This is a genomic window from Lawsonella clevelandensis (assembly GCF_001293125.1).
GTDB classification, from domain to species: domain Bacteria; phylum Actinomycetota; class Actinomycetes; order Mycobacteriales; family Mycobacteriaceae; genus Lawsonella; species Lawsonella clevelandensis.
This window is the reverse complement of sequence record NZ_CP009312.1, coordinates 1,439,959-1,497,629: the sequence shown is the minus strand read 5'-3', so window position 1 is coordinate 1,497,629 and position 57,671 is coordinate 1,439,959. Positions and strand designations below refer to the sequence as shown.

At 60.0% G+C, this 57,671-nt stretch carries 45 protein-coding genes (1 of these 45 running past the window's edge); 17 read left to right on the top strand and 28 right to left on the bottom strand.

All coding sequences use genetic code 11. The annotated features are described in order from the left end of the window. Nucleotides 1-2,304 carry the 5' portion of a UPF0182 family membrane protein gene (locus IY73_RS06320; RefSeq protein WP_053979094.1) on the bottom strand. It extends 750 nt beyond the left edge of the window, so the window shows 2,304 of its 3,054 coding nt (coding positions 1-2,304); its start codon is at nucleotides 2,302-2,304; its stop codon lies beyond the left edge, outside the window. A gap of 65 nt (nucleotides 2,305-2,369) precedes the next feature. Then, nucleotides 2,370-3,476, bottom strand: coding sequence for a YlbL family protein (locus IY73_RS06315; protein ID WP_053962339.1), 1,107 nt, complete (start codon nucleotides 3,474-3,476; stop codon nucleotides 2,370-2,372). A 138-nt stretch (nucleotides 3,477-3,614) separates the two neighbouring features. On the opposite strand from IY73_RS06315, the gene IY73_RS06310 reads away from it, so the two are divergent. Next, on the top strand, nucleotides 3,615-5,180 hold the full coding sequence (locus IY73_RS06310; RefSeq protein WP_053979092.1) for a zinc-dependent metalloprotease: 1,566 nt from the start codon (nucleotides 3,615-3,617) through the stop codon (nucleotides 5,178-5,180). A gap of 21 nt (nucleotides 5,181-5,201) precedes the next feature. On the opposite strand, the gene IY73_RS06305 is transcribed toward IY73_RS06310, so the two are convergent. Continuing rightward, nucleotides 5,202-5,828, bottom strand: a complete 627-nt coding sequence (locus tag IY73_RS06305) for a M48 family metallopeptidase (protein ID WP_197736932.1) — start codon at nucleotides 5,826-5,828, stop codon at nucleotides 5,202-5,204. A gap of 58 nt (nucleotides 5,829-5,886) precedes the next feature. Between IY73_RS06305 and IY73_RS06300 the strand changes: the two genes are divergently transcribed. After that, entirely contained in the window at nucleotides 5,887-6,708 is an 822-nt protein-coding gene (locus IY73_RS06300) for a hypothetical protein (protein WP_148417772.1), read from the top strand. Between the two features lie 18 nt (nucleotides 6,709-6,726). On the opposite strand, the gene IY73_RS06295 is transcribed toward IY73_RS06300, so the two are convergent. After that, a complete protein-coding gene (locus IY73_RS06295) occupies nucleotides 6,727-8,811 on the bottom strand; it encodes an ATP-dependent helicase (protein ID WP_053979089.1) in 2,085 nt (694 codons plus the stop codon). A gap of 105 nt (nucleotides 8,812-8,916) precedes the next feature. Between IY73_RS06295 and IY73_RS06290 the strand changes: the two genes are divergently transcribed. Beyond that, nucleotides 8,917-9,216, top strand: a complete 300-nt coding sequence (locus IY73_RS06290) for a glutaredoxin domain-containing protein (protein WP_053962334.1) — start codon at nucleotides 8,917-8,919, stop codon at nucleotides 9,214-9,216. A gap of 228 nt (nucleotides 9,217-9,444) precedes the next feature. Here IY73_RS06290 and IY73_RS06285 read toward each other — a convergent pair whose 3' ends face one another. From IY73_RS06285 to IY73_RS06260, 6 genes are all read right to left on the bottom strand, one after another. Beyond that, on the bottom strand, nucleotides 9,445-10,569 hold the full coding sequence (locus tag IY73_RS06285) for a potassium channel family protein (RefSeq protein ID WP_390175769.1): 1,125 nt from the start codon (nucleotides 10,567-10,569) through the stop codon (nucleotides 9,445-9,447). Between the two features lie 114 nt (nucleotides 10,570-10,683). After that, the gene (locus IY73_RS06280) at nucleotides 10,684-14,319 is read right to left on the bottom strand and encodes an ATP-dependent DNA helicase (RefSeq protein WP_053979088.1); all 3,636 of its coding nucleotides are present in this window, start codon (nucleotides 14,317-14,319) and stop codon (nucleotides 10,684-10,686) included. 1 nt (nucleotide 14,320) lies between these two features. Continuing rightward, entirely contained in the window at nucleotides 14,321-17,731 is a 3,411-nt protein-coding gene (locus IY73_RS06275; RefSeq protein ID WP_053979087.1) for an ATP-dependent helicase, read from the bottom strand. A 59-nt stretch (nucleotides 17,732-17,790) separates the two neighbouring features. Continuing rightward, the gene (locus tag IY73_RS06270; RefSeq protein ID WP_053979086.1) at nucleotides 17,791-19,002 is read right to left on the bottom strand and encodes a TIGR02569 family protein; all 1,212 of its coding nucleotides are present in this window, start codon (nucleotides 19,000-19,002) and stop codon (nucleotides 17,791-17,793) included. 62 nt (nucleotides 19,003-19,064) lie between these two features. Continuing rightward, on the bottom strand, nucleotides 19,065-19,868 hold the full coding sequence (locus IY73_RS06265) for a HesA/MoeB/ThiF family protein (protein WP_053962330.1): 804 nt from the start codon (nucleotides 19,866-19,868) through the stop codon (nucleotides 19,065-19,067). Between the two features lie 72 nt (nucleotides 19,869-19,940). Beyond that, nucleotides 19,941-21,002: a DUF3152 domain-containing protein gene (locus IY73_RS06260; RefSeq protein WP_148417769.1), complete on the bottom strand. Its 1,062-nt coding sequence runs from the start codon at nucleotides 21,000-21,002 to the stop codon at nucleotides 19,941-19,943. A gap of 134 nt (nucleotides 21,003-21,136) precedes the next feature. Between IY73_RS06260 and IY73_RS06255 the strand changes: the two genes are divergently transcribed. Next, entirely contained in the window at nucleotides 21,137-21,745 is a 609-nt protein-coding gene (locus IY73_RS06255; RefSeq protein ID WP_158408652.1) for a TetR/AcrR family transcriptional regulator, read from the top strand. 93 nt (nucleotides 21,746-21,838) lie between these two features. On the opposite strand, the gene IY73_RS06250 is transcribed toward IY73_RS06255, so the two are convergent. Further along, complete coding sequence (locus IY73_RS06250; RefSeq protein ID WP_053962327.1) at nucleotides 21,839-22,066, bottom strand: DUF3107 family protein; 228 nt, start codon at nucleotides 22,064-22,066, stop codon at nucleotides 21,839-21,841. 359 nt (nucleotides 22,067-22,425) lie between these two features. Between IY73_RS06250 and IY73_RS06245 the strand changes: the two genes are divergently transcribed. The 4 genes from IY73_RS06245 (at nucleotide 22,426) to IY73_RS08825 (ending at nucleotide 26,316) form a co-directional block, all read left to right on the top strand. Further along, nucleotides 22,426-24,105: a DEAD/DEAH box helicase gene (locus tag IY73_RS06245; protein ID WP_082346607.1), complete on the top strand. Its 1,680-nt coding sequence runs from the start codon at nucleotides 22,426-22,428 to the stop codon at nucleotides 24,103-24,105. Nucleotides 24,106-24,114: 9 nt separating this feature from the next. Further along, entirely contained in the window at nucleotides 24,115-25,443 is a 1,329-nt protein-coding gene (locus tag IY73_RS06240) for an Rv3212 family protein (RefSeq protein ID WP_053962326.1), read from the top strand. Nucleotides 25,444-25,811: 368 nt separating this feature from the next. Further along, complete coding sequence (locus IY73_RS06235) at nucleotides 25,812-26,066, top strand: WhiB family transcriptional regulator (RefSeq protein ID WP_053962325.1); 255 nt, start codon at nucleotides 25,812-25,814, stop codon at nucleotides 26,064-26,066. Nucleotides 26,067-26,241: 175 nt separating this feature from the next. Beyond that, entirely contained in the window at nucleotides 26,242-26,316 is a 75-nt protein-coding gene (locus IY73_RS08825; protein ID WP_148417879.1) for a 50S ribosomal protein bL37, read from the top strand. A 92-nt stretch (nucleotides 26,317-26,408) separates the two neighbouring features. Here the strand turns inward: IY73_RS08825 and IY73_RS06230 are convergent, their stop codons facing one another. Beyond that, complete coding sequence (locus IY73_RS06230) at nucleotides 26,409-26,831, bottom strand: hypothetical protein (protein ID WP_148417767.1); 423 nt, start codon at nucleotides 26,829-26,831, stop codon at nucleotides 26,409-26,411. Continuing rightward, nucleotides 26,828-27,391, bottom strand: a complete 564-nt coding sequence (locus IY73_RS06225; RefSeq protein ID WP_237023727.1) for a sigma-70 family RNA polymerase sigma factor — start codon at nucleotides 27,389-27,391, stop codon at nucleotides 26,828-26,830. The genes IY73_RS06230 and IY73_RS06225 overlap by 4 nt, the downstream gene beginning before the upstream one ends. Nucleotides 27,392-27,709: 318 nt before the next feature. Between IY73_RS06225 and ybaK the strand changes: the two genes are divergently transcribed. From ybaK to rsgA, 5 genes are all read left to right on the top strand, one after another. Further along, nucleotides 27,710-28,231 (top strand): Cys-tRNA(Pro) deacylase, encoded by a 522-nt coding sequence (gene ybaK / locus IY73_RS06220; RefSeq protein WP_053962737.1) that lies wholly within the window; start codon nucleotides 27,710-27,712, stop codon nucleotides 28,229-28,231. Nucleotides 28,232-28,494: 263 nt separating this feature from the next. Continuing rightward, complete coding sequence (locus IY73_RS06215; protein WP_053962322.1) at nucleotides 28,495-30,216, top strand: ABC transporter ATP-binding protein/permease; 1,722 nt, start codon at nucleotides 28,495-28,497, stop codon at nucleotides 30,214-30,216. After that, on the top strand, nucleotides 30,213-32,060 hold the full coding sequence (locus IY73_RS06210; protein ID WP_053962321.1) for an amino acid ABC transporter ATP-binding/permease protein: 1,848 nt from the start codon (nucleotides 30,213-30,215) through the stop codon (nucleotides 32,058-32,060). The genes IY73_RS06215 and IY73_RS06210 overlap by 4 nt, the downstream gene beginning before the upstream one ends. A 127-nt stretch (nucleotides 32,061-32,187) precedes the next feature. After that, the gene (gene aroA / locus IY73_RS06205) at nucleotides 32,188-33,576 is read left to right on the top strand and encodes a 3-phosphoshikimate 1-carboxyvinyltransferase (RefSeq protein ID WP_063665782.1); all 1,389 of its coding nucleotides are present in this window, start codon (nucleotides 32,188-32,190) and stop codon (nucleotides 33,574-33,576) included. Next, the gene (rsgA, locus tag IY73_RS06200; protein WP_053962320.1) at nucleotides 33,567-34,664 is read left to right on the top strand and encodes a ribosome small subunit-dependent GTPase A; all 1,098 of its coding nucleotides are present in this window, start codon (nucleotides 33,567-33,569) and stop codon (nucleotides 34,662-34,664) included. The genes aroA and rsgA overlap by 10 nt, the downstream gene beginning before the upstream one ends. A gap of 48 nt (nucleotides 34,665-34,712) precedes the next feature. On the opposite strand, the gene IY73_RS06195 is transcribed toward rsgA, so the two are convergent. Together IY73_RS06195 and IY73_RS06190 are read right to left on the bottom strand one after the other, a co-directional pair. Beyond that, nucleotides 34,713-35,234: a DUF6912 family protein gene (locus IY73_RS06195; RefSeq protein ID WP_053962319.1), complete on the bottom strand. Its 522-nt coding sequence runs from the start codon at nucleotides 35,232-35,234 to the stop codon at nucleotides 34,713-34,715. Further along, nucleotides 35,234-35,635 (bottom strand): HAD-IA family hydrolase, encoded by a 402-nt coding sequence (locus tag IY73_RS06190; RefSeq protein WP_053962318.1) that lies wholly within the window; start codon nucleotides 35,633-35,635, stop codon nucleotides 35,234-35,236. The genes IY73_RS06195 and IY73_RS06190 overlap by 1 nt, the downstream gene beginning before the upstream one ends. A 256-nt stretch (nucleotides 35,636-35,891) precedes the next feature. Here IY73_RS06190 and IY73_RS06185 point away from each other — a divergent pair, with 256 nt between their 5' ends. Further along, the gene (locus IY73_RS06185; protein WP_053962317.1) at nucleotides 35,892-36,716 is read left to right on the top strand and encodes an Rv3235 family protein; all 825 of its coding nucleotides are present in this window, start codon (nucleotides 35,892-35,894) and stop codon (nucleotides 36,714-36,716) included. Between the two features lie 203 nt (nucleotides 36,717-36,919). Here the strand turns inward: IY73_RS06185 and secA are convergent, their stop codons facing one another. The 10 genes from secA to manA all read right to left on the bottom strand — a co-directional run bounded on the left by secA (nucleotide 36,920) and on the right by manA (nucleotide 51,024). Further along, nucleotides 36,920-39,658: a preprotein translocase subunit SecA gene (secA, locus tag IY73_RS06180; RefSeq protein ID WP_053962316.1), complete on the bottom strand. Its 2,739-nt coding sequence runs from the start codon at nucleotides 39,656-39,658 to the stop codon at nucleotides 36,920-36,922. 126 nt (nucleotides 39,659-39,784) lie between these two features. Next, complete coding sequence (gene hpf, locus IY73_RS06175; RefSeq protein ID WP_096334791.1) at nucleotides 39,785-40,477, bottom strand: ribosome hibernation-promoting factor, HPF/YfiA family; 693 nt, start codon at nucleotides 40,475-40,477, stop codon at nucleotides 39,785-39,787. 248 nt (nucleotides 40,478-40,725) lie between these two features. Continuing rightward, nucleotides 40,726-41,328, bottom strand: coding sequence for a ComF family protein (locus IY73_RS06170; protein ID WP_158408679.1), 603 nt, complete (start codon nucleotides 41,326-41,328; stop codon nucleotides 40,726-40,728). A gap of 194 nt (nucleotides 41,329-41,522) precedes the next feature. After that, nucleotides 41,523-43,277, bottom strand: coding sequence for an LpqB family beta-propeller domain-containing protein (locus IY73_RS06165; protein WP_053962313.1), 1,755 nt, complete (start codon nucleotides 43,275-43,277; stop codon nucleotides 41,523-41,525). Continuing rightward, nucleotides 43,277-45,775, bottom strand: a complete 2,499-nt coding sequence (mtrB, locus tag IY73_RS06160; protein WP_053979083.1) for an MtrAB system histidine kinase MtrB — start codon at nucleotides 45,773-45,775, stop codon at nucleotides 43,277-43,279. The genes IY73_RS06165 and mtrB overlap by 1 nt, the downstream gene beginning before the upstream one ends. Before the next feature lie 3 nt (nucleotides 45,776-45,778). Continuing rightward, nucleotides 45,779-46,456, bottom strand: a complete 678-nt coding sequence (gene mtrA, locus IY73_RS06155; RefSeq protein ID WP_053979082.1) for an MtrAB system response regulator MtrA — start codon at nucleotides 46,454-46,456, stop codon at nucleotides 45,779-45,781. A gap of 5 nt (nucleotides 46,457-46,461) precedes the next feature. After that, the gene (locus IY73_RS06150; RefSeq protein WP_053962310.1) at nucleotides 46,462-47,394 is read right to left on the bottom strand and encodes a cation diffusion facilitator family transporter; all 933 of its coding nucleotides are present in this window, start codon (nucleotides 47,392-47,394) and stop codon (nucleotides 46,462-46,464) included. 53 nt (nucleotides 47,395-47,447) lie between these two features. Next, nucleotides 47,448-48,143: a dTMP kinase gene (locus tag IY73_RS06145; protein ID WP_237023726.1), complete on the bottom strand. Its 696-nt coding sequence runs from the start codon at nucleotides 48,141-48,143 to the stop codon at nucleotides 47,448-47,450. Between the two features lie 37 nt (nucleotides 48,144-48,180). Continuing rightward, nucleotides 48,181-49,686: an adenosylhomocysteinase gene (ahcY, locus tag IY73_RS06140; RefSeq protein WP_053962309.1), complete on the bottom strand. Its 1,506-nt coding sequence runs from the start codon at nucleotides 49,684-49,686 to the stop codon at nucleotides 48,181-48,183. 96 nt (nucleotides 49,687-49,782) lie between these two features. Continuing rightward, nucleotides 49,783-51,024, bottom strand: coding sequence for a mannose-6-phosphate isomerase, class I (gene manA / locus IY73_RS06135; RefSeq protein ID WP_053962308.1), 1,242 nt, complete (start codon nucleotides 51,022-51,024; stop codon nucleotides 49,783-49,785). A 493-nt stretch (nucleotides 51,025-51,517) separates the two neighbouring features. Here manA and IY73_RS06130 point away from each other — a divergent pair, with 493 nt between their 5' ends. Further along, the gene (locus IY73_RS06130; RefSeq protein ID WP_053962307.1) at nucleotides 51,518-52,279 is read left to right on the top strand and encodes a hypothetical protein; all 762 of its coding nucleotides are present in this window, start codon (nucleotides 51,518-51,520) and stop codon (nucleotides 52,277-52,279) included. Between the two features lie 12 nt (nucleotides 52,280-52,291). Then, a complete protein-coding gene (locus tag IY73_RS06125; protein ID WP_053962306.1) occupies nucleotides 52,292-53,560 on the top strand; it encodes an aminotransferase class III-fold pyridoxal phosphate-dependent enzyme in 1,269 nt (422 codons plus the stop codon). Between the two features lie 116 nt (nucleotides 53,561-53,676). Here the strand turns inward: IY73_RS06125 and IY73_RS06120 are convergent, their stop codons facing one another. Next, nucleotides 53,677-55,077: a phosphomannomutase/phosphoglucomutase gene (locus IY73_RS06120; protein ID WP_237023725.1), complete on the bottom strand. Its 1,401-nt coding sequence runs from the start codon at nucleotides 55,075-55,077 to the stop codon at nucleotides 53,677-53,679. A 100-nt stretch (nucleotides 55,078-55,177) separates the two neighbouring features. Between IY73_RS06120 and IY73_RS06115 the strand changes: the two genes are divergently transcribed. Beyond that, the gene (locus IY73_RS06115; RefSeq protein WP_063665781.1) at nucleotides 55,178-55,687 is read left to right on the top strand and encodes a metallopeptidase family protein; all 510 of its coding nucleotides are present in this window, start codon (nucleotides 55,178-55,180) and stop codon (nucleotides 55,685-55,687) included. 110 nt (nucleotides 55,688-55,797) lie between these two features. On the opposite strand, the gene IY73_RS06110 is transcribed toward IY73_RS06115, so the two are convergent. Then, nucleotides 55,798-56,046 (bottom strand): WhiB family transcriptional regulator, encoded by a 249-nt coding sequence (locus tag IY73_RS06110; RefSeq protein WP_053962733.1) that lies wholly within the window; start codon nucleotides 56,044-56,046, stop codon nucleotides 55,798-55,800. Between the two features lie 466 nt (nucleotides 56,047-56,512). Next, on the bottom strand, nucleotides 56,513-57,616 hold the full coding sequence (locus tag IY73_RS06105) for a mannose-1-phosphate guanylyltransferase (protein ID WP_053962732.1): 1,104 nt from the start codon (nucleotides 57,614-57,616) through the stop codon (nucleotides 56,513-56,515). Nucleotides 57,617-57,671: the final 55 nt, after the last annotated feature.

The window sequence follows — 57,671 nt, the reverse complement described above, 5'->3', positions numbered from 1 at the left end:
CCAGTAGGACCCACCAGTGTAGAAGCCGAGCGGATTGGTCACATGGTAGCGGGAGAGGATTTCTCGCTGAGCCTTGAACATATCCTCCGGGTAGCGGATGTGCTGGCGCAGCTGTTCCGACATATCAGACTTCGGCTTCATCAAACCAGGGAAGACACCCTCCCACGCCTTCAGCACCGGATCCTTCTCATCAAAGGAGTACAGCTGCACGGAGCCATCGTAGGAATCCACCACGGCCTTGACCGAGTTGCGAATGTAGGACACCTGCTTCATTGTCGGGGACCACTCGCGGCGCGACGTTTGCGAGTCGGTGGTCACCTCACCCAGGTTGATCTTCTGCGCGTACGGCAAAGAATCCAGAGTGGTATACGCGTCCACGATCCACTTAATACGACCATCAACGACAACCGGGTAGGCAGAGGTGTCGGCGGTGAGCCAGGGAGCCACTGCCTCCACGCGCGCCCGCGGGTCGCGGTTCAACAGAATCTTGCTGTCTCCGCCAATGAGAGTGGAGAGGATGAAGTTCAGCTCCCGATATTCGATAGCGTAGGCCAACCGGTTGACCACTCTGCCCACATGGACACCACCCGCGCCCTGGTAGGTGTAGTTGGATCCGTCCACGTCGTATTCCTGCGGTTCTCCCGCCGTCTTTACGATGGCATAGTCCGGGTTATGTTTAGCGATGAGCGGACCGTAGTAGACGCGAGGCTCCCGCAGGTCAAGCTGAGCGGTGCCGCTGGGCACGGGGTTGCGCGGTGCACCATTAGCAGTGGCTTTCTCCCGCACGTGCTTCGCCGCTAGAGACTGCTGATCGTAGACCTCGTACTTGGGGTTACCGCCGCGGTCTCCCGCATCGGTGACGATAGCGTCGACAGTATTCGCGGGGGCCATCACAATGCCGTTGCCGTGGGTGTAGACGGTGTGGCGGTTGATCCAGTCCGTCTGGTTACCGGTGAGAGCACTGGGGTTGATTTCACGGACTGCCACCACATAATCGCGTAGCTGCCCGTCGACCTGGTAGCGGTCAATGGAGAGAGTCTGCGGGAACCCATAGAAGGACCGCAGCTGCTTGGACTGGGTAAAGGCGGGCGACAGCACATTCGGGTCAAGCAGCCGGATATTGGCGAGGGTCGACGCCACACCTTTGTCCCCCGGCTGCGGAACCGGAGCACTCTCCTTACCGAAGTTCGGCATCACCGTAAGGTTGTTATCCCGCAGATTGTAGGCAAAACGGGTGGCCTGGATGTTGCGCGCGATGAATTCAGCTTCTTTGTTGGCCTTGTTGGGCTTCACCGACAGCTGTTCCACCGCCCACGGCAAAATACTTCCCACGGCTACGCCACCGATAAGCATAATGGTGGTCGCGAGTGCAGGGATACGCAGATCCTTTATGACAAAGCTGGTGAAGAACGCCACCGCACAGAACACGGCAATAACAGTAAGCAACAGCTTGACCGACATGAGAACATTCGCGGAGGTGAAGCCCGCACCGGTGATGGTCTGGTTTTTGAAGTTAATATCACCTGACAGCAACTCGTAGCGATCGAGCCAGTAGTTGACACCCACCAGCAGAATGAGGATACCGCCAAGGATGGCGATCTGCTGACGCGCTTTTTGCGCCAACACGACACTGCCACGCTGCTTGCCCTGCCGCGGACGGAGTTCCAGCGAGCCCTGGAAGTAATGCAGGAAAATGCTGAGAGTGACACCAATGGCCACCAACGACACCAGCCACGTCACCAGCATGCTAAGGAAAGGCAGTTGGAAGGCGTAGAAGCCCAGATCGTGCCCAAACTGGGGATCTTTAATTCCGAACGACTGGGTGTTGAAAAAGACGCTGACCTGCTGCCACTTCAACTGTGCGGCAAAACCAAAGAAGATACCCAACAGCGCCGCGATAATGGCAAAAACGGGCCTGTGCTTACCCGACCCCATACGCCGGTAAGGATCCAGCACGGGATTAGGACGAGCCGGTGTCGTCGGTTTTGTCCGGTGGGCAAGTCCCATACACAGGTAAAGAATGCTCGCCGAGAGTGCCCCGAAGATGAGAAAAAGCCCCAGGCGGGTTCCCAAGATCGTTCCGAAAACACCGCCCTTAGCCAGAGAGTCGAACCACAGCCAGCCGGTGTACACACTGACCAGCGGGGGAACGATGACAAAGATGCCGATAAGCACTGCTATCACAATGCCGACGGTCCTCATCTGCTTCTTCTGCTTGGGATTCAAAGGCTGCCGCTGGCGCGGTTGTGGGGAACGCCGCTGCGGCTGCTGGAAATCGCCAAAGCCGGGGAAGTTAAAGGCCATTACGTCTCCTCAAGACAACAACAATGCCTTAAGGATACGGGAAAAACAGGGTTCTGGCAGCAGTGTTAGTGGCCGGTCTGGCAGCCCGGAGCCGGTTTACCGGCACGCACCAACGCCAGCGCATCAAGCGCACTCTGCAGGTTCGTCACCCGAATAAGCGTCAGCCCCTTCGGCACATCCGTCAAGGCCTCCCGACAATTCTGCGCCGGTACCAGGAAATAGCGGGCCCCCGCAGCGCGTGCTCCCGCCAACTTATGGGTAATACCACCAATAGGCCCCACCGTCCCGTCGTAGTCCATGGTGCCAGTACCGGCGATGAACTTCCCGCCAGTAAGAGAGCCAGGGCTCAGCTTGTCGATGATCGCCAAAGTGAAGATAAGACCCGCAGAGGGGCCCCCCACATCCGCCAAGTTGATATGCACCTGTACCTTGCCGGAAGGGGCACTGTAAATACCCACCCCCAGCAAACCCCGATTCACGATATCGGGAGCACCGCTCATCAGCCTGATAGGAAAGGCGAGAGGTTGGCCATGTCGCAGTACCGACACCTGCACCGTCTGCCCCGCCTTGGTTCCCCGCAGCGCCACATGAACGTCCGTCGCCAGCGTGGTGACTTTCCCGTTCACCGCCACAATCTGGTCTCCCGCCTGCAGCTTGCCCACTGCCGGCCCCTTTTTCACCACTCCCCCCACATAGGTGGCCACCGGCAGATGCAGGTAGTGCAATGCAGCCGTGGCGGCAGCGTTCTCCGACTGTGTCATCTCCGCCGCTTGCTCCTGCTGCACCTGCTCCTGGCTCACCCCCGGAGGGTAAATAGCCGAGAGCGGCACAAGGTTCCATTCCTTATGCAGACCAATCCGCACCATCTCGAAGAAATTCATACCCGACAGCACGTTCACCGTCGTCATGTTGAGGTGGCCATCAACCGGATCAAGCGGGACACCCGTAATGTCAATAACCGGCACCAGCTGGCCCTTCCCAGCGGTCGCAGACGTGCTGTTGGTGGATCCATCACCCTTCCGAGGATTACTCGGGACACGAATATCCCCCAAGGTGTTAAAGGTAGGGCCCGGCCCCATTGCCGCCACCGGCATCTTCACGAGCGTTCCGAGGGCGAGAAACACCACCAAGAGGACGGCGATGATAACGGCTGACTTGGTCTTTGATTTCACGAATGTTAGCCTACCGCGCGGTGCCGTCCTCCCCACCTACCGTGGTAGAACCGCCCCTGCAAGAAAACCCTCCATCCCCCGTTACACCCACGAAAACAATTCCGTGCCCTCGCTCCACAAGCCCGGTATCCTGAAGATATGAGCGACAAGAACGACACTCCCACTGGTGGTTCCAACGCCAACGACCCGCACGGTAATGGCGGCAATAACGACCCCATGGACTTTCTCCGCCGACTGCTGGGCGGCAACCCCGGGGGTGGCTCCGCCGGCTCCTCATCGGGTATGCCCGGTGCGGGGGGAGCGTCTGGCGGCTTCAACCTCAATGATCTCGGGGGGTTCAGCTTCGGCTTCGGCCCCACTCCCGGCTCATCCAACACTGACGGAGAAGCGAACTCTGCTGGCGCTTCCGGCGACCAGGGCCGCGAGGGCGGTTTCATGTTCATGATGCAGCAGATGGGAGACTTCATCTCGGGCATCAGCAGTTCCTTCGGCAAAAAGCAGGACGGCGCCATCAATACCACTGCCGCCCGCAATGCCGCTACCCGCACACTAGGTGCGGACCCCACCGTGCGTGATGGCCAACGCCGTGCCGTAGAGGACTCAGTCCAGCTCGCAGACCTGTGGTTGAACGAAGTAACCACCCTGCCCTCCGGGATCACCCGCGTCGAAACCTGGATTCCCCGTACCTGGGTGGAGAATTCTCTTCCCACCTGGGGACGCCTCCTCTCCCCTGTTGTGGAGCGGATGAACACTGCGGGCCTAGAAGGTCTCCCCGGCGACATTTCAGAGCAGATTGGGCAGTTCACCGAAAGTATGGGCGGCATCATGAACATCATGAACGCCATCACCAGCTACACATTCGGAACCCAACTCGGTGGTGCCTTAGCCACCCTCTCCCAGCAAATCACCTGTTCCTCCGAGATGGGTATCCCTCTGGATTCCGCTGGTATTGCCGCGTTACTTCCGAACACTATCGCGCAGCTTTCGGAGGATCTCGAACTTCCGCAGCGCGATGTCCTGGTCTTCCTTGCCGCCCGAGAAGCCGCCTACCAGCGGCTGTGGACGCACGTACCATGGCTTGCCCCGCGTCTTTTAGGTGCCATCCAAGACCATGCCAACGGTATCGTGGTGGATTATTCCAACATCGAATCCGCCACACATGAGATGGGCCTCGACCCCGAAGCACTCACAGATCCGGAGAAACTGCAGGAAGCCATGAGCCAGATGCAGACCATCGAGCTCACTCCGGAAATCCACTACACCCACGAAAAAGCGCTACAGCGCCTGGAGACAATGCTCGCCCTCATCGAGGGGTGGGTCGATGTCGTGGTGCAGAACGCAATTGGTGACCGTATCACTTCCACCCCGGCCCTCGCAGAGATGTGGCAACGTCGCCGCGCTACCGCCAGCCAAGCAGAGGAAGCTCTCAAAGCCCAAGCAGGGCTGGAATTGCGGCCTCGCCGGGTACGTGACGCTGTCAAGCTGTGGACTCGCATTACTGAAGCGTGCGGGATGGAGAAACGTGACGGCTGCTGGGCGCACCCAGATTTGCTGCCTCGTGCCAGCGACCTCGATAACCCCGCTGCCTGCATCGACCGCTTGTTGGATGACAGCACCGACTCCTTCGAAGCGGATCTTGCCAAGTTGGAAGAGGAACTCCTCGGCGGGGATGATGGCGACGGTAACGCTACTCCCCAGCAGTAGCCGACTAGTGCCACGCGGACACTAATGCAGTTCGTAGCGGGAGGCCGCCTCGAGATAGCCGCGTGCCCGCTCCGTCTTCGGGTAGGTTGCGACCGCCTGCCAGAAAGCCTCGGTATGCCCACCCGGTACCGTTAAGTGGCACAATTCGTGCACGATCACATAGTCCAACACGTAGCGCGGCATGGTCACTAACACCGGGTGTAGCCGGATAGTGCGCGTGCGATAGCTACAACTTCCCCAACGGGAGGTAACGTCGCGGCTCCACTCCACTGCTGCCGGTTTGGCCTTACCCCCACAGTAACGTTTGTCCAGCTGATGCACATAGGCGAAGAGCTCTGCACCGTCCATTGTTTGGCGGGCATGTTTACGGCGCTGTTGTTTGCGCAGTTTCTCCACCATACTTGTCACCGCACGCTCTTCCGCTTGTGCACTCAAGCGCGCCGGCACCATGACAATGACCCGGTCGCCTTCAATGCGGCCGGCAATGGTTTTCCGGCGGCGACTGGAGCGACGGATCTCCACCTGTGGAGGAAAAATTGGTTCAGCCGGGTGGGCCATTTTTTCTGCGGACTTTTCTGCGCACACATCATCCCCGTCCCAACGGTGGCTTCTACCTGGAATGTTAGAGAAAGGGCTAGTGTCGCGCATACCTCGAATGTACCGGGTAGCTCCCCTATCAGTGCAGTTGCCCTGCCATCATGTCGCTATGAGCATCCCCCTTGGCCCTCAGCTTCACCCCTACCTCACTGTTGTCCAGTGTGCGCTACGCACGCTGCAGGTGGGGCTCGTCCCCCAGGAAGCGGTACTAGTGACCGTCCCGGAAGAGTACCAACCGGAGGATGTACAGTGGCTACTCACACGCTGTGACGGCTCCCGGAACATGGATGATCTGGTACGGCTGTTTGGGACAGGGCAGCATAAGGTGATGAGTCCCACCCATGTCACCCAGTTATTGAAGGAGCTGGAGCAGCTGGGGGTAGCACATCTGGGTGAGACGGAGCATCGTCCCGCAATTCCCCGAATTTGTGTACACGGGAAGGGGCAGTTGGCGACCCAGCTGCGGCGCCTACTGGCGTTGGAGGACGTACAGGTGGTGGAGGAGCGGGAAGCAGATAAGCGGCCGTGCACGCTGGTGGTGTTGGCTGGCACGATCGTTCCCGATCCGGTGGTGGTACGGGAGTTGATGGAGCGTAAGCAGCCGTTTTTGGTGTGCACATTGGTGGATAACCGTGGGGTGGTGGGGCCGCTGGTGGCACCGGGTGGTGTGGCACAGTCTGCACTGCATCAGCTAGCGGGGCAGTTGGCGCAGGTGCCGTTGGCGACGGACCTGCCTGCCCAGGTGGCCGCGCAGCTGATGCGGCAGGAGGGCCGCGCGTCGCATGCGACGGTCCTGGCCACCGCGGCGTTTGCAGTACCGTTGATTGTGCAGCGAACGCAGTTGGGGGTTGCGGAGAAAGTGCTTCCCTACTATCAGCGGATGGTGGTGGCACCGGATGCCCAGCTGGTGACGCTGGCATCAACAGGCTAACCGTCTGCCAGTGTTGAGTCAGAGACTGTCGGCTACCACGCGGAGGAGGCCCTCCCCATAGGTGTGCAGTTTGGCCTGCCCAATTCCGTGAATGCCGGATAGGTCCCCTAGTTCACGCGGGCTGCGAAGGGCCACCTCGATGAGGGTGCGGTCCGTAAACACCACGAAAGCGGGTTTGCCGATCTCCGCGGCAGTGGCTTTGCGCCAGGCCACTAGCGCTTCAAAAAGCTCCTGCTGCCGGTAGGACATCGCCTCTAGTGCCTCCCGTTTCCACTGTTTCGAGGAGGATGTTGCACCTGCGTGACCTGCTGTTCCGCGGCCCGGTGTTGACGAGCGCTGGGGTTTTCCGGTGACACTGCGGGAGTCTGGACGCCGGGGCGGATCGATACTGTCGAGGAAGCGGCACCGTTGGCGGGCCTTGCCGCCGGCTCGCCTGGCTGCACCCCACGTGAGAGTGAGCTGATAGCGGGCACGGGTAATAGCCACGTAGAGCAGCCGGCGTTCCTCTTCAAGAGCATCGGCAGGGGCAGTGTCGTCAAACACGTAGCGGATAGGTAGCGTTCCCTCCACCAGCCCAACGACATAGACAGTGTCCCATTCCAACCCTTTCGCGGCATGAATGGAAGCGAGAGTGACGCCCCGTACGGTCGGCGGTTGACGGTTGTCGGCACGATCCTGCAACTCTCGCAGCAAACCGTCAAGCGTCAATGTCGGGGTGGCGTCCGTAATATCTTCCACAAGCGCGACAAGGGCGGTGAGAGCCTGCCAGCGCTCCCGCGCTTGCTGCCCGGTGGGCTCCTCTGAGGTGAGCCCTAAACTCTGGAGACTGGCCCGCACCAGTGTGACGAGGTGGGGGCCGACCATCTCCTCCGGTAGGTCAGTACGCGTACCCAATCGCATCAGCTGGCGGTAGGCCTGCTGGATTTCAGCCCGGTGGAAGAACCCTTCCCCGCCACGCACTTGGTAGGGGATGTGGCGTTCCTCAAGGGCCTGTTCGAAGAGTGCGGACTGGGCATTGGTGCGGTAGAGAATGGCGATGTTCTCCGGTAGCTGGCCGGCTGTGATATCGGCGGCGATGGCGGTGGCCACCTCTTCTGCTTCTTGGAAGTCATCATCGAAGCGGAGGATCTGCGGCGCGCTCCCCCGCTGTTGTTGTCCGCGGAGCTGCATACTGGGTTGGGACACGTCACCTTTGGCGTCCGCAATAACCTTATTGGCGCAGCTGACGATCTCTGGGGTGGACCGGTAGTCGCGCACCAAGGTCACGAAGGTGGCGTGGGGGAAGCGTCGGCGAAAGTTCACCAGGAACTCTGGGGAGGCACCGTTGAAGGAGTAGATGGTTTGGTTCGGGTCGCCCACGACAGTGAGGTCATCCCGTTTCCCTAGCCAGCCGTCGAGGAGACGTTGTTGGAGGGGGGTGACGTCTTGGTATTCGTCGACGACGAAGCTACGGTAACTGGCGCGAAATTCTTCTGCAATACCCGGAAATTCGTCAAGCGCAGCGCTCATATAGAGCAGCAGATCGTTGAAGTCGAGGAGCATGCCATCACTGCGACGCTTCAACTCCTCGTAGCGGGCCATCACCTGTGCAACTGTGGCGGCATCGGTGGGGAGCTCCCGGTGGAGGCGGGCGACGCCTGCCTGGTAGGTTTCCGCGTCAAGCAGCTCGGATTTAGCCCAATCGATTTCGGTAAGAAAGTCCCGAATAGCTTCTTTACTGGAGTCTGCCCCACAGTGGTCGGCAGCCCGCGCTACCACACCGAAGCGGTCACGGTCGATAATTGACCAGGGCACGTCCCCCATCATCTGCGGCCAAAAATAGCGAAGTTGACGCAACGCGGCGGAGTGGAAGGTGGAGGCCTGAACCTGCTGTCCCCCAAACTGTCCAACCCCCATATGGGTGAGACGCTCTCGCATCTCCCCGGCTGCTCGTTTGGTGAAGGTGACGGCAAGAATGTGCCGGGGGTTGACCTGCCCGTCGTGAATGAGCCGGCTGATTCGGTGGGTAATGGTGCGGGTTTTTCCGGTACCAGCACCGGCCAGAATACATACGGGACCACGCGGCGCGAGGACGGCGAGGTGTTGTTCGTCATCCAGCTGCATGGTGGTTCTCCTTTCTCGCCAACATATCTCAGTGTAGAGACCGACTGTGACATTTCTAGCCTGCAAAAGCTGGCACCAGGCTACAAAACATGGTTTTGTAGAGTCATGAGTACTGTTGAAGCCCCTGAAGCCCCGAAAAACCTTGACGACATTACCGTCTACTCCGCGACGTGGTGCCCCCATTGCCAACGCCTGAAAAAGCTCCTGGGCGAGCTCGACATTCCTTTCCACAACGTGGATGTTGATGAATGCGAAGATGTGGACGCTGTGGCGGCGTTCGTGGAGAGCGTGAACGACGGTAACCGAATTATCCCCACCGTTCTTTTCTCCGATGGCACCACCATGACCAATCCGCGCGCCACCAAGGTTCGCGACAAGCTCAAGGAGCTGAAGGCTAACGCCTAATATCGACAGGCTATCCCGCGGCTCGGCTACCTCGTAGCTCCTTCTCTACGCCTACCAGTCGTGGCTAGTTCCTATTGGCCTCTGCCGCGCTTGTCCTGCCCAGTCATACAGTGAGTCCCCCACCTACCCGGTGGGGGACTCACTGTATCGAGAGCAACACGCATTATAAGCAGCAGATCTCAACTGCCTCCACATAGGGGTATCCGGTGTGGCGGGCGCGCTGGCAGGCTAGCCGATGATGATGGGGTTCGTGTTCTCCGTCATGATGGCGGGTTGGGTCATGCGCACGTAGAGCAGTCGGTCCCCAATTTCCAGCGTGTCAACCCCCGGATCGTTAATGCGATACAGCTTGCCGTGCCGCACCACACCCAGCACCAAGTCTTTCAGATGCCGGGGCGAGCCGCCCAGTTCAGATTCTTCCACTGGCCGTTCGGCGACAGAGAAGCCTTCTTCTGGGGAAAGGAGATCCTCAGTGAGGGTAACGACAGAGGGGGTGACGGTGGCGAGACCGAGCAGACGGCCAGTGGTTTCCGCAGAAACCACCACAGAGTCGGCACCGGACTGCTCGATGAGGTGAGCGTTTTCGGATTCGCGGATGGAGGCAACGATGGTGGCCCGCGGGTTCAACTCGCGCGCCGACAGTGTGACGAGGACGGCGGTGTCGTCTTTGTTAGTGGCGACGATAATCGACTTGGCACGGGGCGCCCCGGCAAGTTTGAGGACGTCCGCCTTCGTTCCGGAGCCATGCACGGTGACCAACCCCTTTAAGGCGGCAAGTTCGAGGGCGGACTGGTCGGTATCGACAACGACAACATCGCTAGGGGGAACATCATCAGCGAGCATAGCGGCGACAGCAGAGCGGCCTTTGGTGCCATAGCCGACGACGACGGTGTGGTTACGCAAGGTGGACCTCCAGCGTTGGATTCGGAAGGCTTGGCGGGAACGTTCCGTGAGCGCCTGCAGCGTCGTTCCAATCATGACGATGAGGAAGAAGACGCGGAGCGGAGTGATAAGGATGACGTTCGCGAGTCGAGCTGATTGCGTGACGGGGGTGATATCACCGTAGCCAGTGGTGGTCAGGGTGACGGTGGCGTAGTAAATACAGTCCACTAGGGTCATGCCATTGGCTGGGTCGTTATTGTCCTGGTAGCCGGAGCGTTCGGCGTAAGTGATGATGACAGCCAGGATGAGGGCACCAATGGCCCAGAGGACACGGACGGCGATTTGTCGCCAGGGGCTGGATTCGAGGAGTGGTACCCGTACGACACCAACGAGGGCGTAGTCTGGGCGGTTATCGAGGCGGGATTCTGTCGAGATGAGGCTGCGCAGACCCTTCCCGATCCGACGGCTCACTGCCACGGGATCCTCCTTCCTCGGCAGCTGTGTGGTGGCACGTTCACGAGAGTCTCGGAACCGTCACCGTTTTCCAGTATGACAGGTGCGGCGCGGGGCGCCTAGGGCTGAACTTTAGCCGTTGCCAGGGATTCCTTCCACTGGATCGGCAGTGGATGTGGTGAGATCGCCGATGAGTCGCTCCAACTCGGCAGAATCGGCGAGCTCATCGAGCCAGAGGGTGTAGTCATGGGCAACATAGTAGAATGCGGCCCGGATGTTCCCTAATGGTAGGGGCGGTTGGCCGTGTTCAGCCCGCTGCACATTGATGATGCGATGGAAGGCAATACGGTAAGTGGCAAGCTGGAGTGCTTTGGTGGTGCGGTCGCGGGTGGTGCGAGGGATAGCACCGGTCTTCCAGTCCACCACGGTGTAGTGGTCGGCGTCGTCACGGAATACCGCGTCGATGCGGCCATTAATGACGACGCTGCCGAGGGAGACATCGAAGGGCACTTCCACCATGGACGTGGTGCGTTGTGCCCAGCTGGAGGCGGCAAAGGTCTCTTTGAGACGCGTCAGCGACACTGGTTCGGGAATGTCGTCACGCGCATCCATAATCTCCTCGAGGTCGACTAGGGTGCCGAGGTCCCCCGAGAGGTGGTGCTCCACCCAGGTGTGGAAGTCGGTGCCGCGGCGAGCGTAGCGATTGGGTTTGAAGGGGATGGGGCGGCGGAGCCGGCGGGCGAAATCCTCTGGGTCCTCCCGCAGTGCCACGATTTGGCTAGCGGTGAGCCGGGTCGGAAGGGTGACCGTGCGGGCTGTGGGGTCGTCACCGGCCTGTTGATGCAGGTATTCGGCGAGAAGGACGTCGGCGTCTTGGGCGAGTGCCTGCACGGCTGCAGTGGCGGGGAGAGGGCTGGTCTGCTGGCCGCCCGCTGGTCGCCCAGCACTCTCGACCGCCTGGTGGAGGGCGGTGTGGACCTGTCGAATGTGGGGACTGTCGGCGAGATGGTCGACGGGCCAGGTAGCGCTGGCATCGCGGGCGGTGAGGGGGTGGAAAGCAGGGTCGGGAACGAGTTCCCCTTTCGGAGTGGTGATGCACTTCGCCGGCGCTGCCACCCAGTAGGGGTGGATGGTGAGAGTGCCCCGCTGATGGGTGGTGACGACATGCGGCGGTGTGGGTTCTGTCTGGTCGTCATAGCTGAGTAGGGGGAAAATGCCGGCGTCTGCACCGTAGTCGACGGCAATGGTTTCGGCCCACTGGTAGGCGTCGCGAAGGTACTCGGAGGGTTCGTGGAAGGTGATGTCGTGGTAGGACCAGCCGTGTCCGGTCAGCAACAGGGAGCGTTCGGTACGGGTGACGGCGACGTACATGAGGCGGAGTTTCTCCTCCAGCTCCATGGCTTTGAGATCGGTGAGATGCTGGGCGAGCTGCTGCCAGTATTCACTGCGGTCGGTGGCGTCGGCTGCGCTAAAGGTGGGGATGCCGGAGGGAAGTTCAGCCCCGGGGAGCAGTACGGCGGTGTCACCGCGGAGGTTGGCGGGGAGTTCAGCGGCGGTTTTCACCCAGTTGGTGCGGCCACGAGCGGGTGGGAATTCACGCTGGGAGAGGTTCGGGATGGCGACACATTCCCATTCCAGCCCTTTCGCTCCAAAGATGGTGATGATTTGAACGCAATTACGGCGGACAGCGACGGTGCCGGGGGCGAGACCACCTTCGGATTCAGCGGCTTGCTGGAGGTAAGCGAGGAGGGAGCCGAGGCTGGGGTTGGCGCCGCGACAGAAGGAGGCGACGGCATCGGCGAAGGCGTCGAGGTGGTGCCGTCCGGTGAGGTGCCCAGCCCCGGGGTCGAGGCGGGCTTCTACTTCGACGTCTACTCCGATGGTGCGTTCAACTTCCGCAATAAGTTCGGGGAGTGGTTGACCGAGCCGTTTGCGGAGATGCCTGACGTCAGCGCGGAGTTGCTGAAGGCGGGTGTATCCGGCGGGTGAGTAGCGGTCTGCGGGGCCGGGATCATCAATAGCGTCGGCGATCCCCACTTGGGCAGCAGCATCCTGCGGAAGAGCGTCCTGCAGCATGGTTAGCAGGTTTTCGAGGGTAGTGGGGTCGGTGTCATCGGCGGGGTCGAGGTCTCCCCGGAGTTCGCGGGCGCGTCCCCAAAGAGCACGTAGGTCACTGGCGCCGAGATTGAGTCGGGGACCGGTGAGGATGCGGAGGGCGGCACCACCGTCGAGGGGGTCGGCAATGATGCGGAGCATGGCCCACACATCTTGTACTTCGGGGATGGAGAGAAGACCGCCAACATTGACGATTTCGGCGGGGACGCCTGCTGCTTCGAGTGCTTCCGCCATGGGGAGGGAATCTCGGTTGCGGGTGACGAGTACAGCACTGGTGGGGGGTAGTTCTCCGCGCGCAGCGGCGGCGTCAAATTGGCTGCGGAAGTAGCGGGCGATCCAGGCATATTCGTCCTCGGCACTGCCGAAATAGCGGCAGTGGATGTCGGCGTCTGCCGCATTGGGGGCGGGCCGCAGGTCGGGGACGGCGATGGCGTTACGCGTGGCGGCGCTGAGCCGGTGAGTGTAGGTGCTTGCCAAGCTGAGAATGTCGCCGGGGTTGCGCCAGCTGGTGAGGAGATAGTTGACGGGGGCGGGCTGTGCGGTGAGGGTGTCGGTACTGGCTGTACCCACGGCTGCGCCGGTACTGTCTTCGTGGGCAGTGGTGCCACCCTGAGGGGTGTCATCCTGGGTGGTGACGGCGGGGAAATCGGTGCGGAAATGAGCCAGATTGGTGGCGGAGGCACCACGCCAGCCGTAGATGGATTGTATGGGGTCACCGACTGCGGTGACACTGAGGGTGGGGTCTTGGCCGTTTCCGAAAAGAGAGCGAAGGAAGACACGCTGAGCGTAGCCGGTGTCCTGGTATTCGTCGAGGAGGACGACTCGGTAATGAGCACGTTCGGAGAGGCCGACCTGCGGGTGGGTGAGGGCAAGTTCGGCGGCGTAGGCCATCTGTTGGCCGAAGTCGAGGTAGCCCATCTCGCGCATGCGGTTATCGAAGAGGTCGATAAGGTCGAGTAGTTGGTCTCGGTACTCGCACACGCTGAGGAAGTCTCGCATGTCTTTGGTGAGGTCGGCGCGAGCTCGCTTCGCTTTGGGAAGATCGGTGAGGCCTTCACGAAGGCAACGGTTTTCGTCGCGAACTGTGGCAGAGTCCACCATATGGTTGGCCATTTCTCCACGGAGACCAAGCAGGTCGTTCACGACGCTGGCGGTGGCTCGTTCGACGGCGAAGGGATGCGGCCATTGGGAGACTAGGCGGACCGCTTCTTCGGAGAGTTCAGCGGCGTTGACGATCGTGGCAGTGGTTTCGACAGGGAGGAGCAGGCCATAACTGCGCAGAATGGTGCCCGCGTAGGAGTCGTAGGTGGCGGTATCCGGGTCACTGGTGTGGATGGCGTGGCGGATCTGGTCTGCCTCAGAGCCGGTGAAGTCGGGGCTGGCGGCGAGCCGTTGGAGCCGCTGACGGATACGTTGTCCGAGCTGTTGGGCGGCTTTGCGGGTGAAGGTGAGCCCGAGGATCTGGTCAGGGTACACATAGCCATTGGCGACAAGCCACACTACCCGAGCCGCCATCGTCTCGGTTTTCCCTGCTCCCGCTCCAGCGATGACGAGGAGGGGGCCAGGAGGGGCGGAGATGACGTCAGCTTGTTCGTCGGTGGGTGAGAATTTCTGGCCGAGGAGGCGGGCGATGTCAGCAGGTGTGTAGCGCATCCTAGGCCTTTCTGGTGAGGACGGACTGGGATTGGAGGGGACAGGATTCGCGCACTGCACACTGTGCACAGTGGTCGTTGCGGCAGGCCTGGAAGGTTGGACCGCTGGTGGCACTGGCGGCAGTTTGGAGGGCGAGACGCCAGTGTTTCTGCTGTTCGACGTCTAAGCTGTGTTGTTCCCGTTCCCCGAGTGTGCCGCCGCGGGGTCGCAGGTAGACCAGTTTGGCTTTGGCGACTGCGCCTTTGGTGGCGGAGATAGCGAGTTGGTAAAGCGCGAGCTGGGCGTTGTCTGCGGTGGCGGCTTTGGAGGGAAGCGTCTTGCCGGTTTTGAAGTCAACGATGACGTATTGTCCGGTGTCAGTGCACTCCAGGCGGTCGATACGCCCTTTGACACGGACGGGTATGGTGCTGGCATCAACTGCGGCCAGATCGTCGGCGCTGATACCGTAGTCGGCCAGATCTGCGGCGGTGAAGATATGATCCACTCCCACTTCCAACCCGTCGAGGGTGAACGTGGCACTTTCGGTGGTGTTCCAGGTGGCGTAGTTGGCGAGAGATTCTTCGGCGCGAGTTTTCTCCTGCTCGGCGAGCCAGACGGCATCAATCCCGAGAGCTGGCCAGGATTCCTCGAGGGCTGTGCGAAGGTCCGCTTCCGCTACTCCACTGGCAGAAGCTTGGGTGAGGGCGTGGATGAGGGTACCGAATTGGGCTGCTAGCCCCGGGGCGGTGTCACCACCGTTGCGGCTCAGGAACCAGCGGAGAGGGCATTCTTGGAGAGTTTCGAAAGCAGAAGGGCTGAGGGTAACGGGGCGTGGTTCGTGGGGAGGTGCAGGTGGGGGGCTAGTGTCTGCGGTGGTACGGGGGCTGGTGAGAGTCCACAGGGGGGCGTCTGAGGTGACTCCGTCTACTCCCCACCAGTTGAGGGCGCCGGGAACACCTGCTTGTGCGAGTCTGACCAGTTGGTGGAAGGCCTGCTGTTGGTAACTGTCCCACTCTTCCGGTGGGATGGTGGGGAATGGAGCGGTGGCACACACAATGGAACGTAGACGGGCAACCATGGTGGGCATCGACAGCACGTGGGGGACGGTGGAGGCGACAGCAGGGAGGTTGGAGTCCTCGTCGGCGCGCTGGTGGGGAGGAACGATAACCTCGGCCACGTCTTCCAGAAAGCGGCTGGGGGTGAGGGTGTCGGCACCACCACCCGATACGGCGGTGAGGACGAGACTCCGGCGGGCGCGGGAGAGGGCAACGTAGAGGAGGCGACGTTCGTCGGCGAGTTGGGGGGCGCGCCGCGAGACGATGGCGTCGGGGGTGACTCCAGCTATGCGGTCGAGCAACTCGTTGAGCTTCAGCAGGGACCCGCGTACCGCGAGGGTGGGCCATTCATCTTCTTGGATGCCGGGGACAATGACGGTATCCCATTCTCGTCCTGCCGCAGAGGTGGCGGAAATGATGGTGACGGCGTCGGTGGTGTGGAGACTGCGAATACGGGGCAGGGAGGGGAGTTCTTGTTCGCGGATATAGCGCACAAAGCTGGCGACAGTACCGGTGGGAATACGGTCAACATAGTCGCTGGCAGCATCGAAGAGTGCCATCATGGCGTCCAGGTTACGGTCGGCTTGGGCTCCGGCAACTCCCCCACGCAGGCTGGCTACCCTCCAACTGTCGGCGAGACCGGTGGCATTCCAGGCTTCCCAGAGCACTTCTTCTACAGTGCCGTGGTGTTGGACGGACTGCCAGGCAGCATCAACTACCGTGTGAACCTGGTGGAGGGGTTTGGCCTCATAATCGGTGAGCCCAGCTTCGATCATGCTGAGCGGGATGTCTGTGGGGTGCTCGGCATAGTACGTGTCGCGAGCAGTAGGCGAGAGAAGGAGGGTGAGGAGGAGCCCGGAATCGCGGCGGCCGCCTTGGGCGAGTTCAGTGCGCCGCAGTCCGCGACGTAGACTCCGTACGTCTGCGGGATCTGCGCGGCCGACAACACCGGTGAGGAGTTTTTCGGCAACGGTTGTATCGCAGGTGCCGGAGACCGCTTCGAGCACCGCCACAATGCCATCAGCTGCGTATTGTTCAGTTAGGGGAAGGTCGGCGGCATCGGTGCGGAGGGGGACGCCGGCGGCTGCCAAGGCCCGGCGTAGGGAAGGCAGATGGGGCCCCACACTGCGGCAGATGATCGCGATGTCACTCCAGGGAACATTGTCGATGAGGTGAGCTCGCCGTACCACGTCTGCCACGGTGGCTGCTTCCGCGGCAATGCTTTCCGTGAGGTGGATCATCGGGGCTGGCGCTGCGGTGCCGCTCCGGGCGGCGGTGAGCTCACGCCACTGTTGACTGTTGTCAGGAAGGCGACTGCCCGCCACCCGCACGACCTCTGCGTTGTGGGGGGTGAGCCGATAGCTGGAGCTCAAGACGATACGGTGGCTGCTGCCCAGGGGTGCGAGGTTGTGGAAGTAGCTGGGGTCGGCTCCGCGGAAACGAAACACCATCTGGTCGGGGTCTCCGGCCAGCACGGTGAGCTGTGCCCCGCTGCGGATGGTGTCAATGAGCTCCGCCATTTGTGGGTCAAGGTGGTGGGCATCATCAACGAGGAGTAGCTGGAGGCGCTGTCGTTCTCTCGCCAAGATGTCCGGGTGGGTGGCGAGCCCTTCTAGCACCGCACCCACCAGTTCGGCAGCATCGAGCGCCGGACTAATTTCTTCTTCCCGTGCTGCGCCAACACTGGCGCGGAGAAGTTGGATGCGTTCAAAGTCGGTAGCGAACTGCCCGGCGGCAATCCACGCAGGTTCACCGGCAGCCTCGCCGAGGGCGCGTAGTGCCACTCCGTCTAATCCACGTTCAGCAGTGCGGGAGATGAGGTCGCGGAGTTCGCGGGCGAAGCCGACGGTGGTGAGGGCGGGGCGAATCCACTCCGGCCAGAGGTTGGTACCATCTTCGGCGATAGTCGCAAGCATTTCTCGGTAAATGACATCTTTTTCCGCGCCAGTGAGGAGTTTCGGAGCTGGCGCACCTTCTGCTGCGGCAATGCGGGCGAGCAGGCTGTAGGCATAGCTGTGGACGGTGCGGATGAGGGGCTGTTGGGAAGCGAGACCGTCACTTCCCACAAGCTGGGCAGCGATCTCTTCGGAGAGTGCGGCGACAGCTCGTTTCGACTGGGTGAGGAGCAGCACCGCGTCGGAGCTGTGCTCGGGTTGCCGACAGTAGGAGCATGCGAGGTCGATGAGGAGCGAGGTCTTTCCCGTTCCGGGCCCGCCTACCACTTGGTAGGGAACGGGGTCGGTGATGGGTGCACCGCTGTCCGTAAAGAGTGTGCTGGCGGCACCGATCCACTGACGCGCGGCATGATGCTCTCCTACCGAGGGACGGAGTAGCGTCACGTGGAGCGCGTCGTCGGCGAGGGGGGCAGGTTCCGTCATACTGCTAGTCGATCATACGGCTGTAACATTTGTGGGCACTCGGCAACAAACGGGGACACTCAGTGGTGTTCTGGGGACATGGTGTTCTTCCCTGTCTCGAGCTCTGAATCTGCGAGGGCAGGGGTGTCTGGGGTTCCTTCCCACGCATCGGCGATCTCCGGAAATTCCGCGGTATCCTCCCAGGAGGTAGGTTCTGGAGAGGTATCCAGGCCTGTACCGGAGCCCTCGCTTTCGTCACGGGTGATCTCTGTGGAGGGCACTTCGATGGGCGCTACGGCGGCGGGAGCCACGACTGCGGACGGAATAGCGACAGTCGGTTCAGCAGCCGGTTCCCTAACCGATTCGGTAACTGGTTCAGCGGTCAGCACAGCAGGTGCTGCAACGGCCGGTTCTGCCGCTGAACTGTCCGCTACCAGGTCTGCAATCACCACGCCAGTGTGGAGCAGCTTATTGTAGGCGCTGGCGGCAGAATGACGGTGCACCAGGTGCAATCCTAAACGGAACAGGTATGCCCGCAAGAGCTGTTGAGGCCATTCGGGCAGGTGACGCCAACGCTGTGGCAGGTCGGCATCTGCTCCCGCCCAATTCAGGGCATCCACCACTACCACTCCGGCAGCCCATGCCGGGTTATGCCAGTAGGGCACAATATCAGGAACCAGCGGAGCAGTACCCGGTGCAAAGAGTGTTCCGAACAGCATGTCACCATGGACAACTTGGGCAGGTGCGTGGATATCTTCTCGTAAATCTGCGAACTGTTGATAGAGCTCCACCCCGGCAGCAATGTCAGCCCGCAGGCCACCGTCTACTCCAGTGCCATGCGGCAGATAGTCCCGGAGTAGTTCCAGCCCAGCGGGGTGGAAAGCTGCCCGGTCCGCCATGCTGAAGTAGTCTGCCTCCGTCCAGGGAGAGGACGGGGCACCAACGAGGAAACGGGGACGTTCCTGGGTGGCGAGAACGTCATGCAGGCGGAGAGACGTAGCGATGACCTCATCGGGACGATTCTGCAAAGCTCCCGGACCGTAGTGGTCAGCCCGCCAGTCCCCCACAATTGTGCGACCGTCCGTAGCCCGGAACGGTCTGGCGATGCGGATTCCGGAAGGGTCGAGGGTGTCGCGGACGCGGGCAGACCAGGTAGCCCGGGCACGATCAGCCACTGGGGTTAGCACGATGGGGCCAGCGAGCACTCCTCCGCCCCAACCCCGGGGGGCAGGGCTGAGATGCGGATCACGCAAACCAAAAGCGTTGAGGACATTCGGAGAGGGCTGCAGCATACTCACGTCTTCATCCTACGTGCCGGGGGCGGGTTGTGGCCGGAGGAGACCCGGCGAGGCCGCTACCTATCAGGGCGAAGAGTGATTTCTCGGATACGCATCTGCAGCGCGTCGTAATACAACACCCGACCGAGTAGATTATCGCCCTGCCCCAAGAGGAGCTTCACGGCTTCTGTCGCCATGAAGCCACCGATAGTGCAGCAGAGCGCCCCCATAATGCCGGCGCCCGGTTCCCGAGAGGGAGCATCGGCGGAGGGCTCCTGTGGGTACAAATCTCGTAAGGTGACGGCTCGGGCTGGGTCGGGACATTGTTCCCAAAAACTCGTCACTTGGCCGCGCCAGTGCAGGACCGAGCCCATCACCTCCGGTACTCCCAACTGACGGGCGAGGTCGTTAACGAGGTAGCGGGTGGCAAAGTTATCGGTGGCATCCACCACCAGATCCCAGTCGGTCCCAAACTGGGCAAAGTCGCCGTCACGGAGACGAAGCGGAAAGGGTATGACGTTTACACCCGGATTGACTCCCCGCATACGCTGGGCGGCCGACTCCCCCTTTGGCTCCCCCACAGAAGCGGAGGAGTGAATCACCTGCCGCTGCAAATTAGAAAGATCCACCACATCATCATCGACGATACCAATAGTGCCTACCCCAGCTGCGGCCAGGTACAACAATACGGGAGAGCCCAAGCCACCGGCTCCGATGACAAGCACCCGGGCTGCGGAGAGGCGGCGCTGCCCCTCCTCCCCCACACCGGGCAAGTTGAGATGCCGAGCGTAGCGCCCTTCCTGGTCGGCGGTAAGTGGGTCGCCCACCGGGGCAAGGGGGGCAAGAGAGGCACGGGCGGAGGGCAGGAGGCGAGGTGTCATGTCTCCAGCATAGAAGCTGGGTGGGAACCCGTCACTGGTGTCGCGACTATTACTCGTAGTGAGGGAAAACTCTTAGGGGGTTTCGGAGACGGGAAGCTCTGGAAGCGTAGAGGCAGTAACGTTTTCCGGGTTGGGCCAGGAGTTGGGCTGACAGGTGGAGCTGGCGGAGAACCCGGGAGCGCTGGATAGACTCGGCTCAAGTGCCACAATGTCCGCATTGCGAAGGGTGAGGGTTTGCTGCATCATCACCGGGGCGACGCCATTGGCGGCTCCACATACTTCGTGCCCAAAGCCCAAACCATGTCCAAGCTCATGATTGATGACGTAGTAGCGGTAGCCGGAGAGGTCGTGGGGGAAGGTGGCGGCTCCACGGATGAAGCGTGCCATGTTGATGACGACTCGACGTGTCTGCGAGGACCAGCAGGAGGTTTCCACGGGAAGACTGTAGCCACACAGTTTGCGGGTCGTCAGCGGAGTAGCAAGGGTGAAGTGGAGGGCAGTTTTGCGAAGGTCAGCCCCTACTCCGGTGGGCTCTTTCTGGAGGGCAGCGAGACCTGCCGTGTCGAACTGGTGGAAGCTACGGTGTCCGCCGCTCACCCAACCGCGTGGGTCCCCCAATGCCGAATGCACCCACCAGGCAAAAGTGTCACGGCCACCGATCTGGCTGGTGTTGATGCCCCCCTCAATGTCGATGGTGTAGGGGATGGTGACGGCTCCGAGCGTGGCAGCGGCAATGGCATCTGCCACCGAGTTGGGGGCTCCCTGCCCTGGTGTGGTCACTGCGCTCGGTTCCATGCTGGGGGCGACGTGGAGTGGGTCGGTGACGAACTCCCCGGTGCCTCGCTCGGTGTAGGGGCCGCCCGCAGGGAGGGCTGCCGCAGCAACGATCGCAGCAAGGGCGGGGTCGGAGGGGCGGGCAGCTGAGTGACCGTCAGACTGTTCTACGGTGGCCGACTGGTGGCCAGTGGTGGTGTGTGTGGACTGTACGGCTTGGACAATACCCACGATGATGATGACCACGGCGAGGAGTGCCAGTAGCATGCCGCCAACCAGCCATGCTCCACTTCTTTTTGCCTGTTCAGAAGCGGCACTTGTAGATCTTGTGGAGTGTGGAGAGGGGTGTTGAGGAGCCACGGGCCATCCTTTTAATTTGAACCGAGTTCACTTCTCACCTGGCCGCCCTCCGGTAAGGTTCGAAGTAGCGGAGACGGTTCCTACCGTATCTGTGGGGCGAACTGTCAGCTCGTTGGCTGGCGAGGAGGTACAGAGTGAACACCACGTCTACTAGTCGAGTGTCGCGAGAAGAACGGCGCGAGGCAATTTTGGACGCGGCGCGTCGCCATTTTGTCTCTAACGGATACCACGGGACGGGTATGGATGATGTGGCCAGCACACTGGGGCTCAGTAAGCCCATCGTCTACCAGTATTTTTCTTCCAAGCACGATCTTTATTTGGCAGTGCTGGAAAAGGCGGGGGAAAACTTGGAGGAGACCATCGGCGCAGTGCTCAACCAGCCGGGCCGTAATCGTGATGTCGTGCAGGCGTCGGTGCGCGCTTTCTTCGAGTTCGTCGCCGATGACATGCAGTACTACCGGCTGCTTTTCGACTCCGACATGCTCGATGATGTAGATGCTGCGGAGCGGGTTGAGGGGGTGACGTCTGCTGTCGTGGAACGGATTGCGGCCCATATTGCGAGCGACACGGGGCTCGCTGCCCCGCAGGCTCAGGTGTTGGCTAGTTCAGTGGTGGGGGCAAGCGAGTCGGCAGCCAAGGCGTGGCTGCGAACGTCTCAGAGCGATCTGGATATCGACACAGCCTCCGACCTCATTGCGGGGATGATGTGGAGCGGTCTACGTGCGCTGCCGGCACAGCCGTAGCGCGCTGCCACCCAGTAGACACCACTACATAGTTTGCCAGGTGTGGTGACGGAGTGGCCGGCTCACGATGTAGGGCTAGTACCGTCGCTGTGGCTAGTTGGCGAAGCCAACTTTGCGACCTTCTTCGGCGGAGACCTCCGCGGCGACAATCTTGGAGGCGGCGACAACGTACTGGTGCTTCTTCACATCGGTAAACTCCAGGACACCGGCCTGGGAGGCGAGGGCGTCCTTCACCTGTGCTAGCACTGCTGCACCATCGTCCACCTGGGCAGAAATCTGGACGGGAGAGTCCTGCAGGGTGATCTTGACGGTGACGGCCATGGGTTCCTCCTCGGTGGGTGCAGGGTGGCAGGGTGCCAGTCTGCGGGGTTCTCTTCTGCCAGTGTACGCATGGCCTTCCAGGTCTGCACTTCTCCTTTGCTAGACTTAAGGCACGCCACCTGTTGAGTCAGGTTGTGAAGAAAGAAATGTGCGCGGCCTTCCATGCTTGTGGATATCTCTCCGCAAGTCGGCAGCTGAAGCAGTTCCCGGTGCTCGTCCGCTCTGAGTGTAAGAGGAGCGCAAGAGACGGTGATGGCTCTTCCCATCGTGAGCATCTCATCGTAAGTACCGTGCGGAACGCTTCCCCTCCCTTCTGGACGCGCGTGCCGATAGTTTTCGCGGAAAGCGAGGCGCCTGTTATGGCCCAACCCTCCAACTCTGAAGAGTCTCAGCAGCACGAGTCCGACCTGGACATGAATGTCCAGACGACGGTGCTGGATGATGGTGCAACGAGCACCGCTAACTCCCCTACTTTTGCCGCTTTGGGCGTCCATCCCGCTATTGTGGAGGCGCTCGCAGAAAAAGGTATTGACCATACTTTTGCTATCCAGGAGCTCACCCTCCCGCTGGCCATGGCCGGCCAGGATCTTATTGGCCAAGCCCGTACTGGCATGGGCAAAACTTATGGTTTCGGGGTGCCGCTGCTGCACCGATTGGTGACGTCTCCGGATCGTCCGCTGGACGGTACACCCCGTGCCCTGGTAGTAGTTCCGACTCGTGAGCTGTGCCTGCAGGTGGAAGAAGATCTTGCACATGCTGCCCACACCCTACGGGTGCAGGAACGGACGGAGGATGGCGACGAGACCGGCCGGGTACGTCCCCTGTCAGTTTTAGCGGTCTATGGTGGCACCCCCTACGAGCCGCAGATTAAGGCTCTGAAGAAGGGGGTTGATCTGGTAGTAGGTACCCCCGGCCGATTGATGGATCTGGCCCAGCAACATCACCTCATCCTTGGCAAGGTGGCTGTGCTGGTATTGGATGAGGCCGATGAAATGCTGGACTTGGGATTTCTTCCCGATATGGAGAAGATCCTTGGCATGGTTCCGGAGGATCGGCAGACGATGCTCTTCTCTGCCACCATGCCCGGACCCATCATCCGTCTCTCGCGATCTTTCTTGCGCCAGCCCACCCATATTCGGGCCGAGTCGGTAAATGCCTCTGCTACGCATGAGAACACCGTCCAGTTTGTGTATCGAGCCCACGCCCTTAACAAGACAGAGATGGTAGCGCGCATTCTGCAAGCCGAGGGGCGTGGTAAGACGATGCTCTTTACCCGGACTAAGCGCACCGCCCAGAAGTTGGCGGAAGAACTTGCGGAGCGCGGTTTCCGGGTCGCTACCGTCCACGGCGATTTGGGCCAAGTGGCCCGGGAAAAAGCTCTTGATGCATTCCGCGACGGCACCGTGGATGTGCTGGTGGCTACCGATGTGGCGGCCCGCGGTATTGACGTTGATGATGTCACCCACGTCATTAACTACCAATGCCCAGAGGATGACAAGACATATGTCCACCGCATTGGCCGTACCGGTCGTGCGGGCAACTCTGGTGTTGCTGTTACGTTGGTGGACTGGGATGACATTCCTCGCTGGATGCTCATCGACAAGGCCCTAGATTTGGGGAAGGGTGAGCCGGAGGAGACCTACCACACCTCCGAGCACCTTTACTCCGACCTCGGGATTGATCCCGACGTGAAGGGCGAAGTGGGCCCCGCACAGGAGCTCATTGGGGTGCCCACGCGGCGCCGGAGCCGAGCCCGGGATGGCCAGGGTGGCCGCGCTGGAGAGCGCGGTAAGCGCAATGGTGAGCGCCGCGAAGTACGGGGTCGGGCCCGCCAGCGGAAGCGCACTCGTGCTGGCGCCACCCAGGGGGCGGAGGTGCAGCAGGCTGCTCCTCCCAAGGAACACAAGACTGTTGCCAAGGATTCTGTAGATAAGAATGCCTCTGCTAGTTCCGCCAAAGAGACTGGCGCGCAGCAGAGCCAAGGTTCCCAACGGCGTCGGCGCCGCCGCCGTCGTAACCAGCATTCCTCCGCTGAGTAGGAGGCCAGGATGGCCGCCCAGCATGCTTCTGCTTCTCCTCGCCTGCGCCGCCGGTCCCGCCCTGTGCGGGTAGCGGCGGAACGCTATACCGTTCGCGATGTCGTTGCGGTGGCTCTCATAATGGTGGCAGTTGTCGTGTTGGCGGCGGTCACGTGGGTGACGGGAGGCCGGTCCCACGCCATTCTCGCCCGTGGCGGGCAAGTACAGAGTGGTGCTCCTATTACGCGTGAACCAACTGGGCTGGTCGTGGCGTGGCGGGCCCCATCTCCGGTGACCGCCACTCGGCTGGTGCGCGGTCCGCTCACCGCTGGCCCGGTGGTACTGACGGGCACGTTTGAGGCCGTTACTGCGCGCAGCCCGATGACGGGCGAGATGGTGTGGGAGTACCGGCGTGGTATCCCTTTGTGTGCGCTGGAAGCCGCGTGGGGCGGGGCGGTTACTGTCTGGGACTTCCCTGGTGGGTGCGGCGATGTCATGCTTATTAAGGGCGATGGCGGGCGGTATGGACCCTCTCGGTCTGGTTTTGCAGCTGGTCCACGTCGGATTGTGACCGGCGGACAGCATGTTCTTTCCTATGGACCGCACCAGGTGGAGTCCTGGCGCGCTGATTTGGTGCGAACAATGCTGGTGGGTCCCAGCGAAACTCCCTTGGAACCAGATCAAGCACAGCGGACGGTGTGTGACGTCGTGGATGCTACCGAGAATGATGACACGGTGGGTGTGCTGCGGCGGTGTCCTGGCGATGCCTCCCTGCGATTCACCTTCTTTAACGCTGTTCCGAAGGAGGATGTCACTCCTGAACTAGAGGGGAGCTGGTTGACGGGTGCGCACCATGGAGCGGTGCTGGAAGTCACTGATTCTCGAGCTTTGCTCTATTTGGCCGAACCTACCCCACGTTTTGTCGTGTTACGCCATTCGCGTCGGGAGGGTTCCGATGAAGCTGCGCGTACGACAGTGCGGGTGCTCGCGATGACTCGTGCGGAACATGGGCGGGCGGCGTTACCGGGTATTCCGATTGTGCGGACTGATAAGTCCCTTTTCTGGAATGACGGTGAGAATCTCTACGCTTTCGATGCGGAGACTCTTGCGCCGAAGTGGAGTGCTGCGCACGTGGTGGGTACACCGGGTATTCTGTCGAGCCTGATGGGTTCTCCACATTGGTTGGTCGCTCCGGTGCGTGGGGGGCTCGCATTGTTGGATGGAAATACGGGTAAGCAGGCTCGGTTGTTGCCAGTTGCGGGGCCGGCAATCCGCAAAGTTGTGGTTATTGGGGGCATGATTGTGGTCCAGCAGGGTGACACTATCCTGGGACTTTCGCCTTTATGGGATGTGCATTAGAGGTGTCAAATCAGGATTTGTGAAAAATCCTGTTGTTTACTCCCCGGTAACATAAAATCAGCACACAGATTGCGGTCCCTTTTTAGGACTTTCCCCAGGAAGTGCATTTACCTGCATTTTTAGAAAAAGTGAGACCCACTTCTCACATCTCATCTAGTGACTCAGATCATAGGTGAATTTACACTGTGGCTTTCGCCACATTAATGAAAAAATCTCTTGACATTCATCTTAATCGTGACAAGATTTAACGAGTGTGCAAAGAACGCCCCCGTTCTTCCCATAACTTCTCTAGCTTAGATGCAATAAGCAACTCCCCCCAAACTAACGACTGCAATATTTTGTGACTTTTTCAGTAAGGAGCATCGACTATGGATTGGCGCCATGAAGCACTCTGCCGCGACGAGGACCCGGAACTCTTCTTCCCCGTAGGAAATTCTGGTCCCGCGCTGGCGCAGATTGCCTGTGCAAAGCTGGTCTGTAATCGCTGCCCGGTGACCAACCAGTGCCTCGCGTGGGCCATTGAATCCGGTCAGGATGCCGGTGTCTGGGGAGGCATGAGCGAGGAAGAGCGGCGCGCCCTCAAGCGTCGTAAGGCTCGCGTCCGTGCCCGCAGCACCGTCTAATTACAGCCACTTCACGATCGCCCCACTTCTCCAGTGGGGCGATCGTTTTTGTCTAATTGCACTGAACCGCCCGGTAATGAAAGAATAATTCTCGTTCCAATTTGTACTGACACTTCGACGACCTCGTGGTTCGACTCGGAGGATGGTGCACACCAAACGAACCAAGGAGGCAACTATGGGAAAGCGTGGACGCAAGAAGCGCGCCCGTAAGGGCAGCAAGGCCAACCACGGAAAGCGGCCAAACTCTTAAGTCGCGGACAGGCTTGGTCTACCGAGCAGCCCGCTTAGAACGCTTCAGGCGCCTCCCGGATGCTTTCGGGAGGCGCCTTTTTCAACGCTGGGCTAGCTGTTGAGTTCTTCTCCATCAGCAGGCAGTTCACTGTTAGAACAGTGAATATACGATAACAGGCGAAGACGGAGATTTTCCGGAGCATGTTCCGCACACGCGTCATGGAGTTTCCCGCGCAGTTTCGATTCCACCTCGAGAAGCTCTGCGCCACACGGGCACTCCGCCAGTTCCTCCCCCACTTCTGCCGCCAACTCATCGTCATCGTCTAGCTGGTGCAACATTCGCTGTACTTCATAAATGACGACGGAGCAGTCCAACGAGGAGTAGTCCGACACATGGGGGTCCAATAGCGCGTAGGCGCGGTTCACCGGACAGGACGACGACGTGGGGTTACCGGAACATCCACAACCATTAGTGCCACAGTGGCTGGCATGCCCCTGCTGTTCGGCCAGCAAATTACGGCGACGACTGCTCACAGTTCTCCCCCCTCTCCACCAATACCGGCGGCTAGTGCGACATCTCGAAGCGACTCACGCAGCTGTTTCCGTCCACGGTGTAGACGAGACATGACCGTTCCGATGGGAGTGTCCATGATCTCTGAAATCTCCTTATAGGGCAGTCCCTCCACATCCGCGTAGTACACCACCATACGACGATCCTCCGGAAGCTCATTGAGCGCATGCTTAATAGTCTCGTCGGGGAGATTATCCAGGGCCTCTACTTCGGCGGACCGGAGACCTGTGGCGTGGTGGTTCGCTACCTCAGCAACTTGCGCGTCCGTCATCTCTTCCGCGGGGGAATGATACGGCTGGCGTTGCTTCTTCCGATACGTATTGATGTACGTATTCGTCATAATGCGGTAGAGCCAAGCTTTAAGATTGGTGCCTTCTTTATAGGAAGCGAAGGAGGAGAATGCCTTCGCGTACGTTTCCTGCACGAGGTCTTCAGCATCGGCAGGGTTACGCGTCATCCGCATTGCTGCACCGTAGAGTTGGTCCAAGAGAGGCAGTGCATCGCGCTCAAAACGTGCGGCCAACTCGGTAGGGTTTTGAGCGGAGCGAACTGGGGCAGAAGCGGTACTGACGGGATTAACCTTTACTAGCAATGCACGACACGAAGGGCGCCGGGCAGGAAGAGCACTACCCCTTAACCTTAATGGGTAAGGGTCGCTCTTAGCGAGCAGGACAGTGTCAAGAATTCGTACCGACTCTTGGTTCGACCTACACAAAATTGGGCTGTCTAGGATGCCAGTGGCCATTCTCCACCTCCTTCCATCCACCTCAACACCCCCCAAATAGGTGATATTCCGTCTCATACCAAGAGTTGCCGAGAGCGTACAAGTAAAGTGAAGGGCGTGAAAAAAGCTGCTTCAACCCCCGCTAACACCCCTGCTCTTGTTGCTCTCTCCCACACCTCACTCAACTACCGCGTGCACACCTACGAGAACGAGTCAGAACACTACGGCCAAGAAGCCGCACAAGTGATGGTGGATCGGCTGGGCATCGAACCGGAGCAGATCTATAAAACCCTCATCATTGAGCTTTCCGGCACCCTCGCCCCCGGTGAGTCACCCCTCGCAGTCGCCATTGTCCCCGTCACCACTACTCTCACCGTGAAAAAGGCTGCGACGGCTCTGGGCGCACACAAAGCACATATGGCTGCCGTTGCCCTCGCCGAGAAAACAACGGGATACGTGGCTGGCGGTATCTCTCCATTAGGCCAGAAGCGAGCACTCCGCACTGTTATCGACGAAAGCGCCTTGTTGTGGGACACCATTTTTGTGTCTGGCGGACGGCGCGGCTGCGACCTGGAGATCGCACCTGGTGACCTCATTACCCTAACGAACGCGATAGTCGCCGATATCGCAGCACAATAGCAGACCTGCCACACCCCTATGTACTAGTACATGCGCATTTTTATACCTCTCGTACAATTTCCTATATTCGCAGTTCTATACACATTTTACGAATAGAGCAGAGAGATTCTCGCGGCTACCGAATCGCCCAGCGCGAACGTAGAATAATTTTTTAGAGACAATGTGTCGCTTAAGCTATTCTTGAAAGAGAAAGACTAAGTGTAGTCAACCCTTATTAAGGCTCTTCACGTCCGTATCCGCAGAACACGGGATTGGAGTACTCCATGGCAAAGACCACGAAGACCAAGAAATCTCCGAAGGAACCACTGGGGACACGCGCTGGAACCTGCGTCATCCGCCTCGCCCTTCTCTTGGGACTCATCACCACCGCAACCACCGGAGGCCTCTTTGTCCTTCTCGGCACCGTCATTGACGCTGCCAACAACGGCACAGATGTCAGCGGTGGCACCATCACCGGCATCATTGTCCTGGCGCTCGTCTCCACCCTCATCGTCGGGTTCAGCCTCTTCCTCACACAGACCTCCGCCGTCTGGGAAGAACTCCACCTCCGGCACAAACTGGTCAGCCACCTCATGAGCCTCGGCACCCAGGAACGCTCCGCGGAACGCACCGGTAGCATCGTCAGCCTGCTCACCGACGATACCGAACGCATCTCCTATTACCGGCAGACCTTCCTCGGCCCCATGATCGGCTCCATGCTGGCCCCCGTCATCACCATCCTCATCATCGGCACCACCATCGACTGGGAAATCGCCGGCTGGCTAGCTCTCACCATCCCCGCAGTACCCATCCTCATCGGCAGCTTCGAAATGGTGTTCCGAAAAGTCTCTGGCAAGACCGTCAGTGCGCGTTGGGAACTCTCCTCCACCTACCTGGACGCCATCCAAGGCCTCACCACCCTGCGGACCTTCCGTGCCGCCAAGCGCATCTCCAGGCAACTCGCAGACATTGGTGAAAGCAACCGCGTCAGCATGATGAAACTCCTTTTCGGAAACCAGCTGGTCATCTTCATCGTCGACGCCGTCTTCTCCCTGGTCATGATCACCCTCTCCGCTTTCCTCTCCTACCAAGCCCTCCGCGACGGAGACATCACCATCGGCCAAGCCGTTGCCGTCGTCCTGCTCTCCACCATCATGCTGGAGCCCCTCGACCGCATCGGCCAATTCTTCTACGTCGGTATGGGAGGCCTCGCTGCCCAGCGCAAAGCCCGCGCCTTCCTCGCCGAAAAACCCGCCTATCACATCATCAGTGACGAAAAGCGGGCCACCGATCCCACCGTTCACCAGGAGGCCGCTGCCAGCGCACAGCCCGGCGCCATCACCCTCCACAATGTCACCTTCGCCTACAGCGCCGACGAGGACGCCAAACAGGTCCTCCGCAACCTCAACCTCGACATTGCCCCCGGCGAACATGTGGGCCTCATCGGCACCTCCGGGGGCGGAAAATCCACCCTTGCTGGGCTCGTCCTGGGCGACCTCGTTCCCCGCACCGGCTCCGTCACCGTTGACGGAAAGATCGTGGGCGAAGTCCCGGCCGCACAGATCCGCTCCGGTACCGCCGCCGTCAACCAAACCACCTGGCTCTTCACCGGCACACTGGCAGACAACCTCCGCATCGCCAAAGCCGATGCCACCCAAGACGAAATGTGGCAAGCACTCGACACCGCCGCCCTCGCCGAAGATGTCCGCACCATGCCCGACGGCCTCAACACCGAGGTTGGCGAACGTGGCTACTCACTCTCCGGTGGCCAAGCGCAACGCCTCGCCATCGCCCGCGCTATCCTCGCCGATGCCCCCATTATGGTGTTTGACGAGCCCACCTCACACGTCGATATCAACTCTGAAGCGGCCATCCTCGCCGCCATGGAAAAGGTAGGCCGCGGCAAGACCGTGCTCACCATCGCCCACCGCCCCACCGCCCTCCGCGACGTGGACCGTATCCTCGTCCTCAAGGACGGGGAACTCGCAGAGGAGAAGCAGTCATGATCAAGCGTTCCGAACTCGCCCGCCAACTTGTCAGCGTTACCAAACCAGTCATGTGGCCGCTCATCCTGAGCACCCTCTGCCGCATTGTCGACCAGGTGCTAGGGATCATCCTCCTTTCCCTCGGCGCCTGGGGACTCGTCACTATCGGACTCGAGTACACCCACCCTACCCCTGACACCGCCACCATCAGCCACACCGCCGGAGTAACCTTCGGATGGATGATCGGCATTGCCTTCATCAAGGCCCTCATGCGCTACCTGGAGCAATTCCTCGGACACTTCTGTGCTTTCCGCTCCCTCGAACTCCTGCGCACCGACTTCTTCAACAAGATCTGGCCGCAGGCCCCCGCCATCCAACACACCACCAAATCCGGTGACCTGCTGGCCCGCGCCACCAAAGACAACGACCGCATTGAAGTGTTCTACGCACATACCGGCGCCCCCGCCGTTGCCGCCGTCGTCGTACCCCTGGGCGCCCTCATCTGGCTCGGCGCCAGCATCAGCTGGATCGCCGCCCTCATTATCCTGCCCTTCGTCGCCCTCGCCGCCTACGTCGTACCCTTCACTTTCTCCGGCCCCGCGCACCGCGCCGCCCGGCACATGCTGCGTGTCCGCGGCGACCTTACCCAGCACCTCACCGACACTACCCAGGGTATGCGGGAAGTCCTGGGCTTCGGTTACGGCCCCCGCCGCCTCACCGAAACTGATGCCATCTCGCAGCAGGTAGGCGAAGCAGCCTTCGCAAACCGCCTCACCTCCGGCATCCGCCGCAGCCTCTGCGAAGGATTACGTCTCTTCGCCGTCCTCACCACCGTGCTTGTCGAAGCAAACGCCGTCCGCGACGGAAGCCTCAGCTTGCCCGATCTCGCCATCTGCGCCACCGTAGCGCTATGCGTCTTCACCCCCGCCCGCGGTACCGAAGACTTCGCAGACGACCTGGAACGATCCTTCGCAGCCGCCGAGCGTATGAGCATCATCAAGTACCGGGAGCCCTTCGTCCCCGAAGGCGGCGACCCCATGCCCGAGGGTCCCATCAACACCATTAGCTTCCGCAACGTCACCTTCACCTACCCAGGAATGACCGACACGGTGCGCGACCTCGATGACGCCGACCGAGGGGTCACCGTCCAACGGGTACGCAAGCAAGCTCTCCGGGATGTCTCGGTAGACTTCCCCGGCGGCCAACACACCGCTGTCGTGGGAGTTTCCGGATCCGGCAAATCCACCATGGTGCACATGCTGCTGCGTCACTTCGATCCCGATGCTGGTGAAATCACCATCAACGGTGCACCCACCACCCGCATCAATCCCGATGACCTTCGTACCGCCGTCACCGAAGTGAGCCAAGCCAGCCACCTGTTCAACACCTCCATTGCGGAGAACCTACGCCTGGCCAAAATCGATGCCACCGACGACGAGCTATGGGACGCCCTCCGCGTTGCGGGAATGGAGCACGACGTGCAGAACAGCCCGCGCGGTCTGGACACCCCAGTGGGTGAATTCGGCACCGAACTGTCCGGTGGCCAGGTGCAACGCCTCACCATCGCCCGTGCTCTCCTCACCGATGCCCAGGTGCTGGTGCTGGACGAGTACACCTCTCACCTCAACCAAGAGCTGGCCCACCAGGTTGGCGAGCAGGTGAAGGCAGCGCGCCCCAACGCCACCATCATCGAAATCACCCACCAGCCAGCCAGCGCCCTCGACGCCGACAACGTCATCGTCATGGAAGCAGGCCGCATCGTGGAACAGGGCGAACCACACGCATTGGCGGCAGACAAGAACAGCATTCTGGCTCGTCTACTGCAACGCTGGGATGATATGGAAGCTGCTGCCACACAGCACTAGCCGTCTCTCCCCCGCCCCCCGCAGCCACCACCCCACGATGCACACAACCTCACAGCCCCTCCATGTGCCGGGTGGCAGCCCCTCACACCGAACCCCGCTGCCACCCGGCGCGTGCGATAATGGAGGTATGAGTCCCACCTTGTACGCCGCACCCTACGGTGCCACCCCCGTGTCCGCCACCGTGCACGTACCCGGCTCCAAGTCGATCACCAACCGTGCCCTCCTCCTCGCTGCACTAGCAGACGGCCCCTCCACCATCACCGGCGCACTCCGCAGTCGCGACACCGACCTCATGATTGAGGCCCTGCGGAGCCTTGGCACAGAGATCATCGACGTCATCCCTGACAATGCCCGCGATAGCTACATCACCCAGGTAGGCAAACGCCCCCGTGCCACCACCCTGCACGTCATCCCGCACCCCTTGACCGGTGGCCACGTCTACTGCGGACTCGCTGGCACTCTCATGCGGTTCCTCCCCGGTGTAGCTGCTCTCGCCACCGGCGACACCTACTTCGACGGTGACGAACAAGCCAAACAACGCCCCCTGGCCACAGTGCTTGACGCCCTCCGGGACCTCGGCGCCACGATCGCCGGCAACAACCTCCCCTTTACTGTCTCTGGCGCTGGCACAGTACACGGCGGTCACGTCACTATTGACGCCTCCGCCTCTAGCCAATTCGTCTCTGGCCTCATGCTCTGTGGCGCCCGCTTCACGCACGGCGTCTGCATACACCATGCCGGCGATAAAGGTGTCCCCAGCCAACCCCACCTTGTCATGACCATGGACATGCTCGCCAAGCACGGCATCCACGTCGACACGACTACCCCCAACACCTGGTTAGTTCCCGCCGGTACACTCCATGCCTACGACTGGATGGTCGAGCCTGACCTTTCCAACGCCACCCCCTTCTTGGCGGCAGCCGCCGTCACTGGAGGCAGCGTCACCATCGCTGACTGGCCCACCGATACCACCCAGCCAGGCAACTCTATCCGCGACATCCTCACCCAGATGGGCTGTCGGGTAGAGCTGAGCGAAGCAGGCCTCACCGTCACCGGCCCACGGCAGCTGCACGGCATCACGCTCGACATGCACAGTATGGGAGAACTGGCCCCCACTGTCGCCGCATTGGCTGCCTGTGCCGACTCCCCCACCGAACTCAGCGGCATCGCCCATCTTCGTGGACACGAAACCAACCGATTGAACGCCCTCGTGGTGGAGATCAACCGTCTGGGTGGCAATGCGGAAGAAACCCCCGACGGGCTTATTATTCGCCCTGCCCAGCTACAGGGGGCCGAATGGCGCAGCTACGCCGACCACCGTATGGCCACCGCGGGAGCCATCGTCGGCCTCCACGTCCCGGGAGTCACGGTCCACGACATCGAGACCACCAGTAAAACCCTTCCCGGGTTCGCCGCTGCCTGGAGCACCCTGACAAGCACCGACAAGCCGCCCCTGGAGCAGGTCCACACCAGCACCTCCAGCGCACCCCAACACACAATGGAGGTATGGCTCTGAGCGCCCAGCGTCGCGGCCGCAGCACCCGCGATTACGACGAGTCCGATGTCAAGGTACGCGCCCAGCGCACCTCTCGCCCTCGCACCAAAAAACGCCCCAATTACCAGGACGCCGTCACCGCCCGCATTATTACCATCGACCGCGGCCGGTGGGGGTGCGCACTCCTCTCCGACGCACCCTGCAACACCGGTGACCCCACCAGCGGGATCAGCCCTGCCGGCACCCGTATCACCTGCATCCGCGCCCGCACCCTGGGACGCGAACGCATGGTCGTGGGCGACATCGTCGACGTCGTAGGCGACCTCTCCGGCAGTCCCGATGCCATTGCCCGCATCGTCCGGCTCCACAACCGTGACACCGTCCTACGCCGCACCGCCGACGACACTGATCCCTACGAACGGATTGTGGTGGCTAATGCAGACCAGCTCCTCATCGTCGTCGCCGCCACCAATCCCCCGCCCCGAGAAGGGTTCGTCGAACGTGCCCTCATCGCCGCCTATGCAGCCGGTATTCGCCCAATCCTCTGCATGACCAAGAGCGACCTGGCCAACCCCACCGGCTTCCTCACCCAGTTCACCGGGCTCGACCTTCCCTCCATCGTATGTGGCAGAGACGACCCGACCGACGAACTCCTCACCTATCTCGAAGGACACGTTACTGCTCTCATCGGCCATTCTGGGGTGGGCAAATCGACACTCGTCAACCGGTTGGTTCCCGCCGCGGAACGGCCTACCGGGGAGGTGTCCAAGGTAGGGAAAGGCCAGCACACCTCCACCCAATCCATGGCGTTGGAGCTGCCGGGTGGCGGCTGGGTCGTAGACTCCCCCGGCATCCGGTCCTTTGGTCTCGCACATGTAACGGTTGAGACCGTCGTCAATGCCTTCGATGACCTGTCTACCCTGGCAGCGGATTGCCCGCGCGGCTGTACTCACCGGGGTGAACCCTTTGATAAAGGCTGTGCCTGGGATGCTGCACTGGCGAAAAACCCCGCCGATTCGCCGCTGGCCCGCCGGATTGAGGCAGTCCGTCTACTTCTTATCGCCCTCCATAGCAATGATGCGTGGGCCTTGGGTATCAACCAAGTCTAGACGACACTAGACGACACACGGCGCAACGAAGAGTGTATGCTTCCGCGATTAGGACAGGTCAAGGAGGAATGCCACCTCTTCTGGTGCGTACCAGGCAAGTTCAAAATCCTCAGCATCCCCTACGGTTAGCTCCGCATCCTCATCTCCAAGGTCGGCCGCGTCAATAACGGCGACAGCCGCAGCCACCGCATCCCCTGCCATATCGAGGTCGACGTGCACAGCAGCCACTGTCCGCGCGGCAACACTGTCGTCAGCTAGTCGTACCACCGCGATGTCCAGGTCAGGACGGCAGGTGACGACGGCATCATCAACATCAGCGGAGATAACGACACGTTTCCGTGCAGCAGCCCCCACCGGAACCGGATCCCCCGCGGCTCCACTGAGGATGCGCAGCGAGGCGCGCGCGGCATCCTGGAACGCGATGTGTTCTAGTTCTTCGTCGTCACCGGACACATAATATTCCCGCAGTGTCGGGGTGAGGGCGAAAGCGGTCCCTCCACGTACCGGAACTACCGCCTCACCCACATAACGCTGTAGATCCGTCAGCAGAGCGGGGATGTAGATACGCATTAGTGCAGGTTGAAGAGGGGTCGGAGTTCCGCTTCAGTGCGGTCATAGGCGGTGTACAGCACACCGATCAGACCTGCCCGCACTGCCGCGTGAATATTCTCAATGGAGTCATCCACGCACACGCAGTCCTTGTGGTCCTCGCCCAGGGCTCGGCAGGCAGCGTAGAAGGCTTCGAAGTCTGGCTTTTCTACCCCGATTTCCGAGGACATGACGATCTCGTCAACGTATCCGGTTTCCTTCCACCGGGCTAGGTCCGCCGGCACGTCGAAGGAATCGATGTTGGTGAGGACGGCAATGCCAATGCCGTTCATCCGCAGTTCGGAGAGGAGCAGTTTCCAGCTTTCGGCGTCAGCGCCAGGGCCTTCTAGCACACCGGCATAATCAATGATCAATCCGCGCATAGTCACATTCCTAGTGTATACAACCTGGCGACCACGTGGTGTTTCTGACGACGGCCAACTCGTCTCCGTGCAGACAAACTTTTTTATTTTTCTTGCACTGTGGGATGACGAGTCCCGCACCGCATGTGAGCTGCAGATATTGTGGTGCTGTCCGGCTCCATCATCCATCTACAGGGGTGAACGGGCAAAGTAGCATCCCTCTACAACAGACACATTTGTGATAATTCCGGCACGCTTATCACGAAAAGGACCCCCAGTGCCCAGTTCTTCGAACTACCACAACACCAGCTCGACGCTCAGCGCCATCCCCACTCAGCAGCCCGCGCCATACCCCACCGCTGACGGGTTCCAGTTCGCACAACCCTACACTCATACCCCAGCATGGGCGCATAGTGCCATCACAAATACTCCTGCCTCATCGACGCCGGTCGCAGAACCCCCCAGCTCGGGACTTTCCATCCAAGACAAGCCTACAGCCGATAGTGAGCAACCGGCACAAGCTGCCCCCGCAATCTCCAGTATCAACGATCTGCTCGATGCAGGTGGCCGAACCAGTACTGCTGAGCTTTTCCGCCAACCCCTCAAACCGCAGGACTACCGCGCCTCCAGCGCCTTCGTCCACAAAGTCATCAGCCAACTGCTGGAAACAGTTGATCACCGCCGCCCCTTTGGTCATCTCCGCGGCTTCGTCACTCCTGACATCATGAATATCGTCGAGCAGTTCTCAACCGGACGAAGCCGCGCCATTATGAAACTCGCTGGCCCCTCCCGCACCATTCCCGGAGCACCGGCTATGCAGCCTGCTCCCTTGCGACTGCTACGGCTCCATCTGCGTGCCCGGCGCCTTAACCCTCAGGAGTCTACGGCAGCTCGTGCTCTGGAGCGTTCCCTTCCCCCGGGCTATCAGGCGGCAGTACGCCCCGGCCAACAGCCAAAACCCACCAGTGCCATTACCGCAGACGCGGACCTGCGGGTGGAAGTGTGTGGCACCTACCGGGATGGGGCGCGGGTCAAGGCGTTTGCGGGGGCTGCTGAACGGTGTGAGAGCAAGTGGCGGCTGACCTCTTTTAACTTCGTGTAGCTGTAGGTAGGCCTACTGAAGAGCGCTCCATGCGCGTTGTCAGCGCATCTTGCGTACGCTCCCAGGCACACCAAACTTACGCGTTGAGGGCAGTCGCCCCGCGGGAAACATACTAAGGGGAGGGCCAGCTGTTGCCGACCCTCCCCTTTTCACATCTGAACAAGTGGATCGTCCACCTTCGCCAGGCGGTCAATCGCGTGCAGCTATTGCTGCACGTTGCCCTTCTTCCGGGCGGCACGCTTGGCGGCGCGACGCTGGGCGCGGGAACCATGGACCGTGGGGTCATTCTGGTTAGCCAGCTGGCCCTGCTCATTCGGGCCGGCAAGGCTCATCGCGGCAGAACGGAGGGCAGCTTCCGCTTCGCCCTTCGCGCGAATCGTGCGCTGCATTTCTTTCTCATCGGCGCGACGCTGGGCTTCCGAACGGGTATCAGCAGGTTCCACGCCCACCGAGAACAGGTAGGCGATGGATTCTTCCTTGAGACCATCCATCATGGTGCCGAACATTTCGAAGCCTTCACGCTGATATTCCGTCAGCGGATCACGCTGGGCCATAGCGCGCAGGCCAATGCCTTCCTTGAGGTAGTCCATCTCGTAGAGGTGCTCACGCCACTTGCGGTCGAGAACCTGCAGCAGCACGGAGCGTTCCACCTGACGCATAGCATCCGGGCCACCGATCTTCTCGATAGCTTCCTCGCGGGTTTCGTAGGCGGCACGAGCATCGGCGCGGATAGCCAGCAGTAGCTCGTCTGCGCTGAGGTCGCCTGCCTGCCCGTACTCGTCACCGTCGATGAGATCCTGATACTCGATACCGATCGGGTAGAGCTGACGCAGACCTGTCCACAGGGCATCGAGGTCCCAGTCTTCCACATAGCCGGTTTCGGTAGCGCCCTTCACGTAAGCCTCCAACACCTCGTCGAGCATGTTCTCGACCTGCTCCTTGAGGTCTTCGCCTTCCAGAATGCGCTTGCGCTCTGCGTAGATAACCTGCCGCTGCTTGTTCTGGACGTCGTCGTACTTCAGAACATTCTTACGAATTTCGAAGTTCTGGGACTCGACGGAAGTCTGAGCGTTCTTAATCGCCTTGGTGACCATGCGGGAATCGATGGGCTGGTTGTCGGGAACCTGCAGACGCTCCATCAAGGTTTCCACGGCACGACCGTTGAAACGGCGCATGAGGTCGTCACCCAGCGACAGGTAGAAGCGAGACTCGCCCGGGTCGCCCTGGCGGCCGGAGCGGCCGCGCAGCTGATTGTCGATACGGCGAGATTCGTGACGCTCCGTACCGATAACGTACAGGCCACCAACCTCACGCACCTTCTCGGCAGCTTCTTCTGCCTTCTTGCGCTGGCGAACAATCTCCTCTTCCCAGGCGTCCTGGTAGGCTTCCTCATCCTCCACCGGATCGAGGCCGCGCTTGCGGAGTGCCGCATCGGCGAGTACGTCGGGGTTACCACCCAGCACGATGTCGGTACCACGGCCTGCCATGTTGGTGGAGACAGTGACGGCACCCACGCATCCGGCGGACGCAACGGTGAGAGCTTCCTCTGCGTTGCGCTTAGCGTTCAGCACGTTGTGCTTGATGCCACGCTTCTGCAGCAGCTTGGAGAGATATTCGGAGCGCTCCACGGAAACGGTACCGACCAGCACCGGCTGGCCCTTCTCATGGCGCTCGGCAATGTCGTCGGCGACGGCCTCGAACTTAGCTTCCTGCGTCTTGTAGACGAGGTCACGCTGGTCGTCGCGGATCATCGGCATGTTAGTGGGGATGGGAACCACGCCCAGCTTGTAGATCTGGTAAAGCTCTGCAGCTTCCGTCTCGGCAGTACCCGTCATACCGGCCAGCTTGTCGTACATACGGAAGTAGTTCTGCAGGGTGATGGTGGCGAGAGTTTGGTTCTCCGCCTTCACCTCCACTCCTTCTTTAGCCTCGATGGCCTGGTGCATACCTTCGTTGTAGCGGCGGCCCGCCAAGGCACGGCCGGTGAACTCGTCAATGATGAGCACCTCGCCGTCAACGACCATGTAGTCCTTGTCTCGGGTGAAGAGTTCCTTGGCCTTAATAGAGTTGTTGAGGTAGGACACCAGCGGGGAGTTGGCGGACTCGTAAAGGTTGTCGATACCCAGCTGATCCTCCACGAAAGCCACGCCTGCCTCGGTGATGCCGACGGTGCGCTTGCGGATGTCGACTTCGTAATGCTTGTCCTTTTCCATCATGGGGGCAAGGCGGGCAAACTCCTGGTACCACTGGCTGGAAGCGTCGGAGGGGCCGGAGATGATGAGCGGAGTACGGGCTTCGTCAATGAGGATGGAGTCCACTTCGTCGACGATGGCATAGTGGTGCTGACGCTGTACCAGTTCGCCAGTGGAGTGTGCCATGTTATCGCGCAGGTAGTCGAAACCGAACTCGTTGTTGGTTCCGTAGGTGATGTCAGAGTTGTAGGCCTTGCGACGCTCGTCAGGGTCCATATTGGAAAGAATGACGCCCACTTCGAGGCCAAGGAAGCGGTGGACACGGCCCATCCACTCGGCGTCGCGCTTGGCGAGGTAGTCGTTCACGGTAACAATGTGAACGCCTTTGCCTTCAAGGGCATTAAGATAGGCAGGCAGCACACAGGTGAGGGTTTTGCCTTCACCGGTCTTCATTTCGGCAACCTGTCCCTCGTGGAGGGCGGCACCGCCCATGATCTGCACGGGGTAATGCTTCTGCCCGAGGACGCGCCAAGAGGCTTCGCGAGCTACTGCGAATGCTTCAGGCAGCAGGTCGTCAACAGTTTCTCCGTTGTCGAGGCGAACCTTGAATTCCTGCGTCTTGGCACGGAGCTGGTCGTCCGTCAGGTCGGCGTAGTCGTCCTCGATGGACACAACGTAGTCAGCAAGCTTGCTCAGTCGCTTGACGACACGACCTTCACCGACACGGAGAATCTTCGACAAAACAGCCACAGTTATAACGTCCTCATGTATTGACAGTTTGACGGGTGTCTCGGTTCTGCTGCGTGAACAGAATAAAGACCGGCTGTACTGCTAAATACAGCCGGTCTCTATCTTACTGATTATTCGCGATTTACATCATTCGCCGAGGGTAATAAGGCCATAATCATAGGCGCGACGGCGGTAAACCACGCAGGGCTTATCGGTTTCCGAGTTGTGGAAGAGGAAGAAGTCGTGTCCCACCAGCTCCATTTGGTACAGCGCATCGTCGACCGTCATGGGATCATCAGGGTGCACCTTGTGACGGACAATACGCCCTGGCAAGGAATCTTCTACCAGGTCAGCGTAGGTGTCGACCTCGCCTAGCTCCGCTTCCGTGGGAGTGACAGCAGCGTCACCGTCATTGACCCGAATAGCCTTGAGATCCTCTTCGATGAAGGCCGCAGAGGCCTCATGCAGCGAGGTCGGGGTGCGGTGGCCGGAGCGGGAAATTCCGCGGCGGACTTTCACCTTACGCAGCGAACGCTCGAGCTTATCGCAGGCGGATTCGAGCGCAGCGTAGAAGCTATCCTCAGCAGCTTCAGCGCGTACCGGGGCGCCCTTGCGGCGGCCGGTGATCTCCATACGGTCGCGGATGCGGGACTGGCGCGGATTCTTTTCGTGGCGGAGTTCTACCTCGAACCGAATGATGCCGGGATCGAGACGTTCCAGACGGGCAAGCTTGCCCTTGATACGATTGGCAAAGTGCTCTGGCACTTCAACATTGCGCCCGTGAATAATGACTTGGGCGTTAGGAACGAGACCCTCTTCTTCGTCTGCCGTCACCGGCACTTCGAAGTCTTCCTGGGTATCTTCCTGGATGGAATCACGCTTCGACATGACAAACCTCCTGTACGGGCCACCGCCCGCGGTCCACTAACGGTTGCCGCTGTCCACGGTGGCGTCGGTGGTACTGAAGTTTCCGAGTCCCTCTCCCGAGCATCTCGGTTCCTTCACTTTCCAATGTAACGAGGTTTGTTTAGGAGTTCTTTGGGTTGCCATAACTATTGGCTTACTTTTCTGACACAGCCCAATGTGCACTAGGCAGACGCCAGAGTAAGCGCACCTCGCGGCCGCATACCCACATGGTGGAGTGCGAAAAAACACTCTGCGAGCGTGGCACCAGTTGTTGTCACGTCATCTATCACCAGATTTTCCCAGTGCGAGAACACACTATGCGGTAGCGTGGGAACTTGGGGTCGCACCACTTCTGCTGCGGGTGAGGTTGCCAGTGGGGCCAACAATGCCAGCTGAGTGGCCATATCCGGATCGCAGGTAATCGCACCGGCTAAGTTCGTCCGCCGCTGCTCTGCCGTCAAACCCACCGCATCACGGTGCGGCGCAGCACGGAGAAGCTCCGCCACCACAATCTCGCCAGTCACACCTCCCAGCACCCCGTTGCTGGACGCCTGCTGCAGATAGCGTGCCATCTCCTGCCCCACCTCCCGCATATGGTGGAAACCGCGCTCGCGCACTGCCTCCACGGTGGAAGGTGCGGGCACAATCAACCAAGGGCGCTCTGCCGGATGTAACAACTCGCCAGCCTCCACCAGCCCAGCAGCTGCTTCTGCCAGCGCCGCCCCAAAAGGAGCTCCCAAACGATGCCGTCGCTCCTCTTTCAACGCCACAATCCCCGCCGCCACAGGCCCACTATACGGGCCCACACTCCACACTGGGCACGGGACAAGGACACCCGGACGCAGGCGGCGGGATGGACCGGCTAAATGTCGATGACAGTTGTCACACCACTCCTCGCCTGGCGCACCACAGCCAGCGCAGCGTACAGGTACCAGGAGTTCCCGCAGTCCCTGCGGCAAAAGTGGAGACACTGCGCCGCTTAGCCTTCCAGCACGGGGATCGCGCGGGGTGAGTTCACCAGGGCTGGGACATCCTGCCAGAACCCTTCAGCCCCCTGTTCCAGGCGTACCACGTCGCGACTGTCCTGGACGTAGATGCCGGTGGGGTTCGCGACCACCACGGAGACCGGGGCAGTCACGTTGCGAATACCGAGCGGGGTGACGGAGGCTCCGTCGATAGACACCATGAGAACTGGCTGATCCGTCAACGATCCGCCCACGAGAAGCTCGGTAGCGGTACGCCAGGCGAGCGACAACACGACTTCATCGGAGGAGATGTAGATACGCTGTGGGTTCCGCAGTGACACTTCCCCATCACGGCTGGTGTAGATGGTGGCGATGTAGAGTTTGCCGCCAGAAATGTAGGCCAATCGCACCCCGTCAGGTGAAATCAGCAGGGTGTTGAAGTCGGGTTTGCGAGTGAGGCGGCTCGTGTCGACCCGGGTAACCAGTGGCGAACGCCCATCTTGCCACACAATTCGGTTGATGCGATCGTCACCAGAGACGACCCACATGTCTTGTCCCGTGGGTCCCCAGGTGGGGCGGGAGAACCGGCTACCGCGCATCACGGAGACCAGTGGTCCGCCCACTGGCCCCATTTTTACCTCCAGTGGGGTGCGTTCTTTGTCACGCACTTCTTCCACCACACCAATCATCTCACCGCCACGGGAGAAGGAAGCAGCGCGAAGATCCTGTGAGCGCCCCAATGGCCCCTTCACTGGTTCGAGGTTGGATCCCACCTTCATCAGCCCATCAGAAGTGATGGCGTGCAACTGCACAGGATTCTGGCGGGTGGCGTACATGGGGTCGTAGTGCACCACGTCAGCAGCAGTCCAGCCGTCCCGATGGTTTGGGTCCAGTGGGTTGCCGTCCACGGTGATGTAGAAGGGACCATGGATACGCGCCCGTTCGAAGGTGAAGATGATCTGAGCGGCCAGGCGGCGGCGGGATGCTTCAGACCCTGCCTGATAGTTGGAGATTTCAACGTCAACCCCATTACCCTGTGCGCCGGGGACTGCGGAAATATGGGCGGATTCCGGGAGTTCACTGGCCACCATATCGTGCAACTGGTGTGACGGGTCCTGCGCCAACAGCTGCATGAGCATATTGGGAAGGTGGCTGTCTTGGGAGTAGAGCCAACGGGGGTCGGGCACAACTCGGGAGCCAGTGACATCTAGATAGTAGATGGATTGGGATTCGTAGGTGGCCATAAAGGCTTCGCGGTCGACGAGGAGTTCGTCGGGGAAACGCTCGATCAGCCACTGTTTGCCGTTGCGATGCATCTCCACTTCAAAAGTGTGGGTGGAGAGGTTGGACTGGAAGGCACCTTGCTTGTCTACTTCGCCCATCGAGCGGGCACGCACTTGCATGACCAAGTTGTTGGCGTCGGGGGTGGCAATAGTATTGACGTCGATGCGCTCAATCACCTTAAGCGTGGCTTGGTCGTCCCAGTCGGCGTTGCCTTTGGGGGTGAGGAAGAGGCGGGCAGCAGCATGCCGGTTGGTGGGTACCGCAGCAGCCCGTATGAAGTCCCGCAGGAGGAGATCCGGGGAGCGCCCGGGCTGTGGCTTTGGGGGGTTGAAGGTAATGGGGGTGCGCCGGAACTGTCCGAGGGACTGCGGTGGGGCATCCGAGGGCAGGGCAGTACAGGCTGTCAGGGAGGCTGTGGAACCAGCGCATAGGATGAGGGCGCAGAGCGGGGCAAGGAGCTTCGCGCAGCGAGACCGACGATCCATTAGTCATCCTCCTCCACAATATCGGGGTGGCTCAGGCGTGGAGCGGAGAACCCGGCTGTTGAGGCGGGGACTTCGGCAAGCCCTTCCAAAGGTGCGGATACCGGCCCGGTGGTAGTGTGCTCACTGGGAACGGTGTTGAGTTCAGTCCCACCACTGAAGGGGCGTTCGGTGAAATCGGACTGTGGAGCAGGGGGTTCCTGGAGGGGAAATTCGCCGCTGATAGGGTCGGTGGGATACGACAGTTCGCCGGTGGGGTTCACATTTGTCCGCCCCACTGCGGTATCGGAGTAGGCCTCCGCGAGGGGGATGTCGCCGGTGCGGTCGTCGAGGGAAACCACGGGAAGTTCTCCACTATGCGGGGTGGCGGTGCCTGCGTCAGCACGCTTTACCTCGAGATACTCGCTCAGGGGGATTTCCCCGGTGGCCATGGGTTCCGTTACCTCGCCGGCATCTACCACGGGGAACCGCAGGGGAACGGGTGAACTTGTGACCGCACGTCCTGCCTCGCGCGGCAGGGTGAGGCGGAAGCAGGAGCCTTCCCCTGGCATGCCCCAGGCTTCCAGCCGGCCCCCGTGTAATTCGGCGTCCTGGGTGGCAATTGCCAAGCCCAGGCCTGTGCCACCGGACTGGCGGACACGGGAGGGATCAGCACGCCAAAAGCGGTCAAAGACTTTCTTCGCTTCACCCGGTTTAAGGCCGACACCATGGTCGCGGACGGAGATGCCGACGGTATCGTCACCCGCCCGGACAGTCAGAATGACGGGTTTGCTTTCGCAGTGGTCGTAAGCGTTGGCCAGCAGGTTGCGGAGGATACGTTCCACCCGCCGCGAGTCCACATCACACATGACTGGTGTCTCCGGCATGTCGATTTCGGCGGAGACATCGGCCGATGCGGCAACACCGGATACTGCGGCAATAGCCGAGTAGACACAGGTACGGATATCAATGCGCTCCGAGTTCAACTCGGCCACGCCGGCATCGTGGCGGGAGATCTCGAGGAGATCATTGAGGAGAGATTCGAACTTGTCCAGCTCCTTCACCATCAGTTGGGAGGCGCGGGCGGTACCGGGGTCGAGATCGTCGGCGTGATCGTAGATGATGTCTGCAGCCATTCGCACAGTGGTGAGCGGGGTGCGGAGCTCGTGCGAGACGTCGGAGGTGAAGCGTTTCTGGGCGGACCCGAACTCTTCCAGCTGGACGATCTGTTGCTGCAGGGAGGCTGCCATCTCGTTGAAGGAGGTACCAAGACGGGCGAAGTCGTCTTCACCACGGATTTCCATACGCGCGTCGAGGTCCCCGGAGGCGAAGTGCTGGGCGGCGTTGGCCGCTTGCCGGATGGGGCGCACCATCTGCCGGGAGACCAGGTAGGAGGCGAAGCCCATGAGGATAACGATGAGCAAACCACCGGAGAAGAGGGTGGTGTTGAAGAGGTTGAGGGTGCGCTCTTCTCCAGCGAGGGAGTAGATGAGGTAGAGCTGGAGGTCCGGCATGTCCACATTAGTGGGTGTGCCGACGATGAGAACTTTGGTGTCGCCAGCCCCCAAATCCATATGAGAGTACTGGTAGGAGACCTGGTTGGAGCTGACAAAGTTTACCAATGCGGGCGGAATTGCCAGCTTGGAGGGAGTGGAGATAGCGGGGCGGAGGCCGTCTGCAGGAATGTAAAGGACCGGCACAAAGGAGCCGGCGTTGGCAGAAAGTTGGCCCGCCTGTGGCCCCTGTGCAGTGAGGACAGCAAGCGCGCTCGCCATGCGAGTCTCATCGGTGGCGGAGCGGTCGGATCCGTTCAGCTGGGATTCCACAATGAGGCGGGCGGTGGAGAGGTCCCGTTCCGCACCAGCCACTTTGCTGTCGAGGATGCGCTGGGCGATCTGGGCGGAGAGACCGAAGAGAGTAAGAGTGAGGATGAGTGTGGCCAACACAATAGTGGTGGTGACGGTGCGGAATTGCAGAGACTGCCGCCAGCGCTGTTTCGCTTCGCGGAGTTTGCGACGCCCCCAGCCGCGCAGTACCCAGGGGAAGCGCTGCTGGCGGGGCCGTTGGGCTTTTTCGGTGCGGTGTTGTTTCCGCTGTTCTTTACGCTCCGTGCGGCGGCGGGACCAGGAGGTGCGCGCGGTGCTGTCGGAAGCGGGTGCGGAGGCCTCCGGCGCTTCAGCGGCGCTGTCGACAATAACTCCTTCGTCGGCTACTGCCGTGCCAGTATTGTCGTGGGGTTCAGTAGAAGCCACCGTCGCTTCGCCAGTAGAAGAACTCCCCCCAGCATGCTCGCCGCCCGCATACTCGTTCGCGGGAAAGCCACCGACAGGCATCTCGTCGGCAGACAGAGGGGCAGACGGAGCAGAAACTTTCGCCGCTGTCGGTTCGTCATCAGTGGCATGGCGCCCAGGAAGTGGCACATAGGAGATACCCGGTGCGCTACGAGTGGTAGCAGCAGGCGCCCCGGAGTCAGCAGAAGTGCCGTCACCGGGATGCCACGAATGCCGGGGATGCCGCGTCATGGACTAGTTTCCCGTACCAGCTTTATAGCCGACGCCGCGTACCGTCACCACAATCTTGGGGTTTTCGGGGTCTTCCTCGATCTTGGAGCGCAGATGCTGCACGTGCACGTTAATGAGGCGGGAGTCGGTGGCATGGTCATAGCCCCACACATGTTGGAGCAGTGTCTCGCGCGTAAAGACGCGTCCCGGCTTGGAAGCCAGCTCCGTCAACAGATCGAATTCCAGCGGCGTGAGGGAGACATACTTACCATCCCGGGTAACAGTATGGGCCGCCACATTGATGGAGACATTACCGATGGTGAGAATGTCAGAGGACTGCTCCTGGTTGCTACGCAGGCGGGCGCGCACACGGGCCACCAGTTCCTTCGGTTTAAAGGGCTTGGTGACGTAGTCGTCCGCTCCGGATTCCAGGCCGAGAACCACGTCGATGGTGTCGGTCTTTGCGGTGAGCATGATGATGGGGACAGCAGAGGAACGGCGGATTGCCTTGCAAACGTCGACACCATTCATTCCGGGGAGCATGAGGTCGAGCAGGATAAGGTCGGGGTTAATTTCCTGGTAGAGACGGAGGGCTTCGTTGCCGTCACCCACGATGGTAGTGCTGAAACCTTCATTTTCCAGCACGATGCTGAGCATCTCGGCGAGAGCTTCATCGTCATCGACAACGAGAATGTGGGCCATAACGGCTATCCCTTCTGCAGCTGGTCAATATCCGGTTCGATGAAGATCCGGTAGTGCTTCTGGTCGGTCCGACGGACGGCAGCTTCGGCCTCATCGATGGCGAGAGCGAGCTCTGCACTGCTGAGCTCTGGAGATACCCCTATCTTAGCGGCAACAAGTACCTCGGCGGGGCCAAGAAACTCAGTCTGGCAATAGATGACACGCTGTACCTGCGGAACAGATTCCAGGGCGGCAACCAGCCGGTCAAAATCCTCCTCATCCAGGGATTCGCCAATGAGCATGGACTTCATTTCCACAATGAGCACGATGGCAATGATGATGAGCAGGACACCAATGCAGAGGGCTCCCACACCATCCCATACGTTGTTACCTGTGGCCCACGACACCGATACACCGATGAGGGCCAGAACCAGGCCGATGAGGGCACCCGAGTCCTCCATGATGAGAACGATAAGGGACGGTTCATGACTGTGGCGGATGAACTGCCACCAGCTGTAGTCTCCCTTTACCTTTTTCGCTTCCTTCACCGCCGTCGCCAAAGAGAAGGATTCCAGTGCCAGCACCACCACCAGGATGATGATGGCCACCAGGTGGTTTCCCCCCTCTTCGGTGCCTTGCAGAGAATGCATGATCTTCTCAGCGCCTTCCCCTGCGGAGAACACTCCGCCCAGCAGGAAGATGACGAGCGCCACGATGAAACCGTAGAAGTAAATGTTGCGGGCATAACCGAACTGGTGGGTACGATCGGGGGCTTTTTCTGCCCGTTTATCTCCAATAAGCAGCAGAATCTGGTTGGATGTATCGGCTACCGAGTGGATGGCCTCGGCCATCATCGAGGCAGCACCGGTGACGAGGAAGCCGACGAACTTAGCGATGGCGATACCAAGGTTGGCGAGGAGCGCGGCGACAATGGCCTTCTTACCCCCAGAAGCGGACATGAGTTATCTCCTGCGATAGCAAAGTAAACGAAATGGACTGTGGAGAGAACACGCTACTGTGCGGAGAGGGATGACAGTAGCGTTTCTGCCACTACGTGGGGGTTCACGTCGGCGGTGACGGACAGCCACGGACCTTGCCACTGCGCAGTAGCGAGGGCGCGGTAGGCGGCAGCGGTTCGTTCCTGCAGGGGACTATCCTGCTCGTAGAGGTCGCGGGTGCGGGAGGCGTCAAAGGCTTCCCTCCCCGCTGCCCGCTCTCGGGCGAGAGAGACGGGCACATCAAGCAGGATGGTGAGGTCGGGTACGGGTAGTCCGAAGCGAGAAAACTCCAGGTCGGCCACCCATTCAACAATCCCGCCAGGCTCGTCAATAGACTGCTGGGTGCGGGCAGCGGAATAGGCGGCGTTCGAGGCAACCCAGCGATCCATGAGGATGATATGCGGCTGGTTCACAGACTCCTCGCAGGCGTCCGCGGTGAGTGCGGCCAGCCCTAATCCAGGATGGAGAGCGCCCTTGCGGTCTAGGGCAAAGAGTGTCGCCATTCCGTAGGCGCTCTCGATGAGATCCCCCATCTGCCCGTGGAGGGCAGCAGAGACGAGGTCTGCGTGGAGCGTCCCGTAACGCGGAAAAGCGATACGGGACACCCGAACGCCGGCTGTTTCTAGGGAGCACGCCACTGCGCTTGTGAGCGTGTTCTTGCCGGCGCCATCGACGCCTTCAATAGCAACTAACAGCGCGTTCTGAAACATGGGTCTCCCTTTTTATGGAAACTGCGGGCGGCAGAGTTTAGTAGCGGTAGTGTTCCGGCTTGAAGGGGCCTTCCACATCCACACCAAGGTATTGTGCCTGTTCTTTGGACAACTTGGTGAGTTTTCCACCGAGGGCTTCCACATGGATGCGGGCGACCTTTTCATCCAGACGCTTAGGGAGGCGGTAGACCTCGTTGTCGTAGTTCTCCGAATTCTGGAACAGCTCGATCTGTGCGGCGGTCTGGTCGGCGAAGGAGTTGGACATCACGAAAGAGGGGTGCCCGGTAGCGTTGCCCAGGTTGAGGAGGCGCCCTTCGGACAGCACGATGATGCTGTGGCCGCGGCCGCCGTCCAGGCTGGGGTCGAAGGTGAAGAGGTCCACCTGCGGCTTGATAGGGGTGCGCTTGACCTTGGGGTGGCTTTCCAGGACGGCCATGTCGATTTCATTGTCGAAGTGGCCGATATTGCCGAGGATGGCCTGGTCCTTCATACGACACATGTGGTCGAAGGTGATGATGCCGAGGTTGCCGGTGGCGGTGACAACAATATCTGCTTGCTCGATGAAGTCATCCACGGTGACGACCGGGAAGCCATCCATGAGGGCTTGCAGGGCGTTAATGGGGTCAGCCTCCGTGGTGTGGACGCGGGCACCTTGACCGTCAAAGGCTTCTGCGCAGCCTTTGCCCACGTCGCCGTAGCCACACAGCAGCACCGACTTGCCACCGATGAGGACGTCAGTACCGCGGTTGATGCCGTCGAGCAGACTGTGGCGGGTGCCGTACTTGTTATCGAACTTCGATTTGGTGACGGCGTCGTTGACGTTCATTGCGGGGAAGGGCAGGGTGCCTTGCTGCGCGAACTGGTAGAGGCGGTGGACACCAGTGGTGGTTTCTTCGGTGACGCCACGGACGGTAGCGCCCACATTCTGGAAGAAGTTCTTGTCGGGGTCAGCAGCCAGGAGGTCCTCCAGGAGGGTCTTGAGGACCTTCTCGTCGGCGGAGTCACGGTCGGTGATGGGGGGTACCACGCCGGCATTTTCGTAGTCGATACCGGTGATAACCATAAGGGTGGCGTCGCCACCGTCATCAAGGATCATGTTCGGGTAGGCCGAGGTGGGGTCTCCTGCGACGGCCGGCCAGTGCATGATCTGCGAGGTACACCACCAGTATTCTTCGAGGGTTTCGCCCTTCCAAGCGAAGACGGGGACGCCCTTGGGCTCTTCTGGGGTGCCGTACTTGCCGACCACAATGGCCGCAGCAGCCTCATCCTGGGTGGAGAAGATGTTGCAAGAGCACCACCGCACCTGGGCGCCAAGAGCGACCAGGGTCTCGATCAGTACGGCAGTCTGGATGGTCATATGGATGGAGCCGGCAATGCGGGCACCTTTCAGCGGCTGCACGTCACGGTATTCTTCGCGTAGCGCCATCAGACCCGGCATCTCATGCTCGGCGAGGGTGATCTGCATTCGGCCAGCTTCCGCCAGGCTCAGATCGCGAACCTTAAATTCCAGTCCGTTGCGGGTGTCCACAACACGTTCAGACATTCTTTCTCCTGCAATTAGTCAGAGGGTAGGGAACTCAGCACGCCGTCCATGTGGAGACGCCGGGGCAGCAGTGGCTCCCGGCATGCAAGGAATACTTTACGGTACGCGTGCCAGGAAAACAGTTGCGGGGCTCTCACCAGTGGCAATGGCAGGGCGATCCTCCCACGAACCGACCCAGGCGGCCTGTCCAGCAGGCACATCCAGATACTCGTCTCCAGTGTGTGGAGTGAGGGTGACAGATCCTTCCGTCACCAACACGATAAACGGTCCCTCCACCCCAATATCGGTGGTCATCTCTGCCTCCAGACGGGTGCGACTGAGGCGGAATTCGGGCACCGGGGTGAGGTATTCCACCGAGTCGATACCCTCCGTAGGGAAGATGCCGTGGGTAGGGGTCTCCACCGGGACGGCCGGGGCGACCGGGTCAAGGAGTGCATCGAACTGCAGCACATGCATAAGTTCGGGGACATCCACGTGCTTGGGGGTAAGACCTCCGCGCAGGACATTGTCGGAGTTCGCCATAATTTCGACGCCGACACCATGCAGATAGGCATGCAGCATTCCCGGCCCCATGAAAATCGCCTCGCCTGGCTCCAAAGTGATGCGATTGAGAAGAAGAGCACAGAGTGCCCCCGCATCGACTCCGTACTCAGAGACGAGGTTGAGGAACGTAGCGGCCTCATCTACCCACGCATCGTTCTCCGCCACTAAACGCTGTGCAGCCTGTTGTGCTGCGGTGATGCAGTCGTGTAGATGTCCACGGGTAAGGGTGATGAGAGTAGTCATCACTGCGCGGATTCCGTTAGCGTCGGGCTCGGCGCGCAGCATTTCTGCAAAGGGTTGCAGCTCGGTCACGGCAAGTGCATCAAAGAGGGCAAGTGTTTTTTGTGGATCTCGGAATCCAGCCAGAGCGTGGAAACGGGTGAGACCAACAATGAGTTCCGGTTTGTGGTTGGGGTCATGGTAGTTGCGGTCGGGGGCATCCAGCGGGACCCCTTGCGCATTCTCGCGGGCAAAGCCTTCCTGTGCTTGTTGTGTGCTGGGGTGGGCTTGCAGCGAAAGGGGTTTTTCCGCGGCCAAAACTTTGAGGAGGAAAGGCAGATGCCCCTCGAAGTCCTGGGAAATGAACGAACCAAGTTCCTGTGCGGGAGCGGAAGTGATGACGTCGAGAAGGGTACGCGTGTGGTCGGCGGCGAGGGGGGCAGGATCGCCGGAATGCGCACCAAACCACATTTCTGCTTCGGGGTGCTCGGTGGGGGTGGGTGCTTCACGCAGCGCGGCTAGCTCTTGATGAGAGCCCCAGGCATAGTTCCGGATAGCACCATCGAGTAGGTACATTATTGCCTTTCCAGTGAGGTGTATGACCTGCCGTCTGATTCCTCTGCATCGACCGTACCGATATCACACTCAGGCCGGCCGCTGCACGCGCTATAACTACATTCCATACAGTCCATTGTGAGTGTACTAGCCATTCGGTAACTAACAGTTTTTCAGCAACTCTCTATGACAACTTATAAGATATCTTCAGGGTTCATTAAAGTGACGTTGACCTGCAGATATACACATCACAGGGGGTAAAAAAGTGGCATTTACCACGATTCTTTCGAGGAACTGTCCGCCCCATCGAGATATTCCTCTTTTTTCTTGAAATCCCCGCTTGGGAGAAAACATTCCTCGCTAGACTTAAGGGCGTTCGCGCCCCGTATTTTAGGTGTGCAACCGAACTGTAGTTTTGCGTACAGAAACGAATAAGGCAGACCCAATCTGCATAACTAGGAGTTCAGCAGCTCGAGCCGCTGCGGAGCCCCGTTCCACCGTGATAGGAGGAAAGATGGATACCCGTACTATGGCTTCCATCAATCTGCACGCCGTTCTGCGAGCCTGCGTTCCGCTCGTCGAGAACGACCCCGTTGCACGGGAAATCGTTAAGGACAGCAATATCTCTGTCCGTTTTGATATCCCCGGCATTGAACCCCGCACCCTGATCTTCGATCATGGCACTGCGCGCAGCGAAGCCCCTGGCCCTTCCAAGCCGGATCTTCGTCTCGGCTTCGTGTCTCCGGCCCACTTCAACTCCATGATCGCCGGCAAGGGCATCCCGGTACCGATGTGGGGTGCCCACCGCATGGGCTTCCTACTTGGTCCCTTCACTAAGCTGACTGATCGTCTGTCCTATATCCTCCAGACTCCCGAAGGTGTCACTCTCACCGCGGAGGAAGAGGAACTGAAGACGTTCCTCACTGCTAACGTCGCTTTCGCAGCTCTCTGTGAGGTCGCCAATACTGACCCGGTCGGCCAGAAAATAGCTCACGGTATGCGCGACGGCGCATTGATCGTAGAGGTCCCCTCCGAAGGCATCAAGTTCGCCTGCCAGACCAAGGACCACAAGTTGACCTTCTCCCCCGATGGTTCCCACACCGACCCCAACGCGTGGATGACCTTCGACAGCAAAGAGACCTTCCGCGCAGTGCTTGACGGTGCCGTCGACACCTACGCGATCATCGGTCAGGACAAGCTTGTCATGAGTGGTGTGATCCTCAACATCGACGCCGCGAACAAGATGCTCGGACGCGTCTCCCGTTACCTGGCCTAAGGAGAAATATCCATGGAAATTTTCGATTACCCCAAGAACCGCGAGGCTTTTGCCCGTGCAACTAAGGTCATCCCCGGCGGTATTTACGGCCACCTTGGACCGACCGAGGGCTGCCACATTCCTGCATCTGCCTACCCCTTCTACTCTGATCACGCCAAGGGCGCCTACATCTGGGATCTCGACGGCAACAAGTTCATCGATCACATGGCTGCCTACGGTCCTATGATTCAGGGCTACGCTGATGATGACATCAATGAAGCCGCTTTCAAGGCTTGCCGCACTGGTGACTGCATCACCCTCCCCGGTACACTCTCCATCAACCTCGCTGAACTGCTGGTAGATACCGTCAACATCGCTGACTGGGCGCTCTTCGCCAAGAACGGTGGCGACGTTACCAACCTGGCCATGATGACCGCTCGTTCCGCCACCGGCCGCGACAAGATCATCATGTACAACGGCTCCTACCACGGTGTGAACATGTGGATGCAGCACGAAGGCGACCCGGGTGTATCCTCCGCCGACGTATCTAACAACATCTACATTGACTGGAACAACCTCCAACAACTTAAGGATGTTATCGCTGCTAACGAAGGTGAGATCGCTGGCCTCATCGCCATGCCTTACCTCCACTGCGCTTTCGGAGATAATATTCTCCCTGCTCCCGGCTACTGGGAGCAGGTCCGCAAGCTCTGCACCGACAACGGCATCGTCCTCATCGTCGACGACGTTCGCGCCGGCTGGCGTCTGGACCTCCAGGGCTCCGACCACTTCTTCGGTTTTGAAGCAGACCTTATCTGCTTCTGTAAGGCACTCGCCAACGGCTGGAACGTGTCGGCTCTCTGCGGTAAGGATTCTCTCAAGGATGCTTGCTCCGCCGTTATGTACACTGGCTCCTACTGGCACACCGCAGCTCCGTTTGCTGCTGCTATCGCCAACATCACCAAGCTGCGCAATCACGAAGACGCTTGTGGCCACATGCGCGTCATCGGTGAAGGCATTATGAGTGGTATGGAGAAAGTTGCCGCAAACCACGGCTTCCACATGGTCACCAGTGGTGAACCTAGCCTCTTCTACATTCGTCTCGCTGATGACAACAACTTCAAGCTCCACCAGGAGTTCGTCGCTGAAGCAGTCAAGCGTGGTGCCCTCCTGGCCTCGCACCACAACCACTTCACCAACCTGTCTGAAACCCAGGAAGATGTGGACAAGACCATCGAGATCTGCGACGAGGCGCTCTCCGTAGTTGCTTCCCGCCATCCGGATATGGGATTCACTGTCTAAGTCCGTTTGCCACTCTTGAGGCTAAAAGAACCCCCGCAACCACAGCGGGGGTTCTTTTTATGCGGGGATAGTACGGTGCGAACTAGATATAAGGACAGCTACGCGCGACTAACAGCTCAGGCACGAATAATGGCGAGGATCTCCTCCACCAACATGTCCACAGCCTCCGGAGTGTTGGCCTCGACGTTGAGACGCAGCAGCGGCTCAGTGTTCGAGGCGCGCACGTTGAACCAATTGCCGTCCTTCAAGTCGACAGTCACACCATCGAGACGGTCGATGCTCTCCGTCCGGTCAGCGAACGCAGCCACCACAGCTTCAGTACGCTCTGTCTGCGCCGCGGAACTTGTCAATCGAGAGTTAATCTCACCGGAGGCAGCATAGCGGGTGTACTTCGCCATCATCTCGGACAACGGCTTATCTTGCTGTCCCAACGCTGCCAGCACATGCATAGCAGCCAGCATGCCAGAGTCTGCGCGCCAGAAATCTCTGAAGTAGTAGTGGGCAGAATGCTCCCCGCCGAAAATAGCATTCGTCTCCGCCATCTTTGCCTTAATAAAGGAGTGCCCCACACGGGTCCGCACAGGCTCTCCCCCATTCTCGCGGATGATCTCCGGCACAGCCTTGGAGGTAATGAGGTTGTGGATGACGGCTGAACCCGGCTCGCGTGCCAGCTCTCGCTCCGCCACCAGGGCAGCAATGGCAGAAGGAGACACCGGCTGGCCCTTCTCATCAACGACAAAGCAGCGGTCAGCATCACCGTCGAACGCTACACCGATATCAGCCTTCACCTCGGGGGTGAATTTCTGCAGATCCACCAAGTTCTTGGGATCCAGCGGATTTGCCTCATGGTTCGGGAAAGACCCATCAAGCTCGAAGTACAGTGCTTCCACGGTGAGCGGGAGGTTCTCCCACACTGCCGGAACGGTATAACCGGCCATACCGTTACCAGCATCCACGGCCACAGTCAGAGGCCGCACATCCTTCAGGTCAACAAGCTTGTTGAGGTAATCCACGTAATCGGGCAGCATATCGCGGTTAGTGGCATAGCCGTGGGCGCCGCGGAACTCTGGTACGCCCTCCGCCAGTTCTCGGGAAATGGTGGCAAGGCCCGTATCCTGGCCCACCGGACGGGCACCAGCCCGGCAGAGTTTAATGCCGTTGTACGCAGCGGGGTTGTGAGATGCCGTAAACATGGCACCAGGCATCTGCAAGAGACCGGAGGCGCAGTACATCTCATCCGTCGATGCGAGACCAATATTCACCACATTGAGTCCTTGCGCGACGACACCTTCTGCGAACGCATCCACCAGCTCGGGGCCGGAGTCGCGCATGTCGTGTGCGACAACGACGCTGAGGGCGCCTTCCGATCGCATCAGACGGCCAAACGATTGACCCACTGCACGCACAAAATCGGTGGTGATCTGTTCACCAACCAATCCGCGGATGTCATAGGCCTTAATGACATCGGCGATAAATGCAGGATCCCACCGAGGGGACGAAGCAGCAGCATTGCTCACCGGGATATCTCCTTCTTAGTGAATGCATTTAGACACACTAAGCCTACCGCCTTTCGGCATGGAACCTGCCATCTTAGGACGGGCTAGATAAGCTAACACTATGACTAAGGACACCACGGTTCCCTATCCCCCGCCTTGGCAGCCGCTGACCAGCCGCCGCGCAGATCGCCGCGGACGGGGTCCCCGTGGCCCCATCATCCCTCCGCAGGTTCCTCGCTATTGCACCCGCGCATCCGCGTTCGATGAAAACGCCTTAGAGGCCTTTGCCCGGATCGACGCAACCTTCCACGATGAATTGGGCGATCTCGATCTAGCCGTCGATATGGTGCCACGGATGCGTCTCAAAGCCGGTTCCACTCTCTGGCCGGACTCCGTCGCCGCTGACGGACCTATTCCCCTGGGCCGTGTCCTGCCCGCATCTTTTGATAAGTGGGGTACTCCTATCCGCCCGCGTATCGTGCTTTTCCGCAAGCCTATTGAGGAGCGATGTGAGGACGAAATGCAGATGCAACGGCTTTTGCACGCTATCCTCAGCAAGTTGGTGGCCTATCACCTCAATGTGGAGCCGCAGCTTATCGACCCCCATTATGACGAGGGGCCCCAGGTATAGGGACTCCTCGAGTGTGTGATGTGCCGTCGGTCGCGCGGCAGCATGCCGTTCCATCACATATGTTTGAGGGCCTCCCGCGGGAGGCCCTCAAACAAGGTCTTCAAGAATATTTAGATAGCGCGTTTCTTCAAGCGGCGACGTTCACGCTCCGACAAGCCACCCCAGATACCAAAGCGTTCGTCGTGCTCAAGTGCGTATTCCAGGCACTCGTCACGAACTTCGCAGCTTTGGCAGATGCGCTTAGCCTCACGTGTGGAACCGCCCTTTTCCGGAAAGAATGCTTCCGGATCGGTCTGTGCGCAGAGAGCTCTTTCCTGCCATTCGAGTTCAACAGCAGTAATCAGTTCTTCGACACTCATGCTAGCGAGCGGCACAGCACCTGGAGCTCCGTAACTAGTCACGTAGCCTCCTGTCGTGTGTCGTGAAGATGCGCAAGCGGTTACTTACACACTTGTTATTACACCCAAAAATGGGCGCAAAAGCAACCTAAATCGAAATTCTCCAATATCGCAAATATACGCAAATACGCGTCATTTCGACCCCGGCGTGTCATGAGATTTGTGGCATATCTTATCAATTTCTAGAAAAATACACCTGACGTGCAGAAATGCCGTATTTATTTGAGAATAAAAACATTCTCGACCCGCTGCCAACATCAGTTATTTTTCGTCACACCCGTCACACGCACTACCAAAAAGTTGCCGCTTCCCGCGTGTCCATCCTAACAATCCTCACGTCTGCAGCCAGGTATAAAGCAAAGGTTGAAGGTTTACTCCAGGCCACTACTCCACCTCGGCAACGGCCTGGAAAGAGCATAAAAGGGTACTAAGCGTCCGTGGAGAAGCGAACTCCCGCCTCTGGAATTTCAATACCCGGCCATACGCGAATACCGGCGACAAGCTCGCAACGATCCCCCACCACCGCGTCATCACCAATGACAGCATCGCGGACCACACAACCGTCACCAATACGCGCACCGTTGCCGACAAGAGAGCGCTCAATGACAACATCTTTGCCCAGTACTGCGCCATCAAACACCACAGAGGACGACACCACCGCGTGATCCCCCACTACCGAGTCTTGACCAATAACTGTACCGCCCCGCAAAATAGCAGACTCCGCGATCTCGGCACCCGGCAGAACCAAATATTCACCCTGATGGCCCTCCAAGGCAGGTGAGGGGGCAATGCCCTGTACCAGATCCGCCGAACCCTGTACGAAGTCCTGCGGCGTACCCATATCGCGCCAATACTGGGAATCCACGTGCCCATACATACGACGGTTTTCCTCCAACAACCGGGGGAACACATCGCGCTCGACACTCACCGGGACGCCCGCCGGAATGCTCTCGATAATCTCGCGGCGGAACACGTAGCAACCTGCGTTAATCTGATCTGTCGGGGGGTTGGGAGTCTTCTCCAAGAACGCCTCCACCCGGCCATCGGCGCCGGTAGGCACACAGCCAAAAGCTCGCGGATCCGGCACCTGGACGAGATGCAGCACCACATCGGCCTGCTTCTCAACAAACGTCCCCAAGATGTCCTGCAAGTCTGTCCCACCCAGCACATCACCGTTGAACACCATAATGTTCTCGCCGCGCAGCTTCGGCAGAACGTTGCGAATGCCACCGCCGGTATCCAGCGGTTGGTCCTCCACCACATACTCGATCTCTAAACCGAAGTCGGATCCATCACCGAAATACTCGGAAAAGACCTCCGCCTTATACGAGGTACCCAGGACGATGTGCTTAATACCGGCGTCTTTAATACGGGACAACAGGTGGGTGAGGAAGGGCAGTCCGGCCGTCGGCAGCATCGGTTTGGGTGCCGAGAGAGTCAGGGGACGCAAGCGCGTGCCTTTGCCTCCGACGAGCACCACAGCATCGGTGGCGTCGAGAACGTCCTGGCTCAGACGGTGAGGTGCGGTCATGGTGATATCCAATTCCTTGAAGTACGCAGAGTTATAGAAGAAACGGTGGACAGAA

What these genes read in the sequence shown, in the direction of transcription:
- IY73_RS06275 (WP_053979087.1), bottom strand. Translation starts at nt 17,731, where the DNA reads ATGACGGAACCTGCCCCCCTCGCCGACGACGCGCTCCACGTGACGCTA.
- IY73_RS06310 (WP_053979092.1), top strand. Translation starts at nt 3,615, where the DNA reads ATGAGCGACAAGAACGACACTCCCACTGGTGGTTCCAACGCCAACGAC.
- IY73_RS06125 (WP_053962306.1), top strand. Translation starts at nt 52,292, where the DNA reads ATGGAAATTTTCGATTACCCCAAGAACCGCGAGGCTTTTGCCCGTGCA.
- rsgA (WP_053962320.1), top strand. Translation starts at nt 33,567, where the DNA reads ATGGCTCTGAGCGCCCAGCGTCGCGGCCGCAGCACCCGCGATTACGAC.
- ahcY (WP_053962309.1), bottom strand. Translation starts at nt 49,686, where the DNA reads ATGTCTGAACGTGTTGTGGACACCCGCAACGGACTGGAATTTAAGGTT.
- IY73_RS06165 (WP_053962313.1), bottom strand. Translation starts at nt 43,277, where the DNA reads ATGGATCGTCGGTCTCGCTGCGCGAAGCTCCTTGCCCCGCTCTGCGCC.
- IY73_RS06270 (WP_053979086.1), bottom strand. Translation starts at nt 19,002, where the DNA reads ATGCTGCAGCCCTCTCCGAATGTCCTCAACGCTTTTGGTTTGCGTGAT.
- IY73_RS06195 (WP_053962319.1), bottom strand. Translation starts at nt 35,234, where the DNA reads ATGCGTATCTACATCCCCGCTCTGCTGACGGATCTACAGCGTTATGTG.
- aroA (WP_063665782.1), top strand. Translation starts at nt 32,188, where the DNA reads ATGAGTCCCACCTTGTACGCCGCACCCTACGGTGCCACCCCCGTGTCC.
- IY73_RS06145 (WP_237023726.1), bottom strand. Translation starts at nt 48,143, where the DNA reads ATGTTTCAGAACGCGCTGTTAGTTGCTATTGAAGGCGTCGATGGCGCC.
- IY73_RS06305 (WP_197736932.1), bottom strand. Translation starts at nt 5,828, where the DNA reads ATGCGCGACACTAGCCCTTTCTCTAACATTCCAGGTAGAAGCCACCGT.
- IY73_RS06240 (WP_053962326.1), top strand. Translation starts at nt 24,115, where the DNA reads ATGGCCGCCCAGCATGCTTCTGCTTCTCCTCGCCTGCGCCGCCGGTCC.
- IY73_RS06250 (WP_053962327.1), bottom strand. Translation starts at nt 22,066, where the DNA reads ATGGCCGTCACCGTCAAGATCACCCTGCAGGACTCTCCCGTCCAGATT.
- IY73_RS06295 (WP_053979089.1), bottom strand. Translation starts at nt 8,811, where the DNA reads ATGCAGCTGGATGACGAACAACACCTCGCCGTCCTCGCGCCGCGTGGT.
- IY73_RS06265 (WP_053962330.1), bottom strand. Translation starts at nt 19,868, where the DNA reads ATGACACCTCGCCTCCTGCCCTCCGCCCGTGCCTCTCTTGCCCCCCTT.
- IY73_RS06210 (WP_053962321.1), top strand. Translation starts at nt 30,213, where the DNA reads ATGATCAAGCGTTCCGAACTCGCCCGCCAACTTGTCAGCGTTACCAAA.
- IY73_RS06150 (WP_053962310.1), bottom strand. Translation starts at nt 47,394, where the DNA reads ATGTCCGCTTCTGGGGGTAAGAAGGCCATTGTCGCCGCGCTCCTCGCC.
- IY73_RS06280 (WP_053979088.1), bottom strand. Translation starts at nt 14,319, where the DNA reads ATGCGCTACACACCTGCTGACATCGCCCGCCTCCTCGGCCAGAAATTC.
- IY73_RS06115 (WP_063665781.1), top strand. Translation starts at nt 55,178, where the DNA reads ATGACTAAGGACACCACGGTTCCCTATCCCCCGCCTTGGCAGCCGCTG.
- IY73_RS06215 (WP_053962322.1), top strand. Translation starts at nt 28,495, where the DNA reads ATGGCAAAGACCACGAAGACCAAGAAATCTCCGAAGGAACCACTGGGG.
- IY73_RS06290 (WP_053962334.1), top strand. Translation starts at nt 8,917, where the DNA reads ATGAGTACTGTTGAAGCCCCTGAAGCCCCGAAAAACCTTGACGACATT.
- IY73_RS06110 (WP_053962733.1), bottom strand. Translation starts at nt 56,046, where the DNA reads ATGAGTGTCGAAGAACTGATTACTGCTGTTGAACTCGAATGGCAGGAA.
- IY73_RS06130 (WP_053962307.1), top strand. Translation starts at nt 51,518, where the DNA reads ATGGATACCCGTACTATGGCTTCCATCAATCTGCACGCCGTTCTGCGA.
- IY73_RS06245 (WP_082346607.1), top strand. Translation starts at nt 22,426, where the DNA reads ATGGCCCAACCCTCCAACTCTGAAGAGTCTCAGCAGCACGAGTCCGAC.
- IY73_RS06105 (WP_053962732.1), bottom strand. Translation starts at nt 57,616, where the DNA reads ATGACCGCACCTCACCGTCTGAGCCAGGACGTTCTCGACGCCACCGAT.
- mtrA (WP_053979082.1), bottom strand. Translation starts at nt 46,456, where the DNA reads ATGGCCCACATTCTCGTTGTCGATGACGATGAAGCTCTCGCCGAGATG.
- IY73_RS06190 (WP_053962318.1), bottom strand. Translation starts at nt 35,635, where the DNA reads ATGCGCGGATTGATCATTGATTATGCCGGTGTGCTAGAAGGCCCTGGC.
- manA (WP_053962308.1), bottom strand. Translation starts at nt 51,024, where the DNA reads ATGTACCTACTCGATGGTGCTATCCGGAACTATGCCTGGGGCTCTCAT.
- IY73_RS06300 (WP_148417772.1), top strand. Translation starts at nt 5,887, where the DNA reads ATGAGCATCCCCCTTGGCCCTCAGCTTCACCCCTACCTCACTGTTGTC.
- IY73_RS06235 (WP_053962325.1), top strand. Translation starts at nt 25,812, where the DNA reads ATGGATTGGCGCCATGAAGCACTCTGCCGCGACGAGGACCCGGAACTC.
- mtrB (WP_053979083.1), bottom strand. Translation starts at nt 45,775, where the DNA reads ATGACGCGGCATCCCCGGCATTCGTGGCATCCCGGTGACGGCACTTCT.